This is a genomic window from Paracoccus sp. J55, from assembly GCF_000513975.1.
In the GTDB taxonomy this organism is placed as follows: domain Bacteria; phylum Pseudomonadota; class Alphaproteobacteria; order Rhodobacterales; family Rhodobacteraceae; genus Paracoccus.
Genome location: NZ_AZVA01000031.1, coordinates 1 through 54,927, shown reverse-complemented (window position 1 = coordinate 54,927; position 54,927 = coordinate 1). Strand labels below are relative to the sequence as shown.

Sequence of the window (54,927 nt, the reverse complement as noted above, 5' to 3'; positions counted from 1 at the left end):
TGGTGGTGGTGATGGACCACACCAACAAGGCGGGCGAGTCGAAGGTGCTGAAATCCTGCACCCTGCCCTTGACGGGCCAGGGCGTGGTGAACCGGATCATCACCAATCTGGGGGTGCTGGACGTGGTTCCGGGCGGGCTGAAGATCGTCGAGCTGGCCGATGGCGTCAGCGAGGACGCGCTGCGCGCCGCGACCGAGGCGNCNATCGTCGGGTGAGCTGACAGGGGGAGGGGGCTTCCGCCCCCTCTTGCGGCTGAAGCCGCAATTCACCCCCGAGGATATTTGGACAAGAAAGAAGGATCCGATGGCGTTCGATCGGGCGAAAATCGAGGCGCTGTTCACCCGTGACGGCCGCTATCTTTGCGCGCGCTGGGGACGGCCGGTGGCGCCGGTCATCTTCGGTCTGGCCGAGGAGAGCCTGCCGATCTTTCGCGAAGCCATGCGGGCGGTGCTTGCCCATGCCGGCCAGCCCATGGCCGAGACCGATCCCGAGATGGGGGCGAACATGATGATCTTCTTCGTCCGGGATTGGGACGAGCTGCGCGGCTTGCCCGACCTCGACCGGCTGACCGGCCTGCCGGGATTGCCCGGGCGGCTGAAGGCGGAGGCGGCGGATCAATACCGGCTGTTCCGCTTTGACGCCGGGGGCGCGATCCGGGCCTGCCTGACCTTCGTCAACATGGGCGGGCCGTTGGCGGATGCCCACCCGGGCCAACTGGCCGAGACGCTGGCCGTGCGCGGGATGCTGACATTCGCGCGCGACGTGGCGCCCTCTCCCGCGCTGGCCCGGCTGATCCGCGCCGCCTATGATCCGGTCATGCCCGCGGTCGCCACGGATGGCTCGCATGCGCTTCGTCTGGCGGCAAGGCTGTCGTCTTGATTCTTCCGGCTTCTTTCTTGCCTAAATATCCTCGGGGGAGTCGCCGTCAGGCGACGGGGGCGGAAAGCCCCGACCACCGGTAACGCCAGGACCGCCATGCACAAGTTTCCGATCCGCATCTATTACGAAGACACCGATCTGGCGGGGATCGTCTATTACGCCAATTATCTGAAATTCATCGAACGCGCCCGTTCGGAATGGCTGCGCGAGCTGGGCGTGGACCAGGGCGGCCTGCAGCGCCGGGGGCTGGTCTTTGCCGTGCGCCGGGTCGAGGCGGACTATCTCTCGCCGGCGCGGTTCGAGGACCTGCTGGCCGTCGAATCGCGGCTCGAGGCGCTGAGCCCGGCGCGGATCGTGCTGGACCAGGCCGTGACGCGCGACGGGCGATTGCTGTTCCGGGCCCGCGTCACCCTGGCCTGCCTGGCCGATTCCGGCAGGCCGGCACGCATCCCCGCAGCAGTGGCGGAACGCCTGCGGGCGGCCGATCTCGCGGGCAATTGACGCAGAATTGACGGAGAAAGCGGTGCGAGCGGGCTTGTCCCGCTGCCCGGTTCTGCTAACTGGCCTGTTAGCAGAAGCCGCATCCCAGCGGCCCAAAGGACAGGCCGAATTCCATGGAACAACTCGCCGGAGCCGGGCAGCCGGTCGATTTCTCGCTGATCGCGCTGTTCGCGCGCGCCTCGCTGACCGTCCAGATCGTCATGGTGATCCTGATCCTGGCCTCGTTCTGGGCCTGGGCGATCATCATCCAGAAGTTCATCACCTTCAACGCCGCCCGGCGCGAGGCGGACCGATTCGACCGCGCCTTCTGGTCGGGCCAGCCGCTGGACGATCTCTACGATCGCATCGGAGAGGCGCCCTCGGGCCCGGCCGAACGGGTCTTTTCCTCGGGCATGGCCGAATGGCGGCGCAGCCATCGCGACGACGGCAACCTGATCGCCGGCGTGACCGCGCGCATCGACCGGGCCATGAACGTCGCCATCAACCGCGAGAACGACCGCCTGACCCGCGGCCTGCCCTTCCTGGCCACGGTAGGCTCGACCGCGCCCTTCATCGGCCTGTTCGGCACCGTCTGGGGCATCAAGACCGCCTTCGAGGAGATCGCGATCTCGCAGAACACCTCGCTGGCCGTGGTGGCGCCGGGCATCGCCGAGGCGCTGGTGGCGACCGCGCTTGGCCTTCTGGCGGCGATTCCGGCGGTGATCTTCTACAACAAGCTCAGCGCCGATGCCGACCGCATCACCGGGGGATACGAGAGCTTCGCCGACGAGTTCTCGACGATCCTGTCGCGCCAGCTGGACGACGAATAAGATGGGGGCCGGGGTCGTCAAACGCGGTCGCAACGGCAAGGGCCGCACGCGCAGCCAGCCGATGGCCGAGATCAACGTCACGCCCTTCGTGGACGTGATGCTGGTGCTGCTGATCATCTTCATGGTGGCGGCGCCGCTTCTCACTGTGGGCGTGCCGCTGGAACTGCCCAAGACCGCCGCCCAGGCCGTCCCGGCCGAGCCCGAGGAGCCGCTGAGCGTCTCGGTCACGCCCGAGGGGCCGATCCTGGTCATGACCACCGAGGTTCCCGAGGAGGAGCTTATCACCCGGCTGCGCGCCGTCTCGGCCGAGCGGCAGAGCGACAAGATCTATCTGCGCGCCGACGGTTCGATTCCCTATGCCCGGATCATGCAGGTCATGGGGGCGCTGAACGCGGCCGGTTTCAACAACATCGTCCTGGTGACCGAGGCCGGCGGGCCGCGGATGGACGCGGGCGCGGATGGCTGAAGCCATGGACCCAGCGGAACGCATCGGCTTCTGGATCTCGGGCGTCGCCCATGCCGGGCTGCTGGGCGCGGCGCTGGTCGGCGGCGCGCTGTTCCGGCCGCAGCCGCTGGAAGCCGTGCGCATGGCCGAGGTCGCGACCATGTCCGAGGCCGAGTTCCAGTCGCTGGCCGCCGCTGCCGCCGGGCGCGGCCCGGTCTCGGATTCCGCCGCGACCACCCCTGCGCAACCGCGCCCGCCTGCCGATGAAAACCGGCCGGGCGAGGTCGAGGCGGTCAGTCCGCCCGCCCCCGATGCACAGGCGGCAGAGCTGTCCGCGCCCTCGGATCGGCCCGAGGCGCGGCCCGACCTGTCGGACTTCCAGACCCCCAACCGGCCGGTGGCCGTGGTGACCGATGCGCCGCGCCCCGCCGAGCCCGAGGACTCCGTCGAACTGGCGGCGCTGCCGCGGACCAGCGACCGGCCCGATCCGGCGCGCAATCCGGCGCAGCCGCAATCGCCGGCGCCCATCCCGCAGCGTTCGGCGCTGGCGCCGGTCGAATCGGCGCGGCCCCGTGGTCGCCCCGAAGGGCTGGCCGAGGCCGTGCAGGCCCGCCGCGCCGCCGCCGAGGCGGCGCGCCAGCGCGAGCAGTTGCTGGCCCGTCAGCAGGCCGAGGCCGCTGCCGAGCAGGCCGCCGCCGCCAAGGCCGCCGAGGCCGCCGCCCGCCGCGCCGCCGAGGAGCGCGCGCAGGAAGAACGCCGCGAGGCCGAGCGCCGCAGCGCCGACGCGGAAGCGGCCCGCAAGGCCGAGGAGGCCGAGGCGCGCGCCCGCCGTCTTGCCGCGGCCGAAGCGGCTGAAAAGGCCGCTGCGGAACAGGCTGCCGCCGAGAAGCGTGCCGCCGAGCGCAAGGCCGAGGCCGAACGCCGCGCCGCTGCCGAGAAAGCGGCTGCCGAAAAGGCCGCCGCTGAGAAGGCCGCCGCTGAGAAGGCTGCTGCCGAAAAGGCGGCCGCCGAGAAGGCCGAAGCCGAACGGAAGGCCGCCGAGGCCAAGGCCCGCAAGGAAGCCGAGGAAAAGGCGGCCGCCGAACGCGCCGCGGCCGAGAAGAAGGCTGCCGAAAAGGCTGCCGCCGAAGCCAAGGCCCGCGAACAGGCCGAGGCCGAGCGCAAGGCCGCCGAAGCGGCCAAGCAGGCCGCCCTGAAAGAGGCGATGCAGGATCAGGGCTCGGCCGGTTCGGGCGGCGGCGGGGCGGCGGCCAGCGGGCCTCCGCTGAGCCAGGGCGAGAAGGACGGCTTCCGCGTCGCCGTCGAGCAATGCTGGAACCGCGGCTCGCTCTCGACCGAGGCCAGCCGGACCACGGTTTCGGTGCAGTTCTCGATGGCCCCGGATGGCACGGTGGAAAAGGGCTCGCTGCGCATGATCGGCCATGACGGCGGCTCGGACGCGGCGGCGAAACAGGCCTATGAGGCGGCGCGCCGGGCGATCCTGATGTGCGAGCGCGGCGGCTACAAGCTGCCGCCGGAGAAATACAACCGCTGGAAGGATGTCATCATCGACTTCAACGCCAGCGGCAGCGCGCGGGTCCAGTGACATGGCATCCCGGCGCGCGACACTCTATCCTGCAACCAAGACCTTACGAGGGCGATTCATGTTGCGACATTTCCTGATGACTTCCGTGATGGCCCTTGCGGGTCTGGGGCTGGCCGCGCCGGTCCTGGCGCAGGACGGGCCGCTGCGGATCGAGATCACCGACGGGGTGATCGAGCCGATGCCCTTCGCCATCGCCCGCTTCCACGACGAGGGCGGCGCCGGCGAATACCTGGCGCAGGTGCAGAACCTGATCGCCGCCGACCTGACCGGCACCGGCCTGTTCCGCGAGATCCCGGCCAGCGCCCATATCGCACGGCCGGAAAGCTTCGAGGCGCCTGTCAGCTACGAGGACTGGAAGGCGGTCAATGCCCAGGCGCTGATCACCGGCGCGGTCAAGGTCGAGGGCGGCAAGGTCGTCGTCAAGTTCCGGCTGTTCGACGTCTTCGCCGGCCAGCCGCTGGGCGACGGCATGCAGTTCGACGCCGCGACCGGCAACTGGCGCCGGGCCGCCCACAAGGCGGCCGACCAGGTCTATTCGCGGCTGACCGGCGAGGGCCCCTATTTCGACAGCCGCGTCGCCTTCGTGCAGGAAACCGGGCCCAAGGACGCGCGCCGCAAGCGCATCGGCATCATGGATTACGACGGCGCCAACGTGAAATGGCTGACCGACGATGCGACGCTGGTGCTGAAGCCGCGCTTCTCGCCCGACGGCTCGCGGCTGCTTTACACCAGCTATGCCACCGGTTTCCCGCAGGCGATGATGATGGATGTCAATTCGCTCGGCGTGCGTCAGCTGGGCGCGGGCCAGCAGGGCACGATGAGCTTCTCGCCCCGCTTCTCGCCCGACGGGCGCTGGATCGTCTATTCGCTGGAAAAGAACGGCAATACCGACATCTACCAGATGGATGCCGCCACCGGCGCGCAGCGGGCGCTGACCAACGCCCCCTCGATCGAGACCTCGCCCAGCTACAGCCCGGACGGCAAGCAGATCGTGTTCGAGAGCGACCGCTCGGGCACGCCGCAGCTCTACATCATGGGGGCGAACGGCGGCGAGCCGAAGCGGATCAGCTTCGGCGAGGGGCGCTATGGCACCCCGGTCTGGTCGCCGCGCGGCGACATGATCGCCTTTACCCGGCAGGTCGGCGGGAAATTCCATATCGGCGTCATGCGCACCGATGGTTCGGAAGAGAAAATGCTGACGGAATCGTTCCTTGACGAGGGCCCGACTTGGGCCCCCAATGGGCGCGTCGTGATGTTCACGCGGGTGACGCCGGGCGGCGACGGCGAGCCGCGCCTGCATTCGGTGGATATCACAGGGCGCAACATGCGCCCGGTCAAGATCAATGGCGCGGCCTCGGATCCCGACTGGGGCCCGTTGCTGCCCTGAAGCGCGTGAGATGGACAGGATTATGAAAACTTTCATGAAAATTGCCGCGGTCGGCGCCATTCTCGCGCTGGCGGCCTGCGCCCGGCCGGCGCAGGACATGCAGGTCCAGGACCCCTATGCCGGGGCCGGCGGCGGCCTTGGCGGGGTCGGGGCCACTGCTCTGCCGGGCACTGCCGAATATTTCAAGACCGCCGTCGGCGATACGGTGCTGTTCGCCGTGGACCAGTCCACCCTGTCGCCCGAGGCGCGGGTGATCCTGGCCAATCAGGCCGGCTGGCTGAACCAGAACCAGGGCTTCTCGGCGGTGATCGAGGGCCATGCCGATGAGCAGGGCACCCGCGAATACAACCTGGCGCTGGGTGCGCGCCGGGCGAACTCGGTGCAGGAATACCTGGTCTCGCAAGGCGTGGCGCCGGGCCGGCTGCGCACCGTCAGCTATGGCAAGGAGCGGCCGCTGGCGATCTGCTCGACCGAGGAATGCTATTCCAAGAACCGCCGGGCCGTGACGGCGGTCAGCCCAGGGGCGGGGATGTGATGCGACGGTTTCTGCTGGCGGCCGGATTCGCGCTGGCCGCGTGGCCGGTGGCGGCGCAGGATGCGCAGACCCTGGCCGACATCCGGGCCGAGCTGAACCAGCTTTCGGCCGATCTGCAATCGCTGCGGGCGCAGCTGGTCGCCTCGGGTCCGGCGGGCTTCGCGGCGGCGGGCGGCGACAGCGCCATCGACCGCATGAACGCGATGGAGGCGCGGCTGGCGCAGCTGACCGGCCAGACCGAGCAGCTGCAGAACCGCATTGACCGCATCGTCCGGGACGGCACCACCCGCATCGGCGATATCGAGTTCCGCCTCTGCGAGATGGAGGAGGGCTGCGATCTGGGCAGCCTGACCACGCCGCCCCTGGGCGAACAGGGCGGCAGCAGCCCGCTGCCCCCCTCGGACCAGCAGGGCGCGCTGACGCAATCCAGGACCCCCTCGGCCAGGGCCGCCGCGACCGCGGCGGAAAAGGCCGATTTCGACCGGGCCCGGGAGGTGCTCGGTCAAGGTGACTTTCGTCGTGCTGCCGAGCTCTTCGCGGCCATTGCCGAAACCCATGCTGGCGGTCCGCTGACCGCCGAGGCGCTGTTCCTGCGCGGGGCGGCGCTGGATTCCGCCGGCGATCTCGACGGCGCGGGCCTGGCCTGGCTGGAAAGCTTCGCGGCCAATCCGAACGGCCCGCAGGCAGCGGATGCGCTGCTGGGCCTGTCGCGCGCCATGTCCGCCAAGGGCGGCCCGCAAGAGGGCTGCTATTATCTTCAGGAAATCCTGGCTCGTTTCCCCGGCGCGCCGCAGGCCGCCGAGGCCGAGCGGCGGCTGCAGGGCCTGGGCTGCGATACGCTGGACGAGAGCTCGGCCGAGGATCTGGACCCCGAGGCCGCGGCGGATCTGGCGGATGAGGGCTGACCCGGTCGAGGCGCGGGTGCATGCCGCGCTGGACCGTCTGGCCGGCGACCGGCCCGCACTTGGCATCGCCCTCTCGGGGGGCGGCGATTCCACCGCCCTGATGCATCTGGCCCATCGCTGGGGCCGTGTCCGGTTGCTGGCGGCGACGGTCGATCACGGGCTGCGCCCCGGCTCGGAGGCCGAGGCGCAGGCGGCCGGCCTTGCGGCCTCCGCCCTGGACATTCCGCACGAGATCTTGCGCTGGACGCGGCAGGGCGGCGGCAACCTGATGGCCGCCGCGCGCGAGGCGCGCCTGCGCCTGCTGGCCGATTGGGCCGTCCGGCATGGGCTTGCCGCCGTTCTGCTGGGCCATACGCTGGACGATCAGGCCGAGACGCTGCTGATGCGCCTGAACCGCGGCGCCGGCGTGGACGGGCTTTCGGCCATGGCCGAATCGCGCGAGGCGCTGGGGATCGCCTGGCTGCGCCCCCTGCTGGCGGTCGGCCGTGCCGAGTTGCGGCATTGGCTGGCGGCGCGGGGGCTGGGCTGGGTCGAGGACCCCTCGAACGAGAACGAGGATTTCGAGCGGGTGCGGGTGCGCAAGGCCATCGCGGCGCTGGACCTGCCGCTGCGGCAGCTGGCGCAATCGGCTGAGAATCTGGCCATGGCGCGGGATGCGCTGTGCGATTTCGCCGCACGGGTGGCCGAGGGTGCGCAAAGCCGCGCCGGATCGCTGGCGCTGCCGCTGGACGCCTTTCGCGCCGCGCCGCCCGAGATCCGCCGGCGGCTTCTTGTCGCAGGGCTGCGCTTCGTCGGCGGCGGCGACTATCCGCCCCGGCGCGAGCCGGTGCTGCATGCCCTTGCCGGGCTGGAAACCGGCGCCAGGCTGACGCTGGAGGGGGTGATCGCCGCGCCCCGCGACGGTTTCCTGTGGCTGATCCGCGAACCCGCCGCCGCGGCGCGCGCCCCCGCGGCCGAGGGCGCTGCAGCCATCTGGGACCGGCGCTGGGGGGTCGAGGGCCTGCAGCCCGGCCAGCAGGTGCGCGCGCTCGGTCACGGGGTGCTGCCGGGGCTCGACTGGCGCGGCGCGGGGCTGATGCGGGACGAGGCCGCGGCCAGCCCCGGGATCTGGCAGGGCAGCCGCCTGATCGCCGCGCCGCTGCTGCGGCCGGCCCCGTCCCATGCCGTCCGGCCGCTGGGCGGCCTGCCTGAATTCCGCGCATTGCTCTATACGCATTGAACCTGACGGCGGAATCCCTATTTTCAGGCGAAAGCCTGTTTACCCGCGGAGGACGTGCCTTTGGGCAATGCGCGCAATATCGCTTTCTGGGTAGTGCTGTTCCTGATGATCCTGGCGCTGTTCAACCTGTTCAGCGACGGATCGACCCAGATGAACAGCCGCCAGATCAGCTATTCCGATTTCATCCAGCGGGTGGAAAAGGATGAGATCACCGCCGTCACCATCGACGGCGAGAATGTCGGCATCACCGACAAGGACGGCAAGCAGTTCGCCACCGTCCGGCCGCAGGGCGAAGAGATCGCCGACCGGCTGATCGACAGGGGCGTCGAGGTCAAGGTCGAGCGTCAGCAGCAATCGGGCTTCATGTCGCTTCTGGGCGTCTGGCTGCCCTTCATCCTGCTGATCGGCGTGTGGATCTTCTTCATGAATCGGATGCAGGGCGGCGGCAAGGGCGGAGCCATGGGCTTCGGCAAGTCGCGCGCCAAGCTCTTGACCGAAAAGCATGGCCGGGTGACTTTCGACGACGTGGCCGGCATCGACGAGGCCAAGGAAGAGCTGGAAGAGATCGTCGAATTCCTGCGCAACCCGCAGAAATTCAGTCGCCTGGGCGGCAAGATCCCCAAGGGCGCGTTGCTGGTCGGCCCGCCCGGCACCGGCAAGACGCTGCTCGCCCGCGCCATCGCCGGCGAGGCGGGGGTGCCGTTCTTCACCATTTCCGGCTCGGATTTCGTCGAGATGTTCGTCGGCGTCGGCGCCAGCCGCGTCCGCGACATGTTCGAGCAGGCGAAGAAATCCGCCCCCTGCATCGTCTTCATCGACGAGATCGACGCGGTCGGCCGCGCCCGCGGCGTCGGCATCGGCGGCGGCAATGACGAGCGCGAGCAGACCCTGAACCAGCTGCTGGTCGAGATGGACGGCTTCGACGCCAACGAAGGCGTCATCATCATCGCCGCCACCAACCGCAAGGACGTGCTGGACCCGGCCTTGCTGCGCCCCGGCCGTTTCGACCGCCAGATCTATGTCCCGAATCCCGACATCAAGGGCCGCGAGAAGATCCTGGCCGTGCATTCGCGCAAGGTGCCGGTGGGTCCCGACGTGGACCTGCGCATCATCGCCCGCGGCACGCCGGGCTTCTCCGGCGCCGATCTGATGAACCTGGTGAACGAGGCCGCGCTGATGGCCGCGCGCATTGGCCGCCGCTTCGTCACCATGGAGGATTTCGAGAACGCCAAGGACAAGGTGATGCTGGGGGTCGAGCGCCGCAGCATGGTCCTGACCCCCGAGCAGAAGGAAAAGACCGCCTATCACGAAGCCGGCCACGCCATCGTCGGCCTGTCGTTGCCGAAATGCGATCCGGTCTACAAGGCGACGATCATCCCGCGCGGCGGCGCGCTCGGCATGGTGGTCAGCCTGCCGGAAATGGACCGCCTGAACTATCACAAGGACGAGGCCAAGCAGAAGCTCGCCATGACCATGGCCGGCAAGGCAGCCGAGATCATCAAATACGGCGAGGAAGGGGTATCGAACGGCCCGGCCGGCGACATCCAGCAGGCCAGCCAGTTGGCGCGCGCCATGGTGATGCGCTGGGGCATGTCGGACAAGGTCGGCAATATCGACTATGCCGAGGCGCATGAAGGCTATTCAGGCAATACCGGCGGTTTCTCGGTCTCGGCCGCCACCAAGGAGCTGATCGAGAAGGAGGTCCACGACCTCATCGAGGAAGGCTATCGCGAAGCCCACCGCATCCTGACCGAAAAGCAGGAGGAGTTCGAGCGGCTGGCCAAGGGGCTTCTGGAATACGAGACCCTGACCGGCGAGGATATCGGCCGGGTGATCCGGGGCGAGCCGCTGGGCGGCGACGAGGATGCGCCCGGCTCGACCATCCCCTCGGTCAGCGCGATTCCGCGGGCCGGCGCCGCCAAGCCGGCGCCGGATGCGGCGCCGCAACCGCAGGGCTGAGCTTCGGTCCGCGACAGGAAAACCCCCGGGGCAGACCCGGGGGTTTGTCATTGGCACAAAGGTTTCTGAGCTGAACGGATTTCGGCAGGTCAGAGCAGCAGAAGCGCCACGGCACCCAGCGCCAATCCCAGGCCGAAACCCACATTGATCACGAAGCTGGCAGCCTTCATCTGGTGACCTTTCCAGAATGCGGGGGACGATCCCCCGGTTCGCAGTTGAACGGAAAACGTCGATTCTCGCCATTGGGTTCCATCTTCGGCAAGAATCCGCCGATTGGCTGCGGCAATTCGGCCACAGCGGGGACTTGCGTCCAGGGGCCGGGCAGGGCATGGGACAGGCATGAGCCGATCCGAACCCGAACTGCCGCCGAATTCCGCCATGCCTGAATTGCGTGCGCGCATCGACGCGCTGGATGCGCGGCTGGTGGCGCTTCTGGCGGAGCGCTCGGCGCTGATCGACGAGGCGGCACGGATCAAGGCGCGCGAGAGCCTGCCCGCCCGGATCGACAGCCGCGTCGAAGAGGTCGCTGCCAATGCCCGCCGCCTCGCTGCCACCCAAGGGCTGGATCCTGATCTGGCCGAGCGGCTCTGGCGAGTGATGATGGAGCATTTCATCGCGCAGGAGGACCGGGTCCTTTCCTCGCCGAGAAGGGGCTAGCGGCACGCATGCAGGGGGCTTCGCCCCCGCGCGTTCCGCGCTCCCCCAGGATATTTATCCAAGAAAGAAAGCGGCGGCGGCCCTTCTCTTCTTTCTTGGATAAATATCCTGCGGGGGTCTGGGGGCGCAAAGCCCCCAGCGGCGGCGACGGTCATGGCGCTGCAGGCAGCCTGGTCAGACCGGGATCATCGTGCCTTGAAGCATGGCGACATGCTTGCGCGAGCCGGCGCTTTCCGCCCAGACATCGGCGGCGACCACCATGATGCGGCGGCCGGGGCGGATCACCCGGCCCTCGGCCAAAAGCTGGTCGCCGGTGGCAGGCGACATCAGGTTGATCTTCATCTCGACCGTCATCACCTCGGCGTCTTCAGGCATCAAGGTCAGCGCAGCATAGCCCGCGGCTGAATCGCCGATGCTGAAGGCCAGCCCGGCATGGCCGGCGCCATGCTGCTGCAGCGATGTCGGCAGAATCGGCGCGGTGATGGCGATGCGTCCGGGTTCGATCAGGGCAAGCCGGGCGCCCAGGGTAAGCATCATGCTCTGCCGGTCGAAGCTGGTGCGGATGCGACTTTCCAGGTCATTCATCGAACAGGCTCTCCTGCGTGCGGGGGGCGTCTAGGCCCAGATGCCGCCAGCCCAGCCGGGCCAGCATGCGGCCGCGCGGCGTGCGGCTGACCAGGCCCTGCTGCATCAGATAGGGCTCGATCACCTCCTCGATCGAATCGCGGCTTTCCGACAGCGCGGCCGAAAGGGTTTCCACCCCGACCGGGCCGCCGCCGTAATGCTCGGCCATCAGCGTCAGGTAGCGGCGGTCGGCGCTGTCGAGCCCAAGGTGATCGACGCCGAGCCGGGTCAACGCCGAATCGGCGATCTTGCGGGTCAGCCGGCCGTCGCCCTCGACCAGCGCGAAGTCGATCACCCGGCGCAGCAGGCGGCCGGCGATGCGCGGCGTGCCGCGGGCGCGGCGGGCGATCTCGCGCGTGCCCTCGGGTTCCGAGGGGATGCCCATCAGCCGGGCGCCGCGGGTCACGATCAGATCGAGCTCCTCGACGGTGTAGAATTGCAGCCGGGTCGGAATGCCGAAACGGTCGCGCAGGGGCGTGGTCAGCAGGCCGAGCCGGGTGGTGGCGCCGACCAGGGTAAAGGGTTGCAGCTCGATCCGCACCGTGCGCGCCGCCGGACCTTCGCCGATCACCAGGTCCAGCTCGAAATCCTCCATCGCCGGGTAGAGTATCTCCTCGACCGCCGGATTCATGCGGTGGATCTCGTCGATGAAGAGCACGTCGCGCGCTTCCAGATTGGTCAGGATCGCGGCAAGGTCGCCCGCCCGCGCCAGCACCGGGCCCGAGGTCATCTTGAAGTTCACCCCCAGCTCGCGCGCCATGATCTGCGCCAGCGTGGTCTTGCCAAGGCCGGGGGGGCCGTGAAACAGCGTGTGATCCATCGCCTTGCCGCGCATGCGGGCGCTTTCGATGAAGACGCGCAGATTCGCCCGCGCCTCGGCCTGGCCGACGAAATCCTCGAGCCGCTGCGGGCGCAGCGCGCGGTCCTCGCCGTCGCTTTCCAGCGGTTCGGGACGCAGCATGGGGTCGGGCTGGCTCATCGCGCGCCCCAGGGGCCGGCGCCCGTGCCCGAGGCCATGGCCTGCAGCCGGGCGATGCGCTCCTCGGTCGGCGGATGGGTGGCGAAAAGCCGGTCCATGCGCAACGCGTGCAGCGGGTTGACGATGAACAGGCTGGCCGAGGCGGGGTTCCTTTCGGCCGGGATATTCACCACCTGGCCCGCCGCGCGCGAGATCTTGGCCAGCGCACCGGCCAGTGCCATCGGCCGGCCGCAGATCTCGGCGCCGATGCGGTCGGCCTCGTATTCGCGGGTGCGCGAGATCGCCATCTGCACCAGCCCCGCCGCGATCGGCGCGAAGACCATTGCGAGGATCGCCGCCAGCCCGCCGCCGCGATTGCCGTCGCGCCCGCCGAACATGCTGGAAAACATCAGCATGTTGCCCAGCATGGCGATGGCGCCGGCCATGGTCGCGGTGACGGTCATGGTCAGCGTGTCGCGATGCTTGATATGCGCCAGCTCATGCGCGATCACTCCGGCCAGTTCGTCGCGGTTCAGCACCCGCATGATGCCCTGCGTCACCGCCACGGCGGCGTTTTCCGGGTTGCGGCCGGTGGCGAAGGCGTTGGGCTGTTCGGTTTCCAGCACATAGACCTTGGGCATCGGCAGGTTCGCCCGCTGCGCCAGCGCCGCGACCATGTCGACCAGTTCCGGGGCCTGCTGGCGGGTGACCGGATGCGCGCCCTGCTGGCGCAGCACCATCTTGTCGCTGTTCCACCAGGCGAACAGGTTGCCGGCCCCGGCCAGCACCAGCGCGATCACCGCGCCGCCCTGGCCGCCCAGCAGATAGCCCATGCCCATGACCAGCGCGGTCAGGGCGGCCATCAGGATGAAGGTGCGCAGGTTTCCGGTCATCTTTCTTACTCCTTGGGCGCCAGCAGCCGCAGGGCCGCGCGGATCAACGCGGCAGTCGGCGCGGCGGGTTCCCGGGCCGCGGCCTCGGCCACGGCCGAGGCGGCCTCGGACGGAGCATAGCCCAGATTCCCCAGGGCCGAGAGCGCATCCGCTGTCGCCTGAGCTGAGGATGGCGCTGCCGTGGCTGTCCGGGCGACAGGCGCTTCGATCACCTCGGCCGAGGGCTCGGGCAGGGGACCGGGATCGACGGTCAGGTTGCCGCCCATCGCCATGACGGCGGGGGCCTTGTCCTTCAGCTCCATCACTACGCGCTGCGCCAGTTTCGGGCCGACGCCCTGGGCCTTGCGCAACGCCGACCAGTCGCCGAGCGCCAGCGCGCGCGACAGCCCGTCCGGTCCCAGCGTGCCCAGGATCGCCAGCGCCACCTTGGCCCCCACCCCCTGCACCGAGGTCAGCAGCCGGTGCCATTCCTTTTCCAGCAGCGTGGGGAAGCCGAACAGCTGCAGCAGGTCCTCGCGCACCAGCAATTCGGTATAAAGCGCCGTCGCCTGCCCGGCGGGGGGCAGGTTCGCGGCGGTGCGTTCGCTGACATGGACGATATAGCCCACGCCGCGCACGTCGATCAGCACATGGTCCTGCGCCCGATGCAGGATCACCCCGGCGATGCGTCCGATCATGGCCCGTCCCTCACGCGCTTGCCTTGATGCGCAGGGCGCGGCCCTGCAGGTGATGGGCGTGACAAATTGCCACGGCCAGCGCGTCCGCCGCGTCCGGTCCGGCGAACTCGACGCCGGGCAGCATGAAGCGGACCATGTGCTGGATCTGCTCCTTGGCGGCATGACCGACGCCGACCACGGTCTTCTTGACCGCGTTCGGGGCGTATTCGCCGATCTCCAGCCCCGCCTCGGCCGGGGCCAGCAGGGCGATGCCGCGCGCCTGGCCCAGCTTCAGCGTGCCGAGCGCGTCCTTGTTCACGAAGGTCTGCTCGACCGCGGCCGCATCCGGGGCATGCCGGACGATCACCGCGCAAAGCCCGCGATAGAGCGCGGCGAGGCGCGGACCCAGCTCGCCCGCCTCGGAATGGACGATGCCGTTGCCCAGATGCCGCAGGCGCGGCCCCTCGACCGCGATCACGCCCCAGCCCATGTTCCGCAGGCCGGGGTCTATGCCGATGATCTTCATGCCTGTTCCCTTTTTGCCAAGCGTTAGCACGAAAGGCGAACATCGCCTAGTTGCTTTGTCATCCGCTTGACATCGCAGGTCCCCATCGGGGACAGAGGGGCACGAAAAGGGACGAGGGACAATGTCGCCAGCACTGATCGCCGTGCTTCCGTTCATCGGGGCGCTGCTGCCCGGATTGCTGATCCGCTCGGGGCGGGATGTCGCTGCGGTCTCTTGCGCGACGGCGACCTTCATCGCGCTGCTGGGACTTTGCCTGCATATCCCGGCGATCATGGCGGGCGATGTGATCACGGCGCGTTTCGCCTGGCTGCCCTCGCTGGGGCTGAACGCGCATTTCCGCATCGACGGGCTGGGCCTGCTCTTCGGCATCCTGATCCTGGGCATCGGCCTGCTGATCATCGCCTATGCCCGCTATTACCTGTCGCGCAAGGATCCGGCGGGGGTGTTCTACACCTATCTGATGCTGTTCCAGGGCGCGATGCTGGGCATCGTGCTGTCCGACAACATCCTGCTGCTGCTGGTGTTCTGGGAACTGACCTCGCTGTCCTCCTTCCTGCTGATCGGCTACTGGAAGCACCTGCCCGAGGGGCGGCAGGGCGCGCGCATGGCGCTGACCGTGACCGGCATGGGCGGGCTTGCGATGATCGCGGGCATGCTGATCCTGGGCAATATCGCCGGCAGCTTCGACATTTCGGATATCCTGCAGGCGCGCGAGGCGATCCAGGCCAGCCCCTATTACCTGCCGGCGCTGCTGCTGATCCTGCTGGGCGCCTTCACCAAATCGGCGCAGTTCCCGTTCCATTTCTGGCTGCCGCATGCCATGGCGGCGCCGACGCCGGTTTCGGCCTATCTGCATTCGGCGACCATGGTGAAGGCCGGGCTGTTCCTGATGGCGCGGCTGTGGCCGGTGCTGTCGGGCACGCCGGAATGGTTCTATATCGTCGCCACCACCGGGCTTGTGACCATGGTGCTGGCGGCCTGGATCGCCATCTTCCGCGACGATCTGAAATCGCTCTTGGCCTTTTCCACCGTCTCGCATCTGGGCCTCATCACCATGCTTCTGGGCTTCGGCACCGAGGCGGCGGCGGGCGCGGCGGTATTCCACATCATCAACCACGCCACCTTCAAGGCGGCGCTGTTCATGACCGCCGGCATCATCGACCACGAGGCCGGCACGCGTTCCATCGCCCGTCTGGGCGGGTTGCGGCGGCTGATGCCGGTGACCTTCGTCATCGGCACCGTGGCGGCGCTGTCCATGGCCGGCATCCCGCCGCTGAACGGCTTCCTGTCGAAAGAGCTGATGCTGGAAGAGGCGACCCATGCCGCCTGGCAGGGCAATCCCTGGCTGATCGCGGCGATGGCGACGCTAGGGGCGCTGTTCTCGGTCTGCTATTCGCTGCGCTTCGTCTGGCAGGTGTTCTTCGGCCCCGAGCGTCAGGATTACCCGCGCAGGCCGCATGATCCGGGCTTCGGCCTGTGGTCCGCCCCGGCGCTGCTGGTGGTGCTGGTGGTGCTGATCGGGTTGTTCCCCGCCGGCATGGCCGGCTGGCTGGTCGAGGCCTCGGCCAGCGCCGTCACCGGCACCGCCCAGCATCCGCATCTGGCGCTGTGGCATGGCGTGACCCCGGCGCTGATGCTGTCGATCACCGCGCTGATCGGCGGGGCGCTGCTGCTGGCGCTGAACCGCCACCTGCTGGCCATGCGGGCGGCGATGGCCTGGCCGGACGCCAAGGCGATCTTCGACGCCATTACCCGCTGGACGACCGGCGCGGCGGGCGCCTTCACCGACCGGCTGACCAACGGCTCGATGTCGCGCGCCCTTGCCGCCTTTTCGCTGACCGTGGTGCTTTGCGGCTTCTGGGCCTTCTCGACCGGCGGCTGGCAGGGCGCGACCCGGCCGATGCTGCCGGTCCAGCCGGTGCCGCTGGTCGGCTGGGCGGCGCTGATGGTGGCGATCTGCTGCATGGTGGCCTTTCACCGCCAGCGCATCCTGGCGCTGGTGCTGGTCGGCATCATCGGGCTGATGGTCTCGGTCAGCTTCATCTATTTTTCGGCCCCCGACCTGGCGCTGACGCAGATCTCGGTCGAGGTGGTCACGGTCGTCCTGCTGCTGCTGGCGCTGAACTTCCTGCCCAAGTTCACCGTGATCGACAGCCGCGATCGCAAGCGCGGCATCGACGCCTTCATCGCCACGCTGACCGGGCTGGGCTTCGGCGCGCTGGCCTATGTGATCATGCGCAGCGATTTCGCCTTTTCCCCGATCTCGGAATACATGCTGGCCAACAGCTACAGGCTGGGCGGCGGCGACAACGTGGTCAACGTGATCCTGGTGGACTTCCGCGGCTACGATACCTTCGGCGAGATCACGGTGCTGGGCATTGCCGCGCTGACCATCTTCGCCCTGACCGAGACGCTGCTGGCCGGCGCCAGCGGCCGGCGGCTGCGCAACTGGGTCCATGACAGCCGCCGGGCCGGCGACCGGCATCCGCTGACGCTGGTGGTGGTGACGCGGCTGATCCTGCCGGTTTCGCTGGTGGTCGGGCTGTACATCTTCCTGCGCGGCCACAACATGCCGGGCGGCGGCTTCATCGCCGGGCTGGTGGTCGCGGTGGCGCTGGTGTCGCAATACATGGCCTCGGGCTTTGCCTGGGCGCAGGAGCGGCAAAAGATCAACTATCACGCGCTGATCGGCGCCGGCGTCATCGCCGCCGGGCTGACCGGGATCGGCGCCTGGTTCGCGGGCCTGCCCTTCCTGACCTCGGCCTATGGCTATGTGAAGCTGCCGGGGCTCGAAGAATTCGAGCTGGCCTCGGCCATGGGCTTCGATCTGGGCGTGTTCCTGTGCGTGGTCGGGGCGGTGATGCTGGCCCTGAACTCGCTGTCGCGGATCGCGCGGCAGGCGGGCGAGACGGTGAACCTGGACCCGATGGACATCGACCCCAGCAGGGAGGCGCGGCGCTGATGGAACTTCTGCTGTCGAGCGCGATCGGGATGCTGACCGCCGCCGGGGTCTATCTGATCCTGCGGCTGCGGACATTCGCCGTGGTGCTGGGCATGACCATGCTCAGCTATGCCATCAACCTGTTCCTGTTCTCGACCGGGCGGCTGGTGGTGAACGCGCCGCCGATCCTGCAAAAGGGGGTGGAGGTCTATACCGACCCGCTGCCGCAGGCGCTGGTGCTGACCGCCATCGTCATCAGCTTCGGCATGACCGCGGTGGTGGTGATGATGGCGCTGGGGGCCTTCCTGGAAGGCGGCGACGACCGGGTGGACATGCCGCGCGCCGACCGCATGCCCGCAGATGCCAATTCGGGGGACGGCGACGCATGAGCCACCTGATCATCGCCCCCGTCGTCCTGCCCGCCGTCATCGGGCCGCTCATCATCCTGTGGATGCGCAACGACCTGCTGTTGCAGCGGGTGTTCTCGGTCGCCGGGACCGCGCTTCTGGCCGCGGTGGCGCTTTACCTGAACCTGCTCGCCGCGGGCGGAGAGGTGCAGGTCTATCGCCTCGGCAACTGGGCCGCGCCCTTCGGCATCGTGCTGATGCTGGACCGGCTGGCGGCGCTGATGCTGCTTCTGACCGCGATGCTGGCGCTGGCGGTGCAGCTTTACGCCATGGGCTCGGGCTGGGACCGCAAGGGCCGGCATTTCCATGCGCTCTGGCAGTTCCAGCTGATGGGCGTCTGCGGCGCCTTCCTGACCGGCGACGCCTTCAACCTGTTCGTCTTCTTCGAGATCCTGCTGATCGCCAGCTACGGCCTGATGATCCACGGCGGGGGCGAGATGCGGCTGCGCGCCGGGGTGCAGTATATCGCCTACAACCTGGCCGGCTCGACCCTGTTCCTGGCGGCGCTGGGGGTGCTCTATTCCGTCACCGGCACGCTGAACATGGCCGACATGGCCCTGCGCGTGGCGGCGATGCCGGCCGAGGATACGGCGCTGCTGCGCGCCGGCGCGGTGCTCTTGATGCTGGTCTTTGCCGTCAAGGCGGCGCTGGTGCCGCTGCATTTCTGGCTGCCCTCGACCTATGCCAATGCGCCGGGGCCGGTGGCGGCGCTGTTCGCGATCATGACCAAGGTCGGGGTCTATGGCATCATCCGCTTCTTCACCCTGGTCTTTCCGCAGGACGCCGTGACCCAAAGCGTGGTGGCCGACCTGCTGCTGCCGGCGGCGCTGTTCACGCTGGCCATCGGCCAGATCGGCATCCTGGGCACCCGCCATCTGGGCCGGCTGGCCGCTTTCGCCGCCATCGGCTCGATCGGGACGCTGATGATCGCGGTGGCGCAGTTCACCCCGCAGGGCACCGCGGCGGCGGTCTATTACCTGATCCACTCGACGCTGGCGGCGGGGGCGCTGTTCCTGATCGTGGACATGATCGGCGCGCGCCGGGGCGATCTGTGGCTGCGGCTGGACCGGGTGATGCCGGGCAACGGGCTGGTCGCGGCGCTGTATTTCACCGCGGCCATCGCCGTGGTCGGCATGCCGCCGTTTTCCGGCTTCATCGGCAAGCTCTTGGTGATGCAGGCCACCGGCGCGGCCCCGGCGATGGTCTGGATCTGGGCGACGATCCTGATCACCTCGCTGATCGCGATCTATGCCATGTCGCGCGCCGGCTCGATCGTCTTCTGGAAGAGCTTCGAGCTCGGCCCGGCCCCGGTGCCGGCGCCGACGGTCGCGGCCGGCCCCAAGCTGGAGCCGGACGAGCCGGTCCAGGACCTCGGCGATGCGCCGGCGAACTGGCTGGCGGTGGCCTCGGTGGCGCTGCTTCTGTCAGGCATCGTGGCCCTGACCGCCTTTGCCGGCCCGGCCATGCGCTTTGCCGAGGCAACCGCCGCGCAGCTGCATGATCCCGACGCCTATGTCTCGGCGGTGCTGGAAGGGCAGGAGGGCACGAAATGATCCGCCGCCTGTTCCCGCATCCCTGGCTGTCGGTCACGCTGGTCCTGGTCTGGATGGCCCTGGTCAACCGCTGGGCGGTCGGCTCGCTGGTCTTTGCCGCGATCATCGGCGTGGTGGTGCCGCTGATCACCGCGCCCTATTGGCCGGGCGCCAACGGCTACAGCAAGCCGCAGCGCATCCCGGCCTATCTGGCCATGGTGATCTGGGACATCGCCAAGGCGAATTTCACCGTGGCGCGCATCGTGCTGTTCATGCCGCGCCGGGCGCTTCAGCCCGCCTGGATCGCGGTGCCGCTGGACCTGCGCCGCCCCGAGGCGATCACCGCCCTGGCCGCGACCATCACCCTGACCCCCGGCACCGTCAGCTGCGACCTGTCCGAGGACGGGCGCGCCCTGCTGGTCCACGCCATGCACGCCCCCGACCCCGAGGCGGTGCTGGACGAGATCAAGACCCGCTACGAGGCCCGGCTGAAGGAGATTTTCGAATGATCGCTTACGCGCTTCTCTTCGCCTATGGCTGCTTCGGGCTGGCGCTCTTGTTCTGCCTTTATCGCGTGGTCTTCGCACCGGGCCTGTCGGACCGGGTGCTGGCGCTGGACACCATGGCGATCAACATGATCGCGCTTCTGACGCTGTTCGGCATCGACAAGGGCACGGGGATGTATTTCGAGGCCTCGCTGCTTTTCGCCATGGTCGGCTTCATCTCGACCGTGGCCTATGCGAAATTCGTCCTGCGCGGCGACATCATCGAATAGGGGGCGGGCATGATCGCGGAAATCGTCGTCTCGGTTCTGCTGGTGGTGGGCGGGTTCTTCGGGCTCGTCGGCTCCTACGGGCTGGTCAAGCTGCCAGACCCGATGACGCGCCTGCACGCGCCGACGAAATCGGCGACGCTGGGGGTGGGGGCGGTGCTGATCGCCTCGCTGATCTGGTTCCCGGCACGGCACGGGGCGCTGACCTGGCACGAGCTGCTGATCACGCTGTTCCTGTTCCTGACCGCCCCGGTCACCGGCTATTTCATCGCCAAGGCCCATATGCATCTGGGCTGGAGCCGCGACGAATTGCCCCGTCCGGCGCCCGGCAAGGACTGGGCCACCTTCGCCGATCCGGACAAGGCCAGCCTTGTCGATCGCCGTCCCGGGGATTAGCAAGGCGACAAGCCCGTTTGGGGGCTTCGCCCCCGCGCGTTCCGCGCTCCCCCAGGATATTTGGACAAGAAAGAACCAGGCAGAGAGGTGGCTGGCCAGCCGCTTCTTTCTTGTCCAAATATCCTGCGGGGGTCCGGGGGCGCAAAGCCCCCGGCCGCGGCGGTCCGGCCAGGCCAGGGCAGGAAAAAGGGGACGGAAACCGCCCCCTTGTCCGTCCTGATGCGCCGCTCAGATCAGCCCGGCATGGGCCAAGGCCGCGTCGATCCGCGCCTTGGTGGCCTCGGTCAGCCCGACCAGTGGCAGGCGCACGGCGTCGCTGCAAAGACCCAGCCGCGACATGGCATATTTCGCCCCGGCGACGCCCGGTTCAAGGAAGATCGCCTCGTGCAGCGGCATCAGCCTGTCCTGGTAGTCCAGCGCCTTGGCGTAGTCGCCGGCCAGCGTCGCCTCCTGGAACTGGGCGCAGAGCTTCGGCGCCACATTCGCCGTGACCGAGATGCAGCCCACCCCGCCATGGGCGTTGAAGCCGAGCGCGGTGGCGTCCTCGCCCGAAAGCTGCACGAAATCCTTGCCGCAGGCGGCGCGCTGCTGGCTGACCCGCTCAAGCTTGCCGGTGGCGTCCTTGACGCCGATGATGCGCGGCAGCTTCGCCAGCTCGCCCATGGTCTCGGGCAGCATGTCGATGACCGAGCGGCCGGGGATGTTGTAGATGATGATCGGCAGGTCGCTGGCGTCGTGCAGCGCGGTGTAATGCGCGATCAGCCCGGCCTGGGTCGGCTTGTTGTAATAGGGCGTCACCACCAGCGCCGCATCGGCGCCGGCGGCCTGCGCGTGCTGCACCAGCCCGATCCCCTCGCGCGTCGAGTTCGAGCCGGCGCCGGCGACGACCGGGATGCGGCCGGCGGCCATGCGCACCACCTCTTCGATGACCTTGCGGTGTTCCTCATGGCTCAGCGTCGGGCTTTCGCCGGTGGTGCCGACGGGCACCAGCCCGTGGCTGCCCTGTGCGACATGCCAGTCGACGAGCTTTTCCAGCGCGGGGAGATCCAGCTCCCCGTCCGGGGTGAAGGGCGTGACCAGCGCGGGCAGCGAGCCTTTGAACATGTGGGTATCCTGAATTTGCCTCTGCTGGCGGCTTACATCCGGGCGCGCGGATTGCCAAGGATGTGAGTTGCGCCGCCCGGCGGAACCTCGCAGAAAGGGGGGCATGATGTATCCTTTCCGTGACAGGCTCCTGGCGCCGGTGCTGGCCCTTGCCGTAAGCCTTGCCCAGCCGGCCGGGGCCGAGGATGCCGGGCACCTGTCGCGCGCGCTTGCGGCGGCGGCGATGCGCGACTGGGCGACCGCCACGGCCGAGGCCGATGCCTCGGGCCCCATCGCCCGCGACCTGATCCAGTGGCAGCGGCTGCGGGCCGGGCAGGGCAGCTGGCCGGAATATCGCGATTTCGCCGCCCGCAACCGCGACTGGCCCGGCATGGCGCTGTTCTGGAAGCGCGGCGATGCGGTGCTGCGCCCGGACCTGCCGCCGGCCGAGGTGATCGCGTGGTTCGGCACCCGCCGCCCGGACACGCTGAACGGCGCGATGGCGCTGATCGCCGCCCTGCAGGCCACCGACCCGCCGGCCGCCAAGGCCGAGATCGCCCGCTTCTGGTCCGAGCAGGCGCTGACCAAGCCCGAGGCCGACGCCTTCCTGGCCGCGCATGGCGCCGAGGTTGCCGGCCTGCACGATGCGCGGCTGATGCGGCTTCTGGATCTGGGCGAATGGCAGGCGGCGCAGGTGGTGCTGCCCCTGGCCTCGGATCCCGCTGAGGCCCTGGGCCGCGCGCGGCTGGCGCTGCAATCGGGGCAGGCGGGGGTGGATGCGCTGATCCTGGCCCTGCCGGATGCGCAGCGGGGCGATGCGGGGCTGGCGCTGGACCGCTTCCGCTGGCGGGTCTGGGCCAAGATGCCGGACCTGGCGCGCGCGCTGATGCTGGAACGCTCGACCAGCGCCGAGGCGCTGCGCGATCCCGCCGCCTGGGCCGGCAAGCGCGCCGATTACGCCCGGCTGGCATTGCGGCAGGGCGACTGGGCACTGGCCGAGAGATTGGCGGCCGGGCATTTCCTGCCGCCGGGAAGCGATGCCTATTCGGACCTGGAATGGCTTGCCGGCTACGCCGCGCTGCGCGGCGGCGCGGCGGACCGGGCGCTTCGGCATTTCCGCACGCTGGAGCAGGCGGTGGCCAGCCCGATCTCGCTGTCCCGCGCGCATTACTGGCAGGGCCGGGCGCTGGAGGCCGGGGGCGACGAGGCCGGCGCCGATGCGGCCTATGCCCGCGCCGCCGGCTATCAGTCGGCCTGGTACGGGCAGCTGGCCGCGGAACGGCTGGGCCTGCCGATGCTGCCCGATCTGGCCCTTGCCGGGCGCAGCGAGGCCAGCCTGCCCGACTGGCGCGGCAGCCGCCTGCGCGAGAACCCGGTCTGGCAGGCCGGCACCTGGCTGGTCGCGGCGGGCGAGGCCGATCAGGGCGCGCGCTTCTTCCTGCACCTGGCCGAGACTGCCGCGCCCGAGGATATCGGCCGCATGGCGCGGATGATGCTGGAGATGCGGCTGCCCTGGCACGCGCTGCGGCTGGCCAAGGCCGCCGCCGCCAAGGGCGCCGTCTATCCGGCCGCCTATTTCCCGCTGACCGGGCTTGAGCAGGCCGAACTGGGCCTGCCGCCCGAGCTGGTCATGGCCATCGCCCGGCGGGAAAGCGAGTTCAACCATACCGTTTCCTCGCATGCCGGGGCACTGGGGCTGATGCAGGTCATGCCCGACACCGCGCGCTCGATGGCGCGCAGGATCGGCGAGCCCTTCGACCAGGCCCGGCTGACCCGCGACGCCGCCTATAACGCCCGGCTGGGCGCGGCCTATCTGGCGGGGCTGCGCGAACGCTTCGGCCCCTCGATCGCGCTGGTCGCGGCGGGCTACAATGCCGGGCCGGGCCGCTCGGCCCGCTGGCTGGGCGAGTTCGGCGACCTGCGCGGCGAGGTCGATCCGGTCGATTGGGTCGAGATGATCCCCTTCGACGAGACGCGCAACTACGTCATGCGCGTGGCCGAGGCGCTGCCCGTCTATCGCGCCCGTATCAAGGGCGCGCCGGTGCCGCTGGTGCCGAGCTGGGACCTGACCGGGGGCGGCATGAAGCCCGCGCCGGCGCCGCCGCCCATCCGGCTGACGGTCTCTGCCCGCCCGGTGATGCCGGCGCGCACGCTGGCCGGCTATGCCTCGGGCGGGGCGCTGGCCGAGGTGCTGGGTCCGGCGCCGGTCGAGGCGGCCAGCGCCGGCGCCGTCACGTCAGCCCGGCCCGCTCGCGCTGGCGCGAGCGCCACCAGGTGAAGAGCCCCGCGCCGACCACGATGAGCCCGCCGAGCGCGACGTTCGGCGCCAGCGTCTCGCCGAAGATCACCACGCCGAAGATGCTGACCCAGACCAGCTGGGTGTAGGAAAACGGCTGCAGGGCCGAGGCCTCGGCCAGCTCATAGGCCTTGATCAGCATGAAATGCGCCACCACCGCCGTCAGGCACAGCAGCAAAAGCCAGGGGATGTCGCGCCCGGCGATCGGTTCCCAATGCCAGATGCCGACCAGGGTGATGGCGACCGCCCCGGCGATGCCGGTCCAGAAAAAGCTGACCATGGCCGGATCGTCGCGCCCGACCATCCGGGTCAGCAACCCATAGACCGCGAACATGGCCGCGCCGACGAAGGGCAGCACCGCATCGGCGCTGAAGACGCCGCTGCCCGGCTTCAGCACGATGAGGATGCCCGCGAAGCCCACGGCGACCGCCGCCCAGCGGCGCCAGCCGACCTTTTCGCCCAGGATCGGGCCGGACAGCGCCGAGATCAGCAGCGGATAGCAGGCAAAGATCGCGTGGGTGTTGATCAGGCCCAGCCGCACGAAGGCCTCGACCGTGACCACCACCTCGGCCACCAGCAGCACGCCGCGGAAGATCTGCGTCCAGGGCCGTTTCGAGTGCAGGGCGCGTGACAGCCCGCCCGGCGCGCGGGCGCAAAGCAGGATCACGAAGGCCGCGAAGAACCAGTAGCGCAGCATGATCACGAAGATCGGCGAATAGGCTGCGCCCAGATGGCGCGAGATGCCGTCCTGCGCCGCGAAGATCAGTGCCGAGCCGCAGATCAGCAGGATCGCCGTGCCCTGCCGTTCGGCGCGGGGCGCGGCAAGCGGCGGGGGAACGGCAGGCGGACAGGCTGCCGGGGCCATCAGCGGCCCCGTCTGGCGGTTATTTGGCATGGCGGGAATCCCGGGCTTGAGACTCGCCCATGCCTTCGCGCGCCGGAAAGGTCAAGCCGGGCTCAGTCGCGTTGACGCACTATTCCTGCGAACTCGTCGAAAAGCTGCGGGTTGGCGGCGACGATCGAGCCCGATTCGACCGGGCTTTCCTCGGAACGGATCGATTCCACGAAACCGCCGGCCTCTTTCACCAGCAGGATGCCGGCGGCCACGTCCCAGGACTTGATGCCGCGTTCCCAATAGCCCTCGTAGCGGCCGGCCGCCACATAGGCCAGATCCAGCGAGGCCGCGCCCCAGCGCCGCACGCCGGCGGTCAGCGGCATCAGCCGCGACAGGTCGCGCAGCGTGGCAGGCAGGGTGCCGCGCCCGGCGAAGGGCACGCCGGTGGCGAAGATCGATTCGATCATCTGGCGGCGGCCCGAGACGCGGATGCGGCGGTCGTTCAGGAAGGCGCCGTCGCCCTTTTCGGCGGTGAACAGCTCGTCCTTGGCGGCGTCGAAGACCACGGCGGCGACGATCTCGCCCTTGTGCTCCAGCGCGATGCTGATCGCCCAATGCGGCAACCCGTGCAGGAAATTGGTGGTGCCGTCCAGCGGATCGACGATCCAGCGCCGGGTCGGGTCCTCGCCGGCCTCTTCGCCGGTTTCCTCGCCGATCCAGCCATAGTTCGGGCGGGCGGTGCGCAGTTCTTCCTTGATGATGCGCTCGGCCTCGTGGTCGGCGCGGCTGACGAAATCGCCGGCGCCCTTGACCGAGACCTGCAGGTTCTCGACCTCGCGGAAGTCCTTGACGAGGCTGCGGCCCGCCTTGCGCGCGGCCTTGATCATGATGTTGAGATTGGCGCTGGCCATGGCTTTTCCTTTTTGGGATTGCCAGCCTCTTAGGCGAAGGGCCGCGCAAAGTGAAGCCGGCGCGGCGTCTAGTGCGTTGCGATCATGGCATAGCCGGGATGAAAGGCCACCCGGACGGTGGTGATCGCGCCCAGATCGTTGAAGGTGGTGCGCTGCAGGATCAGCAGCGCGCTGCCCTGCCGGGTCTCCAGCAGCCGGGCGTCGCGGGCATTGGCGTTCTCGGCCGAAAAGGCCATGTCGGCGCGCAGCCAAGGCGCGTTGCGCACCAGCCATTCATTGGCGTTGACGCGGTGGAAGTCGATGCCGGCGACGCCGGGCGCGGCGCCGGGATTGATCCAGCGGTCCTCGACCTGGAAGGGCTTGCCGTCGCCGTAATGCACGGTGCGCAGATGGATCAGCATCCGCCCCTCGGGCAGTTCCATGCGCTGCGCGATCTCGGCCGGGATCGGGCTTTCCTTCTGCGCGATGACCCGGTGGCTGTATTCCATCCCCGCCTGCTCGATCTGCTCGCGCACGATGGGGATGGTCAGCGTGGCCTTGCGCGCCGGGTTCACCGTCACATGGGTGCCGGCCCGGCGCTTGCGGTCCAGCAGCCCCTCCTCGGCCAGCATTTGCAGGGCCTTGTTCACCGTGGCGCGGGCGACGCCGAACTCGACGGCCAGCTCGGCCTCGTCCGGGATGCGGTCGCCCTGCCGCCATTCGCGGTCCACGATGCGGCGGCGCACCTCGCTGACGATGGCTTGCGCCTTGGAGATCTGGGCGGTTTTCTCGGTCACATGCGATCCTGAACGCGGGCGATGGTCGCCAGATATTCCGACATGATGCGGTCGCGGTCCATATGCCGGCCGTCCCGCACGACATGGCGGCCCGCCGACCAGACGTCGCGGACCAGCCCGTCATGGCCGGCGAAGACCAGGCTGTCGATGAGCTGGTCGCCCTTGCGGCCGAACATCACCGGATTGTCCAGCCCGACCGCGACCAGATCGGCCCAGAGCCCCGGCCGGATCGCCCCCGTCTCGCGCCCCGCCGCCGTGGCGCCGCCGTCGAGCCCGGCTTCGTAGATCACCCGGCCGGTCGAGCGCCCCGGCTTGGCCAGGATCGCCCGGCCGCGGTCGCGCAGGCGCTGGCTGTATTCCAGCGTCCGCAGCTCCTCGACCAGCGAGATGCGGATGTTGCTGTCCGAGCCGAAGCCGTAGCGCCCGCCGGCCTCGGCCCAGATGGTGCCGTTGAAGATGCCGTCGCCCAGCGACGATTCGGTGATCGGGCACAGGCCCGCCACGGCGCCGGTGGCGGCCAGGCGGCGGGTCTCGTCCTCGGTCATATGGGTCAGGTGGATCAGGGTCCAGCGCCGGTCGGGGCTGTGGTTCTCCAGCAGCCATTCGACCGGGCGGCGGCCATAGGCGGCGCTGATCTCCTCGATCTCGGGCACCTGCTCGGCCAGGTGCATGTGCAGCGGGCGGCCGGGGCGCAGCGCGACGCAGGCCGCCAGCCCCTCGGGCGAGACGGCGCGCAGCGAATGCGGGGCGACGCCGATGCCGGAATCGGCGGGCAGGGCGCGCAGCGCCGCCTCGCAGCCTTCCAGCAGGCGCTGGAATTCCTCGGGCGTGGTGCCGAAGCGGTTCTGGCCGGGGGCGAGCGGCCGACGGTCCACGCCGCCGAACTGGTAATGCACGGGCAGCAGGGTCAGGCCGATGCCGGTGCGGCCGGCCGCGGCGGCGATGCGTTCGCCCATCTCGGCGATATTGTCGTAATGCCCAGCCCCGGGACGGTGGTGCAGATAGTGGAACTCGACATTGGTGGCATAGCCGGCCTCCAGCATCTCCATCTGCACCAGCGCGGCGATGGCTTCGACATCCTCGGGCGTCAGGTGGTCGAGGAAGCGATACATGATCTGCCGCCAGGTCCAGAAGGTGTCGCGCGGCTCGGGGCCCTTCGCCTCGGAAAGCCCGGCCATGGCGCGCTGGAAGGCGTGGCTGTGCAGGTTCGCGAGCGCCGGCAGCAGCAGGCCGGCGCGATGGCCCTGCGGCGCCGCATCCTTTTCCACGGCGGCGATTCGGCCTTGCTCGACCGTCACCCGGACATTTTCTGCCCATCCATCGGGCAACAAGGCCCGTTCCGCCCAGATAACCGTCATCCCGTCGCCCTTCTTTGCGCCAAAATAAGTTTAGACATAGAGATTAATTAAGTTTAGACATAGAACAACCGAGAAATCAATCCGGGATGCGATCCGATGCAGCTTCTCCACAACGCCCAGCTTGTTACGATGGACGAAGAATCAGGTGGTTACGGCCTGATCGAGCAGGGGGTGCTGGTGATCGAGGCCGGGCGAATCGCTTGGGTCGGCGCCGAATCGGACCTGCCTGCGCGCTATGGCGATGCGACGCGCCGCGACATGGGCGGCCGGCTGGTGACGCCGGGGCTGATCGACTGCCACACCCATATCGTCTTCGGCGGCGACCGCGCGCGCGAGTTCGAGATGCGGCTGGAAGGCGCCTCCTACGAGGAGATCGCGCGGGCCGGCGGCGGCATCCTGTCCAGCGTCCGCGCCACGCGCGAGGCGGATGAGGATGCGCTGCTGGCCGCCGCTCTGCCGCGTGTCGATACGCTGCTGGCCGAGGGCGTGACGACGCTGGAGATCAAGTCGGGCTACGGGCTGGACATCGACAGCGAGCTGAAGATGCTGCGCGTCGCCCGCCGCATCGGGCAGGTCCGCAAGGTGACGGTGCGCACCACCTGGCTGGCCGCCCATGCCCTGCCGCCGGAATACAGGGACGACCGCGAGGGATATATCCGCGAGGTGGTGGTCGCCGGCATGCAGCGCGGCCTTGCCGAGGGGCTGATCGACGCGGTGGACGGGTTCTGCGAGGGCATCGCCTTCACGCGCGAGGAAATGGCCGGCATCTTCGACCATGCGGCAAGGCTGGGCCTGCCGGTCAAGCTGCATGCCGAGCAGCTTTCCGACCTGGGCGGCGCGGCCATGGCGGCGCAGCACGGCGCGCTGTCGGCGGATCATCTGGAATATCTGGGACCGGACGGTATCGAGGCCATGGCGGCCCATGGCTCCGTGGCGGTGCTGCTGCCCGGCGCCTTCTATACCCTGCGCGAGACGCAATACCCGCCGATGGGCGGCTTGCGCGATGCCGGCGTGCCGATCGCGCTGGCCACCGATTGCAATCCCGGCACCTCGCCGCTGACCTCGCTGCTGCTGACCATGAACATGGGCGCGACGCTGTTCCGCATGACGCCCTCGGAATGCCTGGCGGGTGTCACGCGCCACGCCGCCCGGGCGCTGGGCCTTGCGGATCGCGGCCGGCTGGCGCCCGGCATGCGCGCCGACCTGGCGGTCTGGGACATCCGGCACCCGGCCGAACTGACCTATCGCATCGGCTTCAACCCCCTTCATGCCCGCATTGTCGGAGGCGAACTTGTCTGAACTGATCCTTATCCCCGGTGAAACCACGCTCGCGCAGCTTGAACAGGTCTGGCGTCAGGGCCTAGCCGTGCGGCTGGCCGACTCGGCTCGTCCCGGCATCGCCGAATCCGCCGCGCGCATCGCCGCCGCCGCCAATGGTGACGCGCCGGTCTATGGCGTGAATACCGGCTTCGGCAAGCTCGCCTCGATCAAGATCAGGGCCGAGGACACCGCCACCCTGCAACGCAACCTGATCCTGTCGCATTGCTGCGGCGTGGGCGAGCCGGTCGAGCCGGAAACCGTGCGCCTGATCATGGTGCTGAAACTCTTGTCGCTGGGCCGCGGCGCCTCGGGCGTGCGCCCCGAGGTGATCCAGCTGATCGAGGACATGCTGGCGCGCGGCGTGCTGCCGGTGATCCCGTCGCAGGGTTCGGTCGGTGCCTCGGGCGATCTGGCGCCGCTGGCGCATATGGCCGCCGCCATGCTGGGCGAGGGCCGCGCAACCTATGACGGCCGCGAGATGCCCGCCGCCGAGGCGCTGGCCGCCGCCGGCCTCGCGCCCGTGGTGCTGGCCGCGAAAGAGGGGCTGGCGCTGATCAACGGCACCCAGGTCTCGACCGCCTTCGCGCTGGCGGGGCTGTTCGAGGCTTTCGCCTCGGCCCGCGCGGCGCTGGTCACCTCGTCGCTGTCGACCGATGCGATCATGGGCTCGACCGCGCCCTTCCTGGACGAGATCCACACGCTGCGCGGCCATCGCGGCCAGATCGTCGCGGCGCGGACGATCCGCGCACTGATGGATGGGTCCGAGATCCGCGAGAGCCACCGCGAGGGCGATACCCGCGTCCAGGATCCCTATTGCATCCGCTGCCAGCCGCAGGTGACGGGCGCCTGCATCGACCTGCTCTGGCAGGCCGCCCGCACGCTGGAGATCGAATCGAACGCCGCCACCGACAACCCGCTGGTGCTGGTCGGGGCCGACCGCATCGTCTCGGGCGGCAACTTCCATGCCGAGCCGGTGGCCTTCGCCGCCGACCAGATCGCGCTGGCCATTGCCGAGATCGGCGCCATTTCCCAGCGCCGCATTGCGCTGATGGTCGATCCGGCGCTGAGCCACGACCTGCCGCCCTTCCTGACCCCCGATCCGGGGCTGAACTCGGGCCTGATGATCGCGGAAGTGACCTCGGCGGCGCTGATGAGCGAGAACAAGCACCTGGCGACGCCGTGCAGCACCGACTCGACGCCGACCTCGGCGAATCAGGAGGATCACGTCAGCATGGCCGCGCATGGCGCCCGGCGGCTGAAGCGCATGAATGCGAACCTCGCGCAGATCCTGGGCATCGAGGCGCTTTGCGCCAGCGCCGGCGTCGAGTTCCGCGCGCCGCTGGCGACCTCGGCGCCCTTGCAGGCGGTGATCGCCGCGCTGCGCCAGACGGTGCCGGCGCTGGAGCAGGACCGCTATCTTGCCCCCGACCTGGCCGAATCCGCCCGGCTGGTGCGCGAGGGCGTGCTGGTCGGCGCCGTTCCCGGCCACCTGCTGGACGAGGTGCGGCCGTGACCCCCGTCGAAGTCACGCAGGGCGACAGCCCGGTCATCCTCGGCCTGCCGCATACCGGGACCTGGCTGCCCGATGGGATGCGCGCCCGGCTGAACCCGCGCGGGCAGGTGCTGGCCGATACCGACTGGCATATCCATCGGCTCTATGACGGGCTTCTGCCCGGCGCGACAACGGTGCGGGCGACCTTTCACCGCTATGTCATCGACGCCAATCGCGGGCCGGACGATGCGAGCCTCTATCCCGGGCAGAACACCACCGGCCTTGTGCCGCTGACCGATTTCGACGGCGAACCGATCTGGGAGGTGGAGCCGACCGCCGAGGAGATCGCCACCCGCAAAGCGCAGTTCCACGCCCCCTATCACGCGGCGCTGGCCGCCGAGATCGAGCGGGTGCGGGCGCGTCACGGCGTGGCGATCCTTTATGACTGCCACTCGATCCGCTCGGTGATCCCCTTCCTGTTTCAGGGCGTGCTGCCGGATTTCAACATCGGCACCAACAGCGGCGCCGCTTGCGACAAGCGCATCGAGGCCGCGACGTTCGAGCTTTGCGCCGCAAGCGGCCGCAGCCATGTGCTGAACGGCCGCTTCAAGGGCGGCTGGACGACGCGGCATTACGGCCAGCCGGGGCAGGGTGTGCATGCCATCCAGATGGAACTGGCGCAGGCGACGCATCTGGCGACCGAGGCCCCGCCCTTCGCCTATGACGAGCAGAAGGCCGAGGCGCTGCGGGTGACGCTGAAGGCGATCCTTGAACGCCTCGCCGCGCTGGCGCCGGAGTTGCGCGCATGAAGCCGCTGCAAGGCATCAAGGTGCTGGACCTGTCCCGCGTGCTGGCGGGGCCCTATTGCACCGCGCTTCTGGCCGATCTGGGTGCCGAAATCATCAAGCTGGAGCCTCCCGCCGGCGACGACTATCGCCATATCGGCCCGTTCAAGGACGGCGAAAGCGCGCTCTTCACGCTGAACAACCGCGGCAAGCAGAGCCTTGTCCTAGACCTGAAGGACCCCGCCGACCTGGCGCTGGCGCGCGAAATCGCGGCGCAGGTCGACGTGGTGGTGGAGAACTTCCGCCCCGGCGTCGCGGCCCGGCTGGGCCTTGGGGCCGAGGCGCTGCGGGCGGCGAATCCGCGGCTGGTCTATTGCTCGATCTCGGGCTTCGGCCAGGACGGGCCGTTCCGCGACCTGCCGGCCTATGACCTGGTGGTGCAGGCCATGTCCGGGCTGATGGCCGGCACCGGCGAGGAAGGCGGCGCGCCGCTGAAGACCGGCGAAAGCGTCGCCGACCTGATCGCCGGCCTGTTCGGAAGCTGGGCGATCATGGCGGCGCTGGTCAATCGCAACGCCACGGGGCAGGGCGCCACGCTGGATGTCGCCATGTATGACGCGCTGTTTTCGATGCTGACCACCAGCCACGCGCTGCATTTCTATGCCGGGGCGCTGCCGCAGCGGGTGGGCAACCGCCATCCCCTGTCCACCCCCTTCGGCTGTTTTGCGACGCAAGACGGGCAGGTGGTGATCGCGGTGCTGAACGGCAAGCAATTCGCCGCGCTGGCCGCGCTGATCGGCGCGCCGGATGCCGCGGACGATCCGCGCTTTGCCAGCGACGAAAGCCGCACCGCGCATGAGCCCGAGCTCAAGCGCCTGATCGAAAGCTGGTCGCGCGAGCGCACGACCGAGGAAGCCGTCGCGGCTCTGGCCGGCGTCGGCCTGCCCGCCGCGCCGATCTGGGACATCGCCCAGGCTGCGGGCAACGAGCATGCGCAGACGCGCGGGCTGGTCAGCCGCCTGCCGCATCCGGTGCTGGGACTGGCGCCGACCGTCGGCCAGCCGGTGCGCTTCGATGCAGAGAAACCCGTGGCCGAGACCTCGGCCCCGCGCCTTGGCGGCGACCGCGCCGCCATCCTGCGCACATTCGGATTGGAGGAGACCGCATGAGCGACGACTGGCCCATGCTGGCCGAGGAGGAGCGGCTGTTCTGCGACGTGCTGGAGCGCATCTGCGCCGAGCGGATCGCGCCGAAAGCCGCCGAGACCGACGAGACCTCGGCCTTTGTCCACGAGCAACTTGCCGTTCTGGGCGAGGCCGGGATGATGGGCGCGAACCTGCCCGAGGAATATGGCGGCAGCGGCATCTCGGCCCCGGCGCTGCTGCGCGCCGTCGCCATCGTGGCGGGGGCCTGCGGGTCCACGGCCTCGGCGATGACGGCGCATTACCTGGCGACCGACTCGATCCTGATCGGCGGAACCGAGGCGCAAAAGCAGGAATGGCTGCCGAAAGCCGCCGCCGGCGAGGCGTTGGGGGCATTCGCCCTGACCGAGCCGACCGCCGGCTCGGACCCCGCCGACATGAAGACCCGCGCCCGCCGCACGGAAACCGGCTGGCACCTGAAGGGCACGAAATGCTTCATCTCGAACGGCGGCGTGGCGGATTTCATCGTCGTCTATGCGGTGACCGATCCCGAGAAGGGCCATCGCGGCATCTCGGCCTTCATCCTGCCGAAAGGCACGCCGGGGCTGGATCCGGGCGCACCGGAAAAGACCATGGGGCTGAAGGGCGGGCATGTGTTCACCCTGAACCTCGACTGCCAGCTGCCCGAGGATGCCCTGCTGGGCGAAGAGGGTAGAGGCTTTCGCACCGCCATGCAGGTGCTGGACAACGGCCGCATCGAGGTCGCGGCGCAATGCCTGGGGCTGGCGAAAGCGGCGATGGACGCCGCCATCGCCTATGCCAAGGACCGCGTCATCGGCGGCGAGCGGCTGACCGACCGGCAGGGCATCCGCTGGATGATCGCCGACATGGGCGTCGCTTTTCGTCAGGCGCTGCTCTTGTCGCAGGATGCCGCGCGCCAGCGCCAGCAGGCCCATGACCACGGCGGGCGCTTCTCGCTGGCGTCGAGCATGGCGAAACTGGCCGCCAGCGAGGCGGCGGGCAAGATCGCCGACACCGCGCTGCAATTGTATGGCGGCTATGGCTATACCCGCGACTTTCCCATCGAGAGGATCAACCGCGATCTGCGCATCATGCGGATCTATGAAGGTTCGTCCGAAATCCAACGCATCATCATTTCCGGCAACATGCTGGCCTGAACGGAGACCGAGATGGACAACCCCCAGACCAATCCGCGTCACAATACCCGCGACATCTTCCCGCCCACCGGCACCGAGATCACCGCAAAAAGCTGGCTGACCGAGGCGCCGATGCGGATGCTGATGAACAACCTGCATCCCGACGTGGCCGAGAACCCGCATGAGCTGGTGGTCTATGGCGGCATCGGCCGCGCCGCCCGCACCTGGAAGGATTTCGACCTGATCGTCGACAGCCTCAAGAAGCTGGAGACCGACGAGACCCTGCTGGTGCAATCCGGCAAGCCGGTCGGCGTGTTCAAGACCCACAAGGACGCGCCGCGGGTGCTGATCGCCAACTCGAACCTGGTGCCGCATTGGGCGAACTGGGACCATTTCAACGAGCTGGATAAGAAGGGCCTGGCGATGTACGGCCAGATGACCGCCGGCTCGTGGATCTATATCGGCAGCCAGGGCATCGTGCAGGGCACCTACGAGACCTTCGTCGAGGCCGGGCGCCAGCATTACGGCGGCAACCTGAAGGGCAAGTGGATCCTGACCGCCGGGCTTGGCGGCATGGGCGGCGCCCAGCCTCTGGCCGCGGTCATGGCCGGCGCCTGCTGTCTGGCGGTGGAATGCGACGAGACCCGCGCCGATTTCCGCCTGCGCACCCGCTATGTCGACGAAAAGACCCACAGCCTCGACGAGGCGCTGGAGATGATCGACCGCTGGACCAAGGCCGGCGAGGCGAAATCCGTGGCGCTGATCGGCAATGCCGCCGAGGTGTTCCCGGAACTGGTCAGGCGTGGCGTGCGTCCCGACATCGTGACCGACCAGACCTCGGCCCACGACCCGGTGCATGGCTATCTGCCGCAGGGCTGGACCGTCGCCGAATGGCGCGTCCGGCAGGAGACCGATCCCAAGGCGGTGGCCGCCGCCGCCCGCAAGTCGATGCGCAAGCAGGTCGAGGCCATGGTGGCCTTCCATGATGCAGGCATCCCGACCGTCGACTACGGCAACAACATCCGCCAGATGGCGCTGGAAGAGGGCTTCGAGCGCGCCTTCGCCTTCCCCGGTTTCGTGCCGGCCTATATCCGGCCGCTGTTCTGCAAGGGCATCGGTCCGTTCCGCTGGGCGGCGCTGTCGGGCGATCCCGAGGACATCTACAAGACCGACCAAAAGGTCAAGGAACTGGTGGACGATCCGCATCTGCACAACTGGCTGGACATGGCGCGCGAGCGCATCAGCTTTCAGGGCCTGCCGGCGCGGATCTGCTGGGTCGGCCTTGGCATCCGCCACAAGCTGGGCCTCGCCTTCAACGAGATGGTGCGCAACGGCGAGCTGAAGGCGCCCATCGTCATCGGCCGCGACCATCTCGACTCGGGCTCGGTCGCCTCGCCCAACCGCGAGACCGAGGCGATGCAGGACGGCTCGGACGCGGTGTCCGACTGGCCGCTGCTGAACGCGCTGCTGAATACCGCCTCGGGCGCGACCTGGGTGTCGCTGCACCATGGCGGCGGCGTCGGCATGGGCTTTTCGCAGCATTCCGGCATGGTGATCTGCTGCGACGGCAGCGAGGATGCCGATGCGCGGCTGGCGCGCGTGCTGTGGAACGACCCGGCCACCGGCGTCATGCGGCACGCGGACGCGGGCTATCAGATCGCGCTGGACTGCGCGCGGGAGCACGGGTTGAATCTGCCCGCCATTCTCTGATCCATAGGCGCGGCGTCGCAACGCACCGGGGCCGCGCCCCTCACCGTCCAACTAGGAGACAGACATGACCTTCCACACCAGCATCAAGGCTGCCCTGTTCGGCCTGACCGCGCTTGCGCTCGGCACTGCCGCGCAGGCCGACCAGCTTGCCGACATCAAGGCCGCCGGCAAGATCGTCACCGCCACCGACATGCACTATGCCCCCTTCGACATGCTGAACAACGGCACCTATGAGGGCATGACCAAGGACCTGTTCGACGAGGTTTCCAAGGAAATCGGCGTCGAGCCGGTCTATCAGGACATCCCCTGGACCGCCGAGCTGCCGGGCCTCGAAGTCAAGAAATTCGACATCGTCATCGCGCCCGTCACCATCACGCCCGAGCGGCTGGAGCGTTACACCTTCACCCTGCCGATCGCCGATGCCACCGTCTCGCTGGTCAAGGCCGCCTCGAACACCGAGCTGACCAAGCCCGAGGACATCAAGGGCAAGACCGTCGGCGTCCAGCAGGGCACCGCGCAGTTCCGCCAGCTGCAAGCCTATGGCGAAAGCCTGGGCGGCGTGAACGTCAAGGAATACGGCACCACGGACGAAGCCTATGCCGACCTGGCCGCCGGCCGTCTGGACGCGGTGGCGGGCTCGCTGCCGAACCTGACCTATCTGGTGAAGAACCGCCCCGAGACCTTCGCGCTGTTCGAGCCGGCACAGTTCGGCCAGCCGACCTATTTCGCCTGGGTGCTGCGCAAGGAGGAAGCCAGCGAAAGCTTTGCCCAGGCCATCAACGATGCGCTGCTGAAGATGACCGATGACGGCCGGGTCAAGGCGATCCAGGAGAAATGGCTGGGCAGCTATACCGAACTGCCCCGCGAAGTCCCGACCAACTAAGCCGCTGGCGGGCGGGGGATGCCCCGCCCGTTCCCCAAGGGCCAAGGCGAGGCGCGCATGTTCTCCATCCCGGTCTTTCTTCAAAGTTTCGAACCGCTGTTCTGGGCGGCGCGCTATACGCTGCTGATCTCGGGCCTTGGCATCGCGCTGGGGCTGGTGATCGGCACGCTGATCTGTGCGGCGCGGCTGTCGCCCTATGCGGCCCTGCGCAACTTCGCCGCCATCTGGGTCAGCTTCCTGCGCGGCGTGCCGCTGCTGGTCCAGCTGCTGGTGTTCTACTACACGCTGCCGGTGATCGGCATCGACGTGCCCGCCATCTTCGCGGCGGTCGTCACCGTCGGCATCTGCGCCAGCGCCTATATCTCGGAGATCTGGCGCGGCGCCATCGCGGCGCTGCCCAGGGGCCAGACCGAGGCCGCCGTCGCCATCGGCATGACCCCGCGCGATGTCTGGACCCGGGTGATCCTGCCCCAGGCCTTCACCATGTCGCTGCCGGCGCTGGTCAACGAGCTGATCCTGCTGGTCAAGGCCAGCTCGCTGGTCTCGGTCGTCGGCATCCTGGAACTGACCCGCGCCAGCCAGGCCCAGGCCGCGACCACCTTCCGCCCGCTCGAGGTCTATATCGCCGCCGCCTGCATCTATCTGGCGATCAACCTCTGCCTTGCGGCGCTGGGACGTTACCTTGAACACAGGACGGCCGTCTGATGGAATGGAGCATCCTTGAACAATACGGTCCCGCCCTGCTGAGGGGCTTTGGCGTCACCGTGCTGTGCTGGGTCCTCGGCACCATCTTCGGCATGGCGCTGGGGCTGGTGATCGCGCTCATGCAACGCTACGGGCCGCGCTGGCTGGGCTGGATCATCCAGGCCTATATCGAGGTGATCCGCGGCACGCCCTTCCTGGTGCAGCTTTTCGTGCTGTATTACGGCGGCCCGCTGATCGGGCTGCGGCTGGACGCGCTGCCGGCGGGCCTGCTGGGCCTGACCCTCTATGGCAGCCCCTATTTCGCCGAGATCTTCCGCTCGGGCTTCCGCGCCGTGCCGCATGGCCAGATCGAGGCCGCCCGCGCCATCGGCATGGCCGAGCCGGCCATCGTGCGCCGCATCCTGCTGCCGCTGGGCCTGGTCTCGTCGCTGCCGGCGCTGGTCAATTTCTCGATCATCCTGACCAAGGAGACGGTGATCCTGTCGATCATCACCGTGCCCGAGCTGATGTATCAGGTCAGCCGCATGTCCACCGAGACCTTCCGCTATCTGGAGGCGAACCTGGTGCTGGCGCTGTTCTTCTGGGCGCTGGTCGAGACCATCTCGCGCATCGGCCGCCGGCTTGAGACGCGCATCACCAAACACCTGATCGAAAGGACCTGAGCCGATGCAGGCATCCGCCGTCGAGATCCGCAAGGTCAACAAGTATTACGGTCCCTTCCACGCGCTGAAGGACGTGGACCTGTCCATCCCGCCGGGCAAGGTGACCTGCCTGATCGGGCCCTCGGGCTCGGGCAAGTCCACGCTGCTGCGCTGCATCAACTTCCTCGAGGAATACGACTCGGGCGAGATCCGCATCGACGGCCAGCTGATCGGCTACGAGGCGCCGGGCCGCAAGATGGCGGGGCGCAAGCTGCGCGAGATGCGCCGCGCCATCGGCATGGTGTTCCAGCAGTTCAACCTGTGGCCGCACATGACCGCCAAGGAGAACGTGGCCGAGGGGCTGGTCCGGGTGCGCGGCCTGCCGAAAGCCGAGGCGGAAAAGCGCGCCGCCGAGGCGCTGGCCAAGGTCGGGCTGGCCGACAAGATGGGCAACCACCCCTCGCGTCTGTCGGGCGGCCAGCAGCAGCGCGTCGCCATCGCCCGCGCCATCGCCATGGAGCCGCGGCTGATGCTGTTCGACGAGCCGACCTCGGCGCTCGATCCCGAGCTGGTGGGCGAGGTGCTGAACGTGATGAAGGCGCTGGCGAATGAGGGGATGACCATGGTGGTGGTCACGCATGAGATGGGCTTCGCCGCCCATGTCGCCGACCAGGTCGGCTTCATGGAAAAGGGCGAGCTGGTGGCGGTGGACAGTCCGCAGGCCATCTTCCACGCGCCGAAGGACCAGCGCATCCAGAATTTCCTGCGCACCTATCACGAGCGCAACAGCTTCTGATGGCGGGCGGGGGCTCTGCCCCCGTCGCGTTCCGCGACTCCCCCGGGATATTTGGGCAAGAAAGAAGCGCGCCGGCGGGGGGTTGCGGCGGGGCGGCCGAGGCTTATCTGGAACGGGCAACAGCAAGGACCGCATTCATGCCCAAACCGAAGCTTTTCGAGCCGATCGCCATTGCCGGCCAGACCCTTGCGAACCGGATCGTCATCGCGCCGATGTGCATGTATTCGGCCGAGGACGGGCGGATGACCGACTGGCACCTGATCCATCTGGGCGCGCTGTCGCATTCCGGCGCGGCGATCCTGACCATCGAGGCCACCGCCGTCCTGCCCGAGGGCCGCATCTCCTATGCCGATGTCGGGCTGTGGGACGATGCGACCGAGGCGGCCATGGACCGGGTGCTGAAGGGCGTGCGGGCCTGGTCGGACATGCCGATCGCCATCCAGCTGGCCCATGCCGGGCGCAAGGCCTCGACCGTGAAGCCTTGGGAGGGCGAGGCGCAGATCGCCCCTGATGCGGCGAATGGCTGGCAGACCGTCTCGGCCTCGGCCCTGCCCTTCGCCGAGGGCGAGAACCCGCCCCTGGCGCTGGATCGCGCCGGGCTGGCGCGGGTGCGCGACGCCTTTGCCGAGGCGGCGCGCCGCTCGGTGCGGCTGGGGATCGACGCGATCCAGATCCATGCCGCGCATGGCTATCTGCTGCACCAGTTCCTGTCGCCGCTGTCCAACCGGCGCGAGGACGACTATGGCGGCAGCCCGGAAAACCGCATGCGCTTTCCGCTGGAGGTTTTCGAGGCGGTGCGGGATGCGGTGCCGGCGGGCTATCCGGTCACCGTGCGCATCTCGGGCACGGACTGGGTCGAGGGCGGCTGGGACATTGCCGGCAGCATCGCCTTTTCGCAGGCGCTGGAGGCGCGGGGCTGCGCCGCCATCCATGTCAGCAGCGGCGGGCTGGATCCGCGCCAGCAGATCCCGGTCGGTCCCGGCTATCAGGTGCCGCTGGCCCGGGCGGTCACGCAGGCGGTCGGGATTCCGGTCATCGCCGTGGGGCTGATCACCGAGCCCGAGCAGGCCGAAGCCATCGTCGCCACCGGCGATGCCGACATGATCGCGCTGGCCCGGACGGTGCTTTACGATCCGCGCTGGCCCTGGCACGCGGCGGCGAAGCTGGGTGCCAGCGTCACGGCGCCGCCGCAGTTCTGGCGCAGCCAGCCCTCGGGGCTGCGGGACCTGTTCCGCAAGTGACCGCGGCGCGGGCGCCGGCTTTCCCGCCGGTGCCGCCCCGGGTTCAGACCGCGGTGTCCTGCCGGTGCGGGTCGTTGCGGTCGAAGACCATCAGCCCGTCCTCGGGCACCTGCCGCTCGGTCCAGCGGGGGTCGCGCAGCGACTGTTCCGCGTCGCGCAGCCCGTCGCGCCAATGGTCTAGCATCGACAGGCGCGAGAATTCGTAATCCTTGGATGCGCTTTCGTAATCGGCATGGCGATAGATCAGGTGCATCAGGCTGACCGGATGGGCGGGGCCGGCCTCGATCAGCATGGCGAGGTCGGGGTCGTCGCGCAGCTCGACCGGCAGGCGGCCGTGCAGCCGGCGCGCGGCGCTGGCCAGCGCATGGCGGATGCGGAAATCGTCGGTGTTCAGCCGGGTGCGGCTGGAAAAGCGGATCTCGCGTTCGCGCTGCTCGACCTGGGCCATGTTGCGCGGCAGGATGTCGCGCGAGGGGTAGAGGTCCACCTGATAGATGCAGAGCGGCCGGTTGCTGGGCGTCGCCAGCACGAATTGCAGCGGCGAGTTCGACACCAGCCCGCCGTCCCAATATTGCCGGCCGTCGATCTCGACCGCGGGAAAGCCCGGCGGCAGCGCGCCCGAGGCCATGATGTGATCGACGGAGATGCGCGTCTCGCGGCTGTCGAAACAGGTGAAGTTGCCGGTCTCGACATCCACCGCGCCGACGGACAGGCGCGGGCCCTCGCCATTGAGATAGTCGAAATCGATCAGGTGCAACAGCGTGTCCCGCAGCGGCGTGGTGTCATACCAGCTGGTCTGCCGCATCAGCCCGGGCAGGAACGAGAACATGTCCGGCATGCGCGGGCGGAAGAAGCCTGGCGCGCCCAGCATCGTGGTCAGAGCGGCGCGGCTTTCGTTGCAGAAGGCGCGCATCGGGTCGTGCAGCGGCCCGCCCTCGAAACAGGCGCCGAGCAGCCAGGGCGCGCCCGTCACCCCTTCCCAGAACTGGCGCAGCGCCGCGAGCCGCTGGCCGGGCCGGTTGCCGGCGATCAGTGCGGCGTTGATCGAGCCGATCGAGATGCCGGCCAGCCATTCCGGTTCCTGCCCCGCGCGGCAAAGCGCCTCGTAGGCGCCGGCCTGAAACGCCCCCAGGGCCCCGCCGCCCTGAAGGACCAGCACAATTTTTTCCGGCGTTTCCTCGGATCTGTCCTTCATTTGCCCCTCGTTACGCATACAGTGATTCTTGTCACGCTATGCCCCGGGAATGAAAATTTCCATAACGGCCAATAAGACGAAAGAAAAAATCTCTCGAATTCGGGATTGGCGCGGGGGGTGACGTTGCGTCCGGCGCGGTGGCGGCTTCGGCGATTGCCACGGCGGCGGCAGCCGATATAGTGGGGCATGACACAGCCGGAGCCAGATGCCGACACGCGCATGACAGATGCCCCTTCCGACCGGCGCAGCCCGCTGCGCCCGCGCCGCCTTGCGGCATTGCCCTGACCCGAGCGAGCTCCCTTCGATGTGGATCGAAATCCTTGTTGTTTTTGTCCTGACCCTGCTGAACGGGCTTCTGGCCATGTCCGAGCTGGCCATCGTCTCGGCCCGCCCGGCGCGGCTGAAGGTGCTGGCCGAGCGCGGCGACCGGGGTGCCGCCACCGCCTTGCAGCTGGGCGAGGATCCGGGGCGCTTCCTGTCCTCGGTCCAGATCGGCATCACGCTGGTCGGCGTGCTGTCCGGGGCCTTTTCCGGTGCGACGCTGGGGGCGCGTCTGGCGGCGGCGCTGCCGGGCTGGGGCGTGCCGGCCTCGCTGGCGCAGCCGCTCGGCATGGGCGGCGTGGTGGTGGCGATCACCTATCTGTCGCTGATCGTGGGCGAACTGGTGCCCAAGCAGCTGGCGCTGAAGGCGCCCGAGCGGGTCGCTGCCCGGGTCGCGCCGCTGATGCACGCCATCTCGCGCGGGGCGGCGCCGCTGGTCTGGCTGCTCGACCGGTCCGGCAAGCTGGTGCTGGCGGCGCTGGGGCAATCGGGCCAGGACCGCCAGACCATCAGCGACGAGGAGATCAAGCTGGTCATCTCGGAGGCCGAGACGGCCGGTGTCATGCACCGCGCCGAGACCGAGATGATCGCCGGCGTCATGCGCATCGCCGACCGCAGCGCGCGCGGGCTGATGACGCCCCGGCGCGACATCGAGGCGATCGATGTCGGCGACAGCTGGGAGGAGATGGCGCGCAAGTTCCGCGACAGCCGCCGCACCCGCCTGCCGGTCAGCGACGGCGATCCGAACAACCTGATCGGGGTGATCGCCAGCGTGGACCTGATGTCGCAGAGCCGGGCCGAGGCGGTGGACCTGCGCGAGGTCATGCAGCCCGCCCCGATCATCCCCGAGACCATGGACGCGCCCGAGGTCATCAGCCGGCTGCGCGCCGCGCCGGGGCAGATGCTGCTGGTCTATGACGAATACGGCCATTTCGAGGGCGTGGTGACGCCCATGGACGTGCTGGAGGCGATCACCGGCGAATTCGCCGGCTTTTCCGACGACGAGCCGAAGCTGGTCGAGCGCGAGGACGGCAGCCTGCTGGTCGCCGGCTGGATGCCGGTCGACGAATTCGCCGACCGCCTTTCGCTGCCGCTGGACGAGGATCACGACTTCTCCACCGTGGCCGGGCTGGTGCTGGACCTGGCCGGGCGGCTGCCGCAGGCCGGCGACCGCGTGGACTGGCAGGGCTGGCGCATCGAGGTGGTCGACATGGACGGCCGCCGCATCGACAAGCTGCTGGTGCAGCGCCAGCCGGGCTGATCTGGCCCCACCGGTCCGCCCCGGTCCGCGGCTCCGGCTTTCCCGGCCCGGGCGCCGGTTTAGAATCGGTGCTTGTGATTGTCGTGCGCGGTGATAATCAGGAATTATGAACTTCACCCTGCGCCAGATTACCTATTTTCTTGCCGTCGCGCGGCTGGGCAATTTCGGCCGCGCCGCCGAGACGGTGCATGTCTCGCAGCCGGGCCTGTCGAGCCAGATCGCCCAGCTCGAGGCCCGGCTGGGCGGGGCGCTGTTCGAGCGCGGGGCCGGGGCAGGGCCGGTGCGGCTGACCGCGCTGGGAGAGCGGCTCTTGCCGGTGGCGCAAGAGTTGATCGACACCGCCAAGCGGCTGGACGCGCTGGCGCGGGCCGGCCGCTCGGCGCTGTCGGGGCGGCTGCGGCTGGCGATCATCCCGACGGTCGCGCCCTATCTGATCCCGCATCTGGTGCCGGCGCTGCGCGACCGCCATCCCGCGCTGGACCTGGAACTGCACGAGGTGGTGACCGACGATCTGGTCGCGGGCGTGCTGAGCCACCGTTTCGATGCGGGGATCATGGCCCTGCCCGCGGGCGAGGCCGGGATCGAGGCCGAGCCGGTGCTGCGCGACGCCTTTCTGATCGCGCTGTCCGAGGATGATACCACCTTCCTGTCCGGTCCCGCCCGCCCGGAAAGCATCGAGGCCGAGCGGCTGCTGCTGCTGGCCGACGGTCATTGTCTGCGCGATCAGGCGCTGGAGGTCTGCGGCATGCGCAGCCCGCGCCGCAAGCTGAACCTCGAAGCGGCCTCGATGGCGACGCTGATGCGGATGGTGGCCAGCGGCATGGGCATGACGCTGATCCCGCGGCTGGCGCTGGCGGACGAGAACCGCGATGGGCGGCTGCGCATCGTGCCCTTTGCCGAGCCCGCGCCCTCGCGCGATCTGGCGGTGGTCTGGCGGCGCAATGCCGAGGCGGGAACGGATGCCAGGGCGCTGGCCGCGGTGGTGCGCGGCCTCGCGCCGGTGCTGGGGGTCGAGCCGATCGCCTTGCCCGGCCCGGAATGAGCCGGCATCGGCGGGTCAGCGCAACACGATCTTGACCGGCAGCACCAGCGCGGTGGTCTTGCCCGAGGGCGGGGCCGGCATGCGCGGCATGCTCGATGCCTGCCGGCTCAGTGCCGCGTCGATCCTGGCGTCGCCGGTCGAGTTGGCCAGCTGCGCCCCGGCCACGCGGCCGCTGGGATCGACGCTGAAACGCACCGTGACGGTCACCGAGGCGCCGCGGCCGGTGAAGCGGGTGCGCTGCATGTGCCGCGCCACGGCGGCCTGCACCTTGGACTGCCAGTTGGCCACCTGCCGCGGGCTGGGCGTGCCCGCCTGGATCTGCGGTGCGGCGGTGCGTTCGGATTGCGGTGCCCGGACCTGGGTCGCGGCCTGGCGGGAGGGCTGCTGCTCGGGGGCCTTTTCCTTCTTCTCGCGCTTTTTCGGTTCGGGCTGCTTTTCCACCACCTTCGGCTCGGGCTCCGGCTCGCGCTCGGGGCGTTCCGGCGGGCGCTCGGATTTCTGCAGCACCACCGCGTCGGGCGGCGGCGGGAACAGCGAATTCATGTCCGCGAGCGGCTCGAGCTCCTGCAGCGGCGGCATGGCGAGCTCGGGCTCCGGCTCTGGCTCGGGCTCTGGTTCGGGCTCCGGCTCGGCTTCGGCCATCTCGGGCATCTCGAACTCGTCCTCGGGCGCGGCGGCCTCGGGCATCGGTGCCAGATCGACGAAGACCGGGTCGGGCAGGCCCGGCGGCGCTGCGGCCTCGGCGCGCTGCATGATCCACAGCCCGCCGCCCAGATGCGCGGCCAGCACCACCACCGCGGCGGTGCCCCAGAGCGCGCCTTCGCGCAGGGCGGGAGAGGGGGTCCAGCTCATGGCGTCGCGGCTCCTCCGCTTGCCGGGGTGGAGGCGGTCTGCGTCGGCGCCCCGGCGCCGGCCGCGGCTGACTCGGCGGGCGGCGCGGCCTCCAGCCCGACCAGCGCGATCTTCAGATAGCCGGTCTCGCGCAGGGTGTTCATCACCCCCATCAGGTCGCCATAGGACACGTCGCGGTCCGCACGCAGGAAGATGCGCTCCTCGCGGTTGTTCTCGGTGGCGGCGGCCAGCGCCGCGCCCAGCCCGCCGGCGGGGACGTCCTCATTGCCGATGGCCAGCGTCAGGTCGGGCTTGACCGTGACATAGACCGGCTGGTCGGGCCGTTTGGCGGGGGTCGCGTTCGATACGGGCAGGTCCACGTTCACATCCACCGTGGCCAGCGGCGCCGCCACCATGAAGATGATCAGCAGCACCAGCATCACGTCGATGAAGGGGGTGACGTTGATCTCGTGGTTCTCGACCAGATCGTCGCCTTGGGTCTCGCGGATGCCGCCGGCCATGGTTCAGACCTCCGCGCGCCGGGGGCCGCGGAAATCGAGGTCGCGGCTGACAAGGCGTTTGACCCCGGCGGCGGCATTGGCCAGCCGCAGCCGGTAGCCGGTGATGGCGCGGGCGAAGACGTTGTAGATCACCACGGCCGGGATGGCGGCGACCAGGCCGAGGGCGGTGGCCAGCAGCGCCTCGGCGATGCCCGGCGCCACGACGGCCAGGTTGGTGGTCTGCGCCTGCGAGATGCCGATGAAGCTGTTCATGATGCCCCAGACGGTGCCGAACAGGCCGACGAAGGGCGCGGTCGAGCCGATGGTGGCCAGCACGCCGGTGCCCCGGCTCATGCGGCGGCCGGCGATGGCCTCGATGCGGTCGAGATGCGAATCGACGCGTTCCTTGACGCCGGCGTCGCCGGCCTGCTCCAGGGCCGGGACCGAGCGGTCGTATTCGGCGGCGGCGGCGCGGATCATGCGCGAGACCGGGTCGCGGCGGTTGCCGGCCGAGGCCAGCGCGGCGGGCAGGCTGGCCGCGTCCTCGATGCGGCGGATGCCGGATTGCGCGCGGTTCGTGGCGCCCATCAGTTCCAGCATCTTGGCGATCAGAACGGTCCAGGTCACGACCGAGGCGAAGGCCAGCCCGATCATCACCGCCTTCACCACCCAGTCGGCGGCCAGGAACATGCCCATCGGCGACAGGTCATGCGGCAGGTTCGGATCGCGCTCGGCCGGGGTCAGCATGTCCTGCACCGATTGCGGCAGCAGGCCCGAGCCGATGGGCTGGGCCTCGCTCGCCGCGGGGGTCTGGGCTTCGGTCGCTGCCGCCGGAGCGGTCGCAGGCGCCGCCGGGACGAGATCAGCGGCGGGAGCGGTCTGGCCGCCGGCGGCTTCCGGCGTGGTCGCGGCCGGTGCGGGCGCCTCTGCGGCGGGGGTCGAGGCCGCCGGCGCTGCGGTTTCCGGCGCTGCGGGTTCAGGCGCGGCGGGGCTGCCCGGACCGGGGGAGTCCGGCGCCGCCGTCTGGGGCGCGGCCGCTTCGGGCGCAGCGGTTTCCGGCGCGGCGGGGCTGGCCGGCTGGGTCTGGACCTGCGGTGCCGGGCCGGGCTGGCTGTCGGGGGCGCTTTCCTGCGCCGAGAGCGGCGTGCCGAGCAGCAGGCAGGTCAATGCGACGGCGGTCCCCGCGCGGTGGCGCGGCAGCGACAGGTGAGTCATGGCGATCCTTGTAGTTCCGGCATTCGGTCCGTCCGCATCTTGCTGGGGCGCGGCACATGCCAAAGGGCGTGCCGCCGACCCTTTGGCCGCGGTTCGAGGTTCGTATCGATCACCAAGGTAAAATTGTCAACTATTCCTCGGGCGGTCCGCCGGGCTTTCTGCCGACCAGTAGGCCGCCAGATGGCTGCGGGCCTTGTCGTGGCCCAGTTCCTGCAACAGCAGGGCGCGCAGGACGGCGATGCCGGATTTTTCTGCCGCCATCCACAGATAGCCGTGGCGGGGCGGCGGTTCGGCCCGCAGCAGCGCGCCGAGGGCCGCGGTTCCGCCCGGCAGGTGGCGCAGGCGGAAGCCCTTTGGCCGGGGCAGGGGGTAGTCGGCGCGGGCGCCGAGCAGGAACACCTCGCCGCCCGCCTTGCCTGCCTGCGATTCGAGGATGCGGGCAAGGGCGGGATAGGCGGTCTCGTCCCCGGCCAGGACCAGCCGCCCGGCCTGCGGGATGCCGCCGCCGCTGGGACCGGCGAGGCCGAGGTGCTGGCCGGGCCGGGCGCGGCGCGCCCAGGCCGCCGCCCGGCCGCCGGCATGGTCGAAGATGTCCAGGTCGAGCCAGCCGGCATCGGCATCGATGCGGCGCACGGTATAGACCGGCCGGTGCAGCGCCTTGTCGCCCCTGGGCCAGACGATCTGGCCGCTGGCGCCGATATGCGGCCATTCCGGCGCCGCGTCTTCGGGCCGGGGCAGCACCAGCCGGAAATGCATCGAATCCGCGCCGGCGAGCCGGTGCAGGTCGGGCGCGGCCAGTCGCAGGCGCAGGAAATCGGGGCAGAGCGGTTCGGCGCCCACGACGCGGGCCAGGCTGAAATTGTCGGGCAGCCGGCCCGCATCCCCGGCCGAGGGCCAGCGCAACGCCGCCGCCGCGGCCGGCAGGTGCTGCGCCAGATGGTCCGAGATCGCCTGCTGCATCGCGCCCAGCCATTCGGCGCGATGCGCCCGGGCAAAGACCAGCACGCCGTCGCCGCGCTTGCGGGCGCCGAACTCGCCCATCCCGACCTCGCACCAGATCGAGCGGCCGTGACCGATATGCAGGTCCAGCCCCTGTTCCCGGGCCTTGTCTCGGATCAGCCGCTCGATGGGCGCGAAGTCCTGGCCGGGCAGCAGGGATTCGGACTGGAACTCGGGCAGGGGGGTGATGCGCATCGGTCGCCTTTCGTGCCGTCGGGGCAAAGGTCGGGCATCCGGCCCGGCGCTTCAAGGCGGTTCAGGCGAGCCGGGCGATTTCGGCCGCCGCCGCCTCCAGCGCGCCCGGGCCGTGCGGGATGGCCAGCGCGGTCATCCCGGCCTCGATCGCCGCCAGCACGCCCAGCAGCTGATGGGCATTGGCATGGCCCATATGGGCGATGCGCAGCGCGTTGCCGGGATCGGGCGCGCCAAGGCCGATGCCCAGCGTCACCCCCGTCCTGGCCGCGGTCCATTCGCGCAGGGCGCTGGCATTTGTCAGGCGGGCCGCGGTGACCGAGCGGGCGCGGCCGGCGGGATCGCCGATCAGCGGGCCGATGCCGGGATGGCCGGCGCCCCAGCGGTCCAGCGCCGCCCAGGTGGCCCGCGCCAGCCCGTCGTGCCGGGCCCAGGCGGCGGGCAGGGTCTCCTCGTCCAGCAGCATGCGCAGCGCCTCGTTCAGACCGAAGATGTGCTGGACCGGCGGCGTGCCGCCCCAGAACTGCCACAGCTCCTGCGCCTCGGCGCGCGGGGTCCAGTCCCAATAGGGCGTGGCAAGGCCGCTGCGTCCCCGCGCCTTGACCCGGTCCGAGAACCAGACGAAGGCCAGCCCCGGCGGCACCATCAGCCCCTTCTGGCTGGCCGCGACCAGCAGGTCGACGCCCCATTCGTCCATCCGCATCGGCTCGCAGCCCAGCGAAGCGATGGCATCGACGGCCAGGAAGGCCGGATGGCCGCCCATGGCCGCGCGCAGGGCGAGAATGTCGGCGCGGGCCGAGCTTGCGGTATCGACCTGGCAGACCAGCACCGCGCGGATCCGCCCTTCGCGGTCCTGCGCCAGCCGGTCGGCCAGCCGCTGCGGGTCGGGGGGCGCGAGGCCGAAATCCAGCTCCTCGACCTCGATCCCCAGCGCCCGGGCCGAGGCGGCCCAACTGCGGCCGAAATGGCCCGAGACCAGCGCCAGGGCCCGTTCGCCCCGGTCGAGCAGGTTGACATTCGCCGCCTCCCAGCCGGCATGGCCGTTGCCGATATAGGGCGCGACATGGCCCGTGGTGCCGGCCAGCCGTTTCAGCCCGGCGATCATGGCCTGATTCTCGGCCGCCAGATCCGGGCCGTAGATGTCGGGCGAGGGGCGGTGCATGGCGCGCAGCACGCGGTCGGGGACGGGCGAGGGGCCGGGAATGGCAAGGACGGCGGCGCCTTGGGCAAAGCTCATGGAGGATGCCTTTCTGATGACCCGCCATCGGTAGGACGGCCCCTGCGCGAGGTCAACGGGGCGCGCGCGGGCCGGGCGAGGCGGCGGTGCCGGGGCCGGCCCGCACGGTCGCAGGAGTATTTGGAAAACGGTGAAGCGCAAGGGCAAGGGCAGGGGCAGGCGGCCGAGGCATCGATGGCGGCGAAGGCGGCGAGGACGGCGGCGGGGGTGGCGGGCAGGGGAGGGCGGCGGGTTGCCCCCGCGCGGCTTGCGGCTTATCCCTTGGCCGGACCGAATTCCCGGGGGCGCGATGGCGGACAGGATTCACAGGACGGCCAATCTGTTCGCCCGCATGTGGCGCGACTATCTGCATCCCTATTCCGGGCGCATCCTGCTGGCGCTGCTGTTCCTGATCGTCGAGGGCTCGACCCTGGGCCTGCTCAGCTGGATGCTGAAGCCGCTGTTCGACCGGGTCTTCGTCGGCGGCGACACCGATGCGATCTGGTGGGTGGGCGGCGCGATCTTCGCGCTGTTCCTGATCCGCGCCGCGACCTTCGTCATCAACCGCAGCCTGATGACCTCGGTCTCGCTGGCGGTCTCGACCACGATGCAGAGCGACATGCTGCGCCATATCATGGTGCTGGACAGCGGCTTCTTCCAGCAGAACCCGCCCGGCGCGCTGATCGAGCGGGTGCAGGGCGATTCCATCGCCGTGCAGGGGGTGTGGTCCACCTTCATCTCGGGCGCGGGGCGGGACATGGTGTCGCTGGTGTCGCTGTTCGCGGTGGCGCTGGCCGTGGACCCGTGGTGGACCATGGCGGCGCTGGTCGGCGCGCCGCTGCTGATCCTGCCCACCGTGCTGGTGCAGCGCTACATCCGGCGCAAGATGCGGCAGAACCGCGTCAATGCCAGCCAGCGCGCCACCCGGCTGGACGAGGTGCTGCACGGCATCAACGCCGTCAAGCTGAACCGCATGGAGGATTACCAGGCCAGCCGCTTTTCCCAGATCGTCGCCCGCATCCGCCAGGCCGAGGTCAAGATGTCCGGCATCGGCGCCACCGTGCCGGCGCTGGTCGATGTGGTGACCGGGCTGGGCTTCGTCGGCGTGCTGGCGCTTGGCGGGGCGGAGGTGACGCGGGGCGAGCGCACGGTCGGCGATTTCATGTCCTTCTTCACCGCCATGGCGCTGGCCTTCCAGCCGCTGCGCCGGCTGGGGGCCTTGACCGGCACCTGGCAGATCGCGGCGGCGAGCCTGGAGCGCATCTACTCGGTGCTGGACATGCGGCCGGCGATCACCTCGGGCCCGCGGCGCGAGCCGCCGCCCGACACCACGATCCGCTTTGACGACGTGCGGCTGGCCTATGACGACCATCCGGTGCTGAACGGCCTGAGCTTTACCGCCGAGGCGGGCCAGACCACGGCGCTGGTCGGGCCGTCGGGGGCGGGGAAATCCACGGTCTTCAACCTGCTGACCCGGCTGATCGATCCCGAATCGGGGCAGATCACCCTGGGCGGCGTGGCCTTGCGGGATTATGACCTGGGGGTGCTGCGCGATCAGTTCTCGACCGTCAGCCAGGATGCGGCGCTGTTCGACGAGACGCTGCGCGAGAACATCCTGCTGGGCCGCGAGCAGGACGACGAGGCGCTGCGCCGCGCCATCGTCGCCGCCCATGTCGCGGATTTCACCGATGCGCTGCCCCTGGGGCTGGACACGCCGGCCGGGCCGCGCGGCTCGGCCCTGTCGGGCGGGCAGCGCCAGCGCGTGGCCATCGCCCGCGCCGTGCTGCGCAACGCGCCGATCCTGCTTCTGGACGAGGCGACCAGCGCGCTGGACGCGCAAAGCGAACGGCTGGTGCAGCAGGCGCTGGACGAGCTTTCCGCGGGGCGCACCACGCTGGTCATCGCGCACAGGCTTTCGACCGTGCGGCAGGCGGACAAGATCGTGGTGATGGATCAGGGCAGGGTTGTCGAGGAGGGCGATCACGACCAGCTTATGGCCCGGGGCGGCGCCTATGCGGCCTTGGTCAAACTGCAATTCGGAGAGACGTGATGCGGCGCATTCTGGCGGTCTCGGGCGAGGATCGGGTCGAGTTCCTGCAGGGGCTGGTGACGAACAAGGTGGGCGAGGTGCCGGCCTGGGCGGCGCTCTTGACGCCGCAGGGCAAGTATCTGGCCGATTTCCTGGTGGTGCCGGACGGCGGGCGGCTGCTGGTCGACGTCGATGCGCGGCTGTCGGACGACCTGCTCCGGCGGCTGTCGATGTACAAGCTGCGCTCGAAGGTCGCGCTGGAGCCGACCGACCTGACCGTCGCCCGCGGCATCGGCGAGATGCCCGATGCCGCCATCGCCGACCCCCGGCATCCGGCGCTTGGCTGGCGGCTTTATGGCGGGCAGGGCGACGACGGCACCGACTGGGATGCCATCCGGGTCGCGCATTGCATCCCCGAAACCCTGATCGAGCTGATCCCGAACGAGACCTTCATTCTGGAAGCCGGCTTCGAACGCCTGCATGGCGTCGATTTCCGCAAGGGCTGCTATGTCGGGCAGGAGGTCACGGCGCGGATGAAGCACAAGACCGAACTGCGCAAGGGGCTGGTGACAGTCGGGATCGAGGGCGCCGCGCCCGTCGGCACGCCGATCCTGATGGCGGACGGGCGCGAGGCAGGCACGCTCTTCACCCAGTCCGGCGGGCGCGCCATCGCCCATATGCGCTTCGACCGCATGGGCCCCTTTTCTGACGGGGGTGGGCTGACGGCGGGGGACGCCCGCATCATCCCATGACGACCGGGCCGGCCGGGGAGCGCGTCCGCCGCATCGTGCATGTGGACATGGACGCCTTCTATGCCTCGGTCGAGCAGCGCGACAATCCCGAGCTGCGCGGGCGTCCGGTCGCGGTGGGGGGCATCCAGCGCGGCGTGGTGGCGGCGGCCAGCTACGAGGCGCGCCGCTTCGGCGTGCGCTCGGCCATGCCCTCGATGCGGGCGATGCGGCTTTGCCCGGCCCTGATCTTCGTGAAGCCGCGCTTCGACGTCTATCGCGCCGTCAGCCAGCAGGTGCGGGCGATCTTTGCCGAATACACCCCGCTGGTCGAGCCGCTGTCGCTGGACGAGGCCTATCTGGACCTGACCGATCACCTCGACGGCCGCACCGCCACCCGCATCGCGCAAGAGATCCGGGCGCGCATCCGGCAGGCGACCGGGCTGACCGCCTCGGCCGGGGTCAGCTACAACAAGTTCCTGGCCAAGCTGGCCTCGGACCAGCGCAAGCCGGACGGGCTGTTCGTGATCCCGCCCGAGGCCGGGGCGGAATTCGTGCAAAGCCTGCCCATCGGCCGCTTTCACGGCATCGGCCCGGCCACGGCGGCGCGGATGGAGGCGCATGGCATCCTGACCGGCGCCGACCTGGCCCGGCAGAGCCTGGAATTCCTGTCCGCGCGCTTCGGCAAGTCGGGCAGCTATTACTGGAACATCGCCCGCGGCATCGACCATCGCGAGGTCAAGCCGAACCGCATCCGCAAGAGCATCGGCGCCGAGAACACCTATTTCGAGGACCTGCGCGACCTGGCCCCCGCGCATGAGGCGCTGGCCGAGCTGGCCGAGAAGGTCTGGCGCCATGCCGCGAATGCGGGCCGCGCCGGGCGGACGGTGACGCTGAAGGTGAAATACGGCGATTTCCGCCAGATCACCCGCGCCCGCTCCCTGCCGCGCCCGCTCGAAAGCCGCGACGAGATGCTGGAGATGGCCTGCGAATTGCTGGCCCCGGTCTTTTCCGATCCGCATGGCGTGCGGCTCTTGGGCATCACCCTGTCGGGGCTGGAGGAGGCGCGGCAGGACGAGCCGCCGCGCCAGCTGGGCCTGTTCGATCAGGCGTAAAGGTTGATGACGCCGACCTTCTGGTGGATGCCGTTCACCGTCTCCTTGTCGAGGCCGAGGCCCTGCGCCAGCGTGTGCAGGTATTCGGCCTCCTTGCGGTTGTCGAGCTCGATGGCCATCAGCGACATCAGATAGACCTGCGGCCCGAAGCCCTCCGGCACTTCGCGGGCCAGGGCCGCGGCATCGACCGGCGCGGCCATCTGCTCGCGGATGAAGGCGCGCTCCTCGTCGTCCAGCTCGCCGAACTGGTCCATCAGCTTGGCCTTTTCATTCTCGTCGATCTCGCCGTCGGATTTCGCGGCCTGGATCATCGCCTTCAGCATCAGCCCGGCCAGCGCGTTCTGTTCCGGCGTGGGCGCGGTCGAGGGCTCGTCGCCGCTGGCCAGCGCCTCGTTGAAAAGTTCGCCGAAGCTGGCGTCGTTCTGCGGCTGGGCATCCTTCTGCGCCAGGCCGCCGGCGCCTGGCTGGGGCTGCCCGGGGGCCTGCTGCGCCTGCGCGCCGCGTCCGCCCAGCAGATCGCCCAGCATCCCGCCAAAGCCCCCGGCGGCCGCGCCGCCCAGGACACCGCCCGAGCCGGAACCGCCGCGCGAGCCCGTCAGCTGGTCGAGCAATCCGCCCAGCCCGCCTTGCGCCGCGCCGGTATGGCGGGGCGAGTTCGGCCCGCCATAGGCGGTGCCCCCGCCCGAGCGGCCGCCCAGCACCTGGCCGAGCATGTCGCCCAGCCCGCCCGAGCCGGTCGAGCGATTGCCGGCCCCGCCGGTATTGTTGCCGAACAGCTCATCGAGCAGCCCGCCAGACCCCCGTCCCCCGGCGGATTGCGGCCGGTTCTGGGCGTTCTTCATCATGGTTCCGATCCCCTTGGCCAGCATCACGCCGGCCGCGACGCGGGCGAGGGATTTCATCAGGCTCATCTCGTTCCTCCGAAAGCGTTGCGGGGCCGCCGGGCCGGGCAGCCTTCTTTGCGCAATTCCAACGTATTCGTCCGGTTCCGGTTCCATCGCCACAGCGCCGCGGCAAAGGCCCGGGCGCCCTTGATTTTTCCCCGGCACGATTATAAGTCGCGGCGGATGTTTCACGACGGGGGCTGTCGCGCGGGTGGCCCCCCCGATAGGAGGCCATGATGGCAAAGGCAAAGTTTGAACGGACGAAACCGCACGTCAACATCGGGACGATCGGTCACGTTGACCACGGCAAGACGACGCTGACGGCTGCGATCACCAAGTATTTTGGTGAATTCAAGGCCTATGACCAGATCGACGGCGCCCCCGAGGAGCGTGCGCGTGGCATCACGATCTCGACCGCGCATGTGGAATACGAATCGGAGAACCGGCACTATGCCCACGTGGACTGCCCCGGCCACGCGGACTACGTGAAGAACATGATCACGGGCGCTGCGCAGATGGACGGCGCGATCCTGGTGGTGAACGCGGCCGACGGCCCGATGCCGCAGACGCGCGAGCACATCCTGCTGGGCCGCCAGGTCGGCATCCCCTACATGGTCGTCTACCTGAACAAGGTCGACCAGGTGGACGATCCGGAGCTGCTGGAACTGGTCGAGATGGAAGTGCGCGAGCTGCTGTCGTCCTACGACTATCCCGGCGACGACATCCCGATCATCAAGGGCTCGGCGCTGGCGGCGCTGGAAGGCCGCGACAAGGAGATCGGCGAGGATTCGATCCGGGCGCTGATCGCCGCCGTGGACGAATACATCCCGACGCCCGAGCGCGCGGTTGACCAGCCGTTCCTGATGCCGATCGAGGACGTGTTCTCGATCTCGGGCCGGGGCACGGTGGTGACCGGCCGCGTCGAGCGTGGCGCGGTGAACGTGGGCGACGAGCTTGAGATCGTCGGCATCCGCCCGACGAAGAAGACCACCTGCACCGGGGTGGAGATGTTCCGCAAGCTCCTGGACCGCGGCGAGGCCGGCGACAACATCGGCGCGCTGCTGCGCGGCGTGGAGCGCGACGGGGTGGAGCGCGGCCAGGTGCTGGCGAAGCCCGGCTCGGTGACGCCGCATACCGAGTTCGAGGCCGAGGCCTATATCCTGACCAAGGAAGAGGGCGGCCGGCACACGCCGTTCTTCGCGAACTATCGTCCGCAGTTCTATTTCCGGACCACGGACGTGACCGGGACGGTTCGTCTGCCCGAGGGCACCGAGATGGTGATGCCGGGCGACAACCTGAAGTTCACGGTGGAGCTGATCGCGCCGATCGCGATGGAAGAGAAGCTGCGCTTCGCGATCCGCGAGGGCGGCCGCACGGTCGGCGCCGGCGTGGTGTCGAAGATCCTGAAGTGACGGGCTGGTCCGCGGCGGCCGGGTGGCGGGGCGCAGGCCCGCGCTGCCTTGCGCCGCGGGCTTTGCGCTCCGGGACCGTCATCGGGTGATCCCTGCCGGGATATCGCGATGAGGAAGGCCGCTCCGCGAGGGGCGGCCTTTGCCGTTTGGGGCGGCGCGGGCTTTCCGGGGCTCTGCCCCGGACCCCGGGATATTTGCACAAGAAAGAAGCGCGCGGGCGCGGGGCGGCCCAGGGCGAGGGCGCGCGGGCGGGTGCCGGGGCGTGGTTTT

53 protein-coding genes are annotated in these 54,927 nt (G+C 69.4%); 36 read left to right on the top strand and 17 right to left on the bottom strand.

The window, feature by feature from the left end; all coding sequences use genetic code 11:
* From PARJ55_RS0117025 to PARJ55_RS0116965, 12 genes are all read left to right on the top strand, one after another.
* A partial coding sequence (locus PARJ55_RS0117025) for a CoA-transferase (RefSeq protein ID WP_028714120.1) occupies positions 1-215 on the top strand: 215 nt, incomplete at its 5' end.
* 88 nt (positions 216-303) lie between these two features.
* Positions 304-879, top strand: coding sequence for a hypothetical protein (locus PARJ55_RS0117020; protein ID WP_028714119.1), 576 nt, complete (start codon positions 304-306; stop codon positions 877-879).
* A 96-nt stretch (positions 880-975) separates the two neighbouring features.
* Positions 976-1,380, top strand: coding sequence for a tol-pal system-associated acyl-CoA thioesterase (gene ybgC / locus PARJ55_RS0117015; protein ID WP_028714118.1), 405 nt, complete (start codon positions 976-978; stop codon positions 1,378-1,380).
* A 113-nt stretch (positions 1,381-1,493) separates the two neighbouring features.
* Entirely contained in the window at positions 1,494-2,189 is a 696-nt protein-coding gene (gene tolQ / locus PARJ55_RS0117010; RefSeq protein ID WP_028714117.1) for a protein TolQ, read from the top strand.
* 1 nt (position 2,190) lies between these two features.
* Positions 2,191-2,655 carry an ExbD/TolR family protein gene (locus tag PARJ55_RS0117005; RefSeq protein WP_028714116.1) on the top strand — a complete coding sequence of 155 codons (465 nt, stop codon included), beginning with the start codon at positions 2,191-2,193 and terminating at the stop codon, positions 2,653-2,655.
* A gap of 4 nt (positions 2,656-2,659) precedes the next feature.
* Positions 2,660-4,219 (top strand): cell envelope integrity protein TolA, encoded by a 1,560-nt coding sequence (gene tolA / locus PARJ55_RS0117000; protein ID WP_028714115.1) that lies wholly within the window; start codon positions 2,660-2,662, stop codon positions 4,217-4,219.
* Between the two features lie 76 nt (positions 4,220-4,295).
* Positions 4,296-5,606 (top strand): Tol-Pal system beta propeller repeat protein TolB, encoded by a 1,311-nt coding sequence (gene tolB, locus PARJ55_RS0116995; protein ID WP_028714114.1) that lies wholly within the window; start codon positions 4,296-4,298, stop codon positions 5,604-5,606.
* 22 nt (positions 5,607-5,628) lie between these two features.
* Positions 5,629-6,141 (top strand): peptidoglycan-associated lipoprotein Pal, encoded by a 513-nt coding sequence (pal, locus tag PARJ55_RS0116990; RefSeq protein ID WP_028714113.1) that lies wholly within the window; start codon positions 5,629-5,631, stop codon positions 6,139-6,141.
* Entirely contained in the window at positions 6,141-7,046 is a 906-nt protein-coding gene (locus PARJ55_RS0116985; RefSeq protein ID WP_028714112.1) for a tetratricopeptide repeat protein, read from the top strand. The genes pal and PARJ55_RS0116985 overlap by 1 nt, the downstream gene beginning before the upstream one ends.
* Positions 7,036-8,265 carry a tRNA lysidine(34) synthetase TilS gene (tilS, locus tag PARJ55_RS0116980; protein ID WP_028714111.1) on the top strand — a complete coding sequence of 410 codons (1,230 nt, stop codon included), beginning with the start codon at positions 7,036-7,038 and terminating at the stop codon, positions 8,263-8,265. The genes PARJ55_RS0116985 and tilS overlap by 11 nt, the downstream gene beginning before the upstream one ends.
* 60 nt (positions 8,266-8,325) lie before the next feature.
* Positions 8,326-10,224 (top strand): ATP-dependent zinc metalloprotease FtsH, encoded by a 1,899-nt coding sequence (gene ftsH, locus PARJ55_RS0116975; RefSeq protein WP_028714110.1) that lies wholly within the window; start codon positions 8,326-8,328, stop codon positions 10,222-10,224.
* A 339-nt stretch (positions 10,225-10,563) separates the two neighbouring features.
* Complete coding sequence (locus PARJ55_RS0116965; RefSeq protein ID WP_036698898.1) at positions 10,564-10,881, top strand: chorismate mutase; 318 nt, start codon at positions 10,564-10,566, stop codon at positions 10,879-10,881.
* 174 nt (positions 10,882-11,055) lie between these two features.
* On the opposite strand, the gene PARJ55_RS0116960 is transcribed toward PARJ55_RS0116965, so the two are convergent.
* Genes PARJ55_RS0116960 through ruvC form a run of 5 tightly spaced genes read right to left on the bottom strand, consistent with a single transcriptional unit; the run spans position 11,056 to position 14,538 of the window.
* A complete protein-coding gene (locus PARJ55_RS0116960; protein WP_028714108.1) occupies positions 11,056-11,466 on the bottom strand; it encodes a PaaI family thioesterase in 411 nt (136 codons plus the stop codon).
* Positions 11,459-12,484, bottom strand: a complete 1,026-nt coding sequence (gene ruvB, locus PARJ55_RS0116955) for a Holliday junction branch migration DNA helicase RuvB (protein WP_028714107.1) — start codon at positions 12,482-12,484, stop codon at positions 11,459-11,461. The genes PARJ55_RS0116960 and ruvB overlap by 8 nt, the downstream gene beginning before the upstream one ends.
* Positions 12,481-13,356, bottom strand: a complete 876-nt coding sequence (gene htpX, locus PARJ55_RS0116950; protein WP_028714106.1) for a zinc metalloprotease HtpX — start codon at positions 13,354-13,356, stop codon at positions 12,481-12,483. Before htpX ends, ruvB begins: the two co-directional genes overlap by 4 nt.
* 5 nt (positions 13,357-13,361) lie before the next feature.
* Complete coding sequence (gene ruvA / locus PARJ55_RS0116945; RefSeq protein WP_028714105.1) at positions 13,362-14,033, bottom strand: Holliday junction branch migration protein RuvA; 672 nt, start codon at positions 14,031-14,033, stop codon at positions 13,362-13,364.
* Between the two features lie 10 nt (positions 14,034-14,043).
* Positions 14,044-14,538 carry a crossover junction endodeoxyribonuclease RuvC gene (ruvC, locus tag PARJ55_RS0116940; RefSeq protein WP_028714104.1) on the bottom strand — a complete coding sequence of 165 codons (495 nt, stop codon included), beginning with the start codon at positions 14,536-14,538 and terminating at the stop codon, positions 14,044-14,046.
* 121 nt (positions 14,539-14,659) lie between these two features.
* On the opposite strand from ruvC, the gene PARJ55_RS0116935 reads away from it, so the two are divergent.
* The 6 genes from PARJ55_RS0116935 to PARJ55_RS0116910 are packed head-to-tail and all read left to right on the top strand — an operon-like array spanning position 14,660 to position 20,586.
* Positions 14,660-17,500 carry a monovalent cation/H+ antiporter subunit A gene (locus tag PARJ55_RS0116935; protein WP_028714103.1) on the top strand — a complete coding sequence of 947 codons (2,841 nt, stop codon included), beginning with the start codon at positions 14,660-14,662 and terminating at the stop codon, positions 17,498-17,500.
* Entirely contained in the window at positions 17,500-17,868 is a 369-nt protein-coding gene (locus tag PARJ55_RS0116930; protein ID WP_028714102.1) for a Na+/H+ antiporter subunit C, read from the top strand. The genes PARJ55_RS0116935 and PARJ55_RS0116930 overlap by 1 nt, the downstream gene beginning before the upstream one ends.
* Entirely contained in the window at positions 17,865-19,439 is a 1,575-nt protein-coding gene (locus PARJ55_RS0116925; RefSeq protein WP_028714101.1) for a monovalent cation/H+ antiporter subunit D, read from the top strand. Before PARJ55_RS0116930 ends, PARJ55_RS0116925 begins: the two co-directional genes overlap by 4 nt.
* Entirely contained in the window at positions 19,436-19,927 is a 492-nt protein-coding gene (locus PARJ55_RS0116920; RefSeq protein ID WP_028714100.1) for a Na+/H+ antiporter subunit E, read from the top strand. Before PARJ55_RS0116925 ends, PARJ55_RS0116920 begins: the two co-directional genes overlap by 4 nt.
* Positions 19,924-20,193, top strand: coding sequence for a K+/H+ antiporter subunit F (locus PARJ55_RS0116915; RefSeq protein WP_024846086.1), 270 nt, complete (start codon positions 19,924-19,926; stop codon positions 20,191-20,193). The genes PARJ55_RS0116920 and PARJ55_RS0116915 overlap by 4 nt, the downstream gene beginning before the upstream one ends.
* A gap of 9 nt (positions 20,194-20,202) precedes the next feature.
* A complete protein-coding gene (locus tag PARJ55_RS0116910; protein WP_024846085.1) occupies positions 20,203-20,586 on the top strand; it encodes a Na+/H+ antiporter subunit G in 384 nt (127 codons plus the stop codon).
* 228 nt (positions 20,587-20,814) lie between these two features.
* Here PARJ55_RS0116910 and dapA read toward each other — a convergent pair whose 3' ends face one another.
* On the bottom strand, positions 20,815-21,690 hold the full coding sequence (gene dapA, locus PARJ55_RS0116905) for a 4-hydroxy-tetrahydrodipicolinate synthase (protein WP_028714099.1): 876 nt from the start codon (positions 21,688-21,690) through the stop codon (positions 20,815-20,817).
* A 106-nt stretch (positions 21,691-21,796) separates the two neighbouring features.
* On the opposite strand from dapA, the gene PARJ55_RS0116900 reads away from it, so the two are divergent.
* Complete coding sequence (locus PARJ55_RS0116900; protein ID WP_036698895.1) at positions 21,797-23,947, top strand: transglycosylase SLT domain-containing protein; 2,151 nt, start codon at positions 21,797-21,799, stop codon at positions 23,945-23,947.
* Here the strand turns inward: PARJ55_RS0116900 and PARJ55_RS0116895 are convergent.
* From PARJ55_RS0116895 to PARJ55_RS0116880, 4 genes are all read right to left on the bottom strand, one after another.
* The gene (locus PARJ55_RS0116895; protein ID WP_028714097.1) at positions 23,901-24,860 is read right to left on the bottom strand and encodes a DMT family transporter; all 960 of its coding nucleotides are present in this window, start codon (positions 24,858-24,860) and stop codon (positions 23,901-23,903) included. The two genes, PARJ55_RS0116900 and PARJ55_RS0116895, sit on opposite strands and share 47 nt — an antisense overlap.
* A gap of 62 nt (positions 24,861-24,922) precedes the next feature.
* Positions 24,923-25,711, bottom strand: coding sequence for an inositol monophosphatase family protein (locus PARJ55_RS0116890; protein WP_028714096.1), 789 nt, complete (start codon positions 25,709-25,711; stop codon positions 24,923-24,925).
* A gap of 68 nt (positions 25,712-25,779) precedes the next feature.
* Entirely contained in the window at positions 25,780-26,487 is a 708-nt protein-coding gene (locus PARJ55_RS0116885; RefSeq protein ID WP_028714095.1) for a GntR family transcriptional regulator, read from the bottom strand.
* Positions 26,484-27,845 (bottom strand): formimidoylglutamate deiminase, encoded by a 1,362-nt coding sequence (locus PARJ55_RS0116880; RefSeq protein ID WP_028714094.1) that lies wholly within the window; start codon positions 27,843-27,845, stop codon positions 26,484-26,486. The genes PARJ55_RS0116885 and PARJ55_RS0116880 overlap by 4 nt, the downstream gene beginning before the upstream one ends.
* A gap of 96 nt (positions 27,846-27,941) precedes the next feature.
* On the opposite strand from PARJ55_RS0116880, the gene hutI reads away from it, so the two are divergent.
* The 11 genes from hutI to PARJ55_RS0116825 all read left to right on the top strand — a co-directional run bounded on the left by hutI (position 27,942) and on the right by PARJ55_RS0116825 (position 39,717).
* Positions 27,942-29,144, top strand: coding sequence for an imidazolonepropionase (gene hutI, locus PARJ55_RS0116875; protein ID WP_028714093.1), 1,203 nt, complete (start codon positions 27,942-27,944; stop codon positions 29,142-29,144).
* Entirely contained in the window at positions 29,137-30,678 is a 1,542-nt protein-coding gene (hutH, locus tag PARJ55_RS0116870) for a histidine ammonia-lyase (RefSeq protein WP_028714092.1), read from the top strand. Before hutI ends, hutH begins: the two co-directional genes overlap by 8 nt.
* Entirely contained in the window at positions 30,675-31,466 is a 792-nt protein-coding gene (hutG, locus tag PARJ55_RS0116865; RefSeq protein WP_028714091.1) for an N-formylglutamate deformylase, read from the top strand. The genes hutH and hutG overlap by 4 nt, the downstream gene beginning before the upstream one ends.
* On the top strand, positions 31,463-32,611 hold the full coding sequence (locus PARJ55_RS0116860; RefSeq protein ID WP_028714090.1) for a CaiB/BaiF CoA-transferase family protein: 1,149 nt from the start codon (positions 31,463-31,465) through the stop codon (positions 32,609-32,611). The genes hutG and PARJ55_RS0116860 overlap by 4 nt, the downstream gene beginning before the upstream one ends.
* On the top strand, positions 32,608-33,762 hold the full coding sequence (locus tag PARJ55_RS0116855) for an acyl-CoA dehydrogenase family protein (RefSeq protein WP_028714089.1): 1,155 nt from the start codon (positions 32,608-32,610) through the stop codon (positions 33,760-33,762). Before PARJ55_RS0116860 ends, PARJ55_RS0116855 begins: the two co-directional genes overlap by 4 nt.
* A gap of 12 nt (positions 33,763-33,774) precedes the next feature.
* Positions 33,775-35,451, top strand: a complete 1,677-nt coding sequence (gene hutU / locus PARJ55_RS0116850) for a urocanate hydratase (RefSeq protein WP_028714088.1) — start codon at positions 33,775-33,777, stop codon at positions 35,449-35,451.
* A gap of 64 nt (positions 35,452-35,515) precedes the next feature.
* Positions 35,516-36,334 (top strand): transporter substrate-binding domain-containing protein, encoded by an 819-nt coding sequence (locus PARJ55_RS0116845; RefSeq protein WP_028714087.1) that lies wholly within the window; start codon positions 35,516-35,518, stop codon positions 36,332-36,334.
* 57 nt (positions 36,335-36,391) lie between these two features.
* A complete protein-coding gene (locus PARJ55_RS0116840; RefSeq protein ID WP_028714086.1) occupies positions 36,392-37,039 on the top strand; it encodes an amino acid ABC transporter permease in 648 nt (215 codons plus the stop codon).
* Positions 37,039-37,701 carry an amino acid ABC transporter permease gene (locus PARJ55_RS0116835; protein WP_028714085.1) on the top strand — a complete coding sequence of 221 codons (663 nt, stop codon included), beginning with the start codon at positions 37,039-37,041 and terminating at the stop codon, positions 37,699-37,701. Before PARJ55_RS0116840 ends, PARJ55_RS0116835 begins: the two co-directional genes overlap by 1 nt.
* A gap of 4 nt (positions 37,702-37,705) precedes the next feature.
* Positions 37,706-38,476, top strand: a complete 771-nt coding sequence (locus PARJ55_RS0116830; protein WP_028714084.1) for an amino acid ABC transporter ATP-binding protein — start codon at positions 37,706-37,708, stop codon at positions 38,474-38,476.
* A gap of 137 nt (positions 38,477-38,613) precedes the next feature.
* Positions 38,614-39,717, top strand: coding sequence for an NADH:flavin oxidoreductase/NADH oxidase (locus PARJ55_RS0116825; RefSeq protein ID WP_028714083.1), 1,104 nt, complete (start codon positions 38,614-38,616; stop codon positions 39,715-39,717).
* Positions 39,718-39,760: 43 nt separating this feature from the next.
* On the opposite strand, the gene PARJ55_RS0116820 is transcribed toward PARJ55_RS0116825, so the two are convergent.
* A complete protein-coding gene (locus PARJ55_RS0116820; RefSeq protein WP_028714082.1) occupies positions 39,761-40,912 on the bottom strand; it encodes a patatin-like phospholipase family protein in 1,152 nt (383 codons plus the stop codon).
* Positions 40,913-41,216: 304 nt separating this feature from the next.
* On the opposite strand from PARJ55_RS0116820, the gene PARJ55_RS0116815 reads away from it, so the two are divergent.
* A complete protein-coding gene (locus tag PARJ55_RS0116815; protein WP_028714081.1) occupies positions 41,217-42,494 on the top strand; it encodes a hemolysin family protein in 1,278 nt (425 codons plus the stop codon).
* A 106-nt stretch (positions 42,495-42,600) separates the two neighbouring features.
* On the top strand, positions 42,601-43,536 hold the full coding sequence (locus tag PARJ55_RS22385; RefSeq protein ID WP_036698892.1) for a hydrogen peroxide-inducible genes activator: 936 nt from the start codon (positions 42,601-42,603) through the stop codon (positions 43,534-43,536).
* Between the two features lie 15 nt (positions 43,537-43,551).
* Here the strand turns inward: PARJ55_RS22385 and PARJ55_RS0116805 are convergent, their stop codons facing one another.
* The 5 genes from PARJ55_RS0116805 to PARJ55_RS0116785 all read right to left on the bottom strand — a co-directional run bounded on the left by PARJ55_RS0116805 (position 43,552) and on the right by PARJ55_RS0116785 (position 48,510).
* Positions 43,552-44,388, bottom strand: coding sequence for an energy transducer TonB (locus PARJ55_RS0116805; RefSeq protein ID WP_028714080.1), 837 nt, complete (start codon positions 44,386-44,388; stop codon positions 43,552-43,554).
* Positions 44,385-44,888 (bottom strand): TonB system transport protein ExbD, encoded by a 504-nt coding sequence (gene exbD, locus PARJ55_RS0116800; RefSeq protein WP_028714079.1) that lies wholly within the window; start codon positions 44,886-44,888, stop codon positions 44,385-44,387. Before exbD ends, PARJ55_RS0116805 begins: the two co-directional genes overlap by 4 nt.
* A gap of 3 nt (positions 44,889-44,891) precedes the next feature.
* Positions 44,892-46,082 carry a tonB-system energizer ExbB gene (gene exbB, locus PARJ55_RS0116795; protein WP_036698890.1) on the bottom strand — a complete coding sequence of 397 codons (1,191 nt, stop codon included), beginning with the start codon at positions 46,080-46,082 and terminating at the stop codon, positions 44,892-44,894.
* Between the two features lie 126 nt (positions 46,083-46,208).
* The gene (locus tag PARJ55_RS0116790) at positions 46,209-47,276 is read right to left on the bottom strand and encodes a siderophore-interacting protein (protein ID WP_028714077.1); all 1,068 of its coding nucleotides are present in this window, start codon (positions 47,274-47,276) and stop codon (positions 46,209-46,211) included.
* A gap of 61 nt (positions 47,277-47,337) precedes the next feature.
* Positions 47,338-48,510, bottom strand: a complete 1,173-nt coding sequence (locus PARJ55_RS0116785; RefSeq protein ID WP_028714076.1) for an alanine--glyoxylate aminotransferase family protein — start codon at positions 48,508-48,510, stop codon at positions 47,338-47,340.
* Between the two features lie 289 nt (positions 48,511-48,799).
* Here PARJ55_RS0116785 and PARJ55_RS0116780 point away from each other — a divergent pair, with 289 nt between their 5' ends.
* From PARJ55_RS0116780 to dinB, 3 genes are read left to right on the top strand one after another with little or no spacing between them, the layout of a single operon-like run.
* Positions 48,800-50,539, top strand: a complete 1,740-nt coding sequence (locus PARJ55_RS0116780; protein ID WP_028714075.1) for an ABC transporter ATP-binding protein — start codon at positions 48,800-48,802, stop codon at positions 50,537-50,539.
* Complete coding sequence (locus tag PARJ55_RS0116775) at positions 50,539-51,270, top strand: folate-binding protein YgfZ (protein WP_028714074.1); 732 nt, start codon at positions 50,539-50,541, stop codon at positions 51,268-51,270. Before PARJ55_RS0116780 ends, PARJ55_RS0116775 begins: the two co-directional genes overlap by 1 nt.
* Positions 51,267-52,361 carry a DNA polymerase IV gene (gene dinB / locus PARJ55_RS0116770; protein WP_028714073.1) on the top strand — a complete coding sequence of 365 codons (1,095 nt, stop codon included), beginning with the start codon at positions 51,267-51,269 and terminating at the stop codon, positions 52,359-52,361. The genes PARJ55_RS0116775 and dinB overlap by 4 nt, the downstream gene beginning before the upstream one ends.
* Here dinB and PARJ55_RS0116765 read toward each other — a convergent pair.
* Positions 52,352-53,272 (bottom strand): DUF533 domain-containing protein, encoded by a 921-nt coding sequence (locus PARJ55_RS0116765; RefSeq protein ID WP_028714072.1) that lies wholly within the window; start codon positions 53,270-53,272, stop codon positions 52,352-52,354. The genes dinB and PARJ55_RS0116765 overlap by 10 nt on opposite strands.
* Before the next feature lie 209 nt (positions 53,273-53,481).
* Here PARJ55_RS0116765 and tuf point away from each other — a divergent pair, with 209 nt between their 5' ends.
* A complete protein-coding gene (gene tuf / locus PARJ55_RS0116760) occupies positions 53,482-54,657 on the top strand; it encodes an elongation factor Tu (protein WP_028713575.1) in 1,176 nt (391 codons plus the stop codon).
* Positions 54,658-54,927 lie beyond the last annotated feature (270 nt).

Bases quoted from the DNA above. Each gene is read 5' to 3' on its own strand.
- PARJ55_RS0117020 (WP_028714119.1), top strand. From the start codon at position 304: ATGGCGTTCGATCGGGCGAAAATCGAGGCGCTGTTCACCCGTGACGGC.
- ybgC (WP_028714118.1), top strand. From the start codon at position 976: ATGCACAAGTTTCCGATCCGCATCTATTACGAAGACACCGATCTGGCG.
- tolQ (WP_028714117.1), top strand. From the start codon at position 1,494: ATGGAACAACTCGCCGGAGCCGGGCAGCCGGTCGATTTCTCGCTGATC.
- PARJ55_RS0117005 (WP_028714116.1), top strand. From the start codon at position 2,191: ATGGGGGCCGGGGTCGTCAAACGCGGTCGCAACGGCAAGGGCCGCACG.
- tolA (WP_028714115.1), top strand. From the start codon at position 2,660: ATGGACCCAGCGGAACGCATCGGCTTCTGGATCTCGGGCGTCGCCCAT.
- tolB (WP_028714114.1), top strand. From the start codon at position 4,296: ATGACTTCCGTGATGGCCCTTGCGGGTCTGGGGCTGGCCGCGCCGGTC.
- pal (WP_028714113.1), top strand. From the start codon at position 5,629: ATGAAAACTTTCATGAAAATTGCCGCGGTCGGCGCCATTCTCGCGCTG.
- PARJ55_RS0116985 (WP_028714112.1), top strand. From the start codon at position 6,141: ATGCGACGGTTTCTGCTGGCGGCCGGATTCGCGCTGGCCGCGTGGCCG.
- tilS (WP_028714111.1), top strand. From the start codon at position 7,036: ATGAGGGCTGACCCGGTCGAGGCGCGGGTGCATGCCGCGCTGGACCGT.
- PARJ55_RS0116965 (WP_036698898.1), top strand. From the start codon at position 10,564: ATGAGCCGATCCGAACCCGAACTGCCGCCGAATTCCGCCATGCCTGAA.
- PARJ55_RS0116960 (WP_028714108.1), bottom strand. From the start codon at position 11,466: ATGAATGACCTGGAAAGTCGCATCCGCACCAGCTTCGACCGGCAGAGC.
- ruvB (WP_028714107.1), bottom strand. From the start codon at position 12,484: ATGAGCCAGCCCGACCCCATGCTGCGTCCCGAACCGCTGGAAAGCGAC.
- htpX (WP_028714106.1), bottom strand. From the start codon at position 13,356: ATGACCGGAAACCTGCGCACCTTCATCCTGATGGCCGCCCTGACCGCG.
- ruvA (WP_028714105.1), bottom strand. From the start codon at position 14,033: ATGATCGGACGCATCGCCGGGGTGATCCTGCATCGGGCGCAGGACCAT.
- ruvC (WP_028714104.1), bottom strand. From the start codon at position 14,538: ATGAAGATCATCGGCATAGACCCCGGCCTGCGGAACATGGGCTGGGGC.
- PARJ55_RS0116935 (WP_028714103.1), top strand. From the start codon at position 14,660: ATGTCGCCAGCACTGATCGCCGTGCTTCCGTTCATCGGGGCGCTGCTG.
- PARJ55_RS0116930 (WP_028714102.1), top strand. From the start codon at position 17,500: ATGGAACTTCTGCTGTCGAGCGCGATCGGGATGCTGACCGCCGCCGGG.
- PARJ55_RS0116925 (WP_028714101.1), top strand. From the start codon at position 17,865: ATGAGCCACCTGATCATCGCCCCCGTCGTCCTGCCCGCCGTCATCGGG.
- PARJ55_RS0116920 (WP_028714100.1), top strand. From the start codon at position 19,436: ATGATCCGCCGCCTGTTCCCGCATCCCTGGCTGTCGGTCACGCTGGTC.
- PARJ55_RS0116915 (WP_024846086.1), top strand. From the start codon at position 19,924: ATGATCGCTTACGCGCTTCTCTTCGCCTATGGCTGCTTCGGGCTGGCG.
- PARJ55_RS0116910 (WP_024846085.1), top strand. From the start codon at position 20,203: ATGATCGCGGAAATCGTCGTCTCGGTTCTGCTGGTGGTGGGCGGGTTC.
- dapA (WP_028714099.1), bottom strand. From the start codon at position 21,690: ATGTTCAAAGGCTCGCTGCCCGCGCTGGTCACGCCCTTCACCCCGGAC.
- PARJ55_RS0116900 (WP_036698895.1), top strand. From the start codon at position 21,797: ATGTATCCTTTCCGTGACAGGCTCCTGGCGCCGGTGCTGGCCCTTGCC.
- PARJ55_RS0116895 (WP_028714097.1), bottom strand. From the start codon at position 24,860: ATGCCAAATAACCGCCAGACGGGGCCGCTGATGGCCCCGGCAGCCTGT.
- PARJ55_RS0116890 (WP_028714096.1), bottom strand. From the start codon at position 25,711: ATGGCCAGCGCCAATCTCAACATCATGATCAAGGCCGCGCGCAAGGCG.
- PARJ55_RS0116880 (WP_028714094.1), bottom strand. From the start codon at position 27,845: ATGACGGTTATCTGGGCGGAACGGGCCTTGTTGCCCGATGGATGGGCA.
- hutI (WP_028714093.1), top strand. From the start codon at position 27,942: ATGCAGCTTCTCCACAACGCCCAGCTTGTTACGATGGACGAAGAATCA.
- PARJ55_RS0116860 (WP_028714090.1), top strand. From the start codon at position 31,463: ATGAAGCCGCTGCAAGGCATCAAGGTGCTGGACCTGTCCCGCGTGCTG.
- PARJ55_RS0116855 (WP_028714089.1), top strand. From the start codon at position 32,608: ATGAGCGACGACTGGCCCATGCTGGCCGAGGAGGAGCGGCTGTTCTGC.
- hutU (WP_028714088.1), top strand. From the start codon at position 33,775: ATGGACAACCCCCAGACCAATCCGCGTCACAATACCCGCGACATCTTC.
- PARJ55_RS0116845 (WP_028714087.1), top strand. From the start codon at position 35,516: ATGACCTTCCACACCAGCATCAAGGCTGCCCTGTTCGGCCTGACCGCG.
- PARJ55_RS0116840 (WP_028714086.1), top strand. From the start codon at position 36,392: ATGTTCTCCATCCCGGTCTTTCTTCAAAGTTTCGAACCGCTGTTCTGG.
- PARJ55_RS0116835 (WP_028714085.1), top strand. From the start codon at position 37,039: ATGGAATGGAGCATCCTTGAACAATACGGTCCCGCCCTGCTGAGGGGC.
- PARJ55_RS0116830 (WP_028714084.1), top strand. From the start codon at position 37,706: ATGCAGGCATCCGCCGTCGAGATCCGCAAGGTCAACAAGTATTACGGT.
- PARJ55_RS0116825 (WP_028714083.1), top strand. From the start codon at position 38,614: ATGCCCAAACCGAAGCTTTTCGAGCCGATCGCCATTGCCGGCCAGACC.
- PARJ55_RS0116820 (WP_028714082.1), bottom strand. From the start codon at position 40,912: ATGAAGGACAGATCCGAGGAAACGCCGGAAAAAATTGTGCTGGTCCTT.
- PARJ55_RS0116815 (WP_028714081.1), top strand. From the start codon at position 41,217: ATGTGGATCGAAATCCTTGTTGTTTTTGTCCTGACCCTGCTGAACGGG.
- PARJ55_RS22385 (WP_036698892.1), top strand. From the start codon at position 42,601: ATGAACTTCACCCTGCGCCAGATTACCTATTTTCTTGCCGTCGCGCGG.
- PARJ55_RS0116805 (WP_028714080.1), bottom strand. From the start codon at position 44,388: ATGAGCTGGACCCCCTCTCCCGCCCTGCGCGAAGGCGCGCTCTGGGGC.
- exbD (WP_028714079.1), bottom strand. From the start codon at position 44,888: ATGGCCGGCGGCATCCGCGAGACCCAAGGCGACGATCTGGTCGAGAAC.
- exbB (WP_036698890.1), bottom strand. From the start codon at position 46,082: ATGACTCACCTGTCGCTGCCGCGCCACCGCGCGGGGACCGCCGTCGCA.
- PARJ55_RS0116790 (WP_028714077.1), bottom strand. From the start codon at position 47,276: ATGCGCATCACCCCCCTGCCCGAGTTCCAGTCCGAATCCCTGCTGCCC.
- PARJ55_RS0116785 (WP_028714076.1), bottom strand. From the start codon at position 48,510: ATGAGCTTTGCCCAAGGCGCCGCCGTCCTTGCCATTCCCGGCCCCTCG.
- PARJ55_RS0116780 (WP_028714075.1), top strand. From the start codon at position 48,800: ATGGCGGACAGGATTCACAGGACGGCCAATCTGTTCGCCCGCATGTGG.
- PARJ55_RS0116775 (WP_028714074.1), top strand. From the start codon at position 50,539: ATGCGGCGCATTCTGGCGGTCTCGGGCGAGGATCGGGTCGAGTTCCTG.
- dinB (WP_028714073.1), top strand. From the start codon at position 51,267: ATGACGACCGGGCCGGCCGGGGAGCGCGTCCGCCGCATCGTGCATGTG.
- PARJ55_RS0116765 (WP_028714072.1), bottom strand. From the start codon at position 53,272: ATGAGCCTGATGAAATCCCTCGCCCGCGTCGCGGCCGGCGTGATGCTG.
- tuf (WP_028713575.1), top strand. From the start codon at position 53,482: ATGGCAAAGGCAAAGTTTGAACGGACGAAACCGCACGTCAACATCGGG.